The following is a 56,566-nucleotide window of genomic DNA, read 5'->3' on the forward strand; positions in this document are numbered from 1 at the left end:
ACAATGGAAATTGCCAAGAACGAGAGTGAGGAAACTCAAAGGATTAGGCGTCCCATTTGGAAAAGCATATGAATGGGGAAATAGCAGAAAGGGTTTTTGGCGCATAGCGCATAGTCCTGTTCTAGACAAAACCCTTAATAATGTTTATTGGCACCACCAAGGGTTAGTCAATCTATATGAACGATATACAAAACTACGTCAGACTTAAACTGAACCGCCGTATACCGAACGGTACGTACGGTGGTGTGAGAGGTCGGAGGCTAGGCGCCTCCTCCTACTCGATTATAAGGAGTGTTGATGATGCAGTTTCCGCAAATTAGATTGCAATCCAACTCAATGAAGATCGGATTGAATATCGAACAGCCTGTACAGCAAATAGAACAAAAGCCAGCAGTCCAATCAATTGAACAGCCGCAAGCGATCCTAGAAATCCATACGACCCCAGGCAAGCTGACGATCGATCAGACAAAGGCCAGGGAGGATATGGATTTGAAAAGCCTCTCCAAGCGAGTGGAGGAATTCGCGCAGCAAGGATACCAGGATTGGCTAGCAGGCATGGCTCGACGCTCGCAGCAGGGGACGGAGCTAAGGCACATTGAAAGAGGCGGCAGTCCGCTCGCTGATCAGGCCAAGCAAAACAGCAAAGGGGCGGAGAAGCAATTCAATCTTGGCTGGATTCCCTCCCATTTTAGCGTAAAGCTTGACTACGAGCCGGCACAGGTGGAGATTGAAGCAACTGCTCAAAAACCGATCATTGATGCTCAAATCAATACACCGAACCATACATACACACCAGGCAGTGTGGATGTCGAAATTCTACAAAAAAATGCACTGGGTATAGATTTCATCAATTTATTTCCGGATGAGATAGGTGAGTGAAACAAAGATGATTCTACAAACAAAATTTCATGGCGAAATCGAATTATCGGAAGAAGAGACTTATCGATTTGATAGCGGGATACCGGGGTTTTTAGAAGAAAAACAGTTTTGCTTGCTAACTTTGGATGACACGCCCTTTTTCGTCCTTCAATCAATAGAAACAAAACAGGTAGCCTTCATTATGACGAATCCATTTGATGTATTTCGTGATTACGAAGTGAAGCTTCCGGATGAGGTATTATCTTCTTTACAAATAGAAACGGAACAGGAAGTCGTTACTTTCGTTATATTAACGATTCAGGACCCTTTCAATGAAACGACGGCGAATCTCCAGGCTCCCATCATCATCAATCGCTCTAACAAAACGGGCAAGCAACTTATCATGAGCGGCAGTGAATACCGTACAAAGCACAGACTGTTTGAACCTCCAGCAGAACAGGGGGGAAGTGATGCTTGTATTGACTAGAAAAGTGAATGAAGCGATCATGATTGGCGATGATATCGAAATAAAGATCCTGTCCATCGAGGGCGAACAGATCAAGCTCGGTATCAATGCCCCGAAAAACGTCGATATCCATAGGAAGGAAATCTATCTGTCCATCCAGCAGGAAAATAGCGAAGCCACGAAAACGGAACCCAATCTCCTGGAAAACATAAATGAGTATTTCAAGAAAAAATCGTAAAACCCACTAAATATGTTTCCAAGCAGGTCGATATTACATATACAACGATGGGCAGTGAAATAGGCGGCAGACTTATTCACTGCCCATCGTGAACAACCACATGGATGTGGGAACTTAAAACTCAAGGAGGAAACATAAATGATTATCAATCACAATATCTCAGCTCTAAACACGCACCGTCAATTATCAAGTGCAACGAATGCACAATCTAAATCAATGGAGAAACTTGCATCAGGTATGCGCATCAACCGTGCAGGCGATGACGCTGCAGGTCTTGCAATCTCTGAAAAAATGCGTGGACAAATCCGCGGATTGGATCAAGCTTCCCGTAACTCACAAGATGCGATCTCTTTAATCCAAACAGCTGAAGGTGCTTTAAACGAAACAACTGACATCCTTCAACGTATGCGTGAACTTGCTACTCAAGCAGCAACAGATACAAATACAACAAACGACCGTGGCGAAATCCAAAAAGAAATAAATTCTTTAACATCTGAAATCAACCGTATCGGTAACACTACTGAGTTCAATACTCAAAAACTTTTAAATGGTGAAAAAAGCGGAGCAGCAGTTGCTGAAAAGCCGGCTGTAGCAGGAGAATTCAAAATTGCCTTTGAAGGAAAAAACGTTACAATCGGTGGACAAACATTCACATTCGATGCCGCTGCTGACGGAACAGATAAAACTAAGTTTAAGGATGTAGATCAATTAATTGCTGGAATTAATGATGATGCTACATTGAAAGTTTCTTATACAGCTTCAAAAGATGCTGATGGAAATGTGAAATTGGAACAATTGGCTGGCAAAGAATCAGCTACTGCTCCAGTTGTTACAGGATTAACTGCAACTACAACTAAAGCAGGATCTGAAAAGGTTGAAGCGGTTGCTGCTGATCCAAACAAGAGCCTTAAATTCCAAATTGGTGCTAATGAAAACCAAAGCTTAACACTTGATATTGGAGACATGAGAGCAGAAGCTTTAGGTATCTCTTCAAAAGGAACTGGAAATGCAGACTTAGCAGTAACAGACGGAACTAATAACGTTACAACTGAACAAGCATTAAATGTAGGAACTCATGCTAGTGCTGCTGAAGCAATTACAAAAATTAATGACGCAATTAATACAGTTTCAGCAGAACGTTCTAAATTAGGTGCTAACCAAAACCGTTTAGAGCACACAATCAACAACTTAGGTACTTCTTCTGAAAACCTGACTGCTGCTGAATCACGTGTACGTGATACAGATATGGCTAAAACAATGATGGAGCAAACTAAAAACTCTATCTTGGCTCAAGCTTCTCAAGCAATGCTCGCGCAAGCAAACCAGCAACCGCAGGGCGTTCTTCAATTACTACGTTAATCTTTACTTTGTTTTCATTCAAAAAGACTCAAGATATTTTTATCGAGTCTTCAGTTTGTAAACAAAAAGGTGTCGGAATGCTCTCATTCCGACACCTTTTTTATTGGATTTGCTACCATTATAGAGATATCCATCTCACAGTTCGAGGACGTGTATAGGGTAAAGCTGGTGTGATTTCTTTGTCATAATGGTAGTTTGTAGTTTCCGCTTATTCGTACTAGCTTGCGCATGTGTGGAATCAACAAATATATCTCTACAATCCGTTTTTTTGTAGACTATATTAAGATTCGATAAAAGATAAGTTCAAAATAGTGTAGATAAACGAGCTCTATCTAAATGTTAATACAAAGTTGATTGGAACGGAGGGTGCTAGACTCCTGCGGGAAATGCGAGGCTCCCGGACCGCCCGCGGAAAGCGAGTGCCTGAAGTGGAATGAAACGTTCAAAGTGCAGCTCCTCTAAATTAATGGGCATATGAGTTCTATCTTATATTTAATGCAGAGTGGAGTAAAAACCAACTAGACTCCAGATATTCTTCTGGAGTTTTTTAGTAGAATCTCTATTATAGAAAAGGATCATTCATGATAGTCTGCAGTTGAAACCAAAATCAAAGCTTTACTAAATATAAAATTGTAATTACCGATATAAAAAATAAAGACATCATATTGGGGGCTTTATAGATGATGGAGAGTTTGTCCACGAATATTCTTTCCTCACAACTCAGAACAGCCATCTCGGATGGAATCAGTTCTTATTATCAGCGTGAAATGAATACGCTAGCCTATTCTGAACAAAGTGTGGAATCCAATCAGCCTACAAAAGAAAAGGTGCAGGAAGTGGTTGATAGTTTGAACACCTTCTTGAATCCAACTCATACGGCCGTTCGTTTTGAATATCATGAGAAGCTGGATGAGTATTATGTCAAGGTTGTGGATGACGTAACGGATGAGACGATTCGAGAGATCCCTCCTAAGAAGTTATTGGATTTCTACGCGGCAATGACGGAGTTTGTCGGCATCATGGTAGATGAAAAAATATAAGCAGGTGATCAATTGTGGTACGAATCAGTGGTTTAGCAAGTGGGATGGACATTGATGAATTAGTTAAAAGCATGATGCAGGCGGAACGGGTGCCTTTGGATAAATTAACACAGAAAAAGCAGTATTCCGAGTGGCAGCGAGATGATTACCGCTCGATCAATACGTCTTTATCAGAGTTGGATACGCTCATTCGTGATGGAATTGGGAAGCAGTCTTCCTTTATTAAAAAGAAGGTGTCGGTATCGAATCCAGATGCTGTATCAGTGAAAAATATAAGCTCGACAAGTGATTTTACTGGAAATATCAAAGTGAACGGGCTTGCCAAAGCAGCCACCATGACCAGTACAGATAAATCAGCCGTTACTGATCCGAAAAAGAAACTATCGGAATTGGGTATTACGACACCTCAAGATATTACGATACTGGCCATCAATAAAGATGGAGGCGTTGATACGGAAGTAAAAGATAGGGTAACGATCGAAAAACCTTATACGCTTACCCTTAATGCGGATGATACGTTAGAGAGTGTTATCAATAAAATTAATGCCAACTCGGGTGTAACTCTGTTTTTTGATGAAAATTCGCAGAAGTTTTCCATCACTGCTAAAAATACCGGTGATATAAAAGATCGCCCTGAAATTGAATTAGGGGGTACCGGAGATTTCTTCAATACGCTAAAAATGAGCAATAACAATGAAGGTACTGGCGGCACAATCGGGGAAAATGCATCGATTACTTATAATGGCCTGGACATTTCTCGGCCTTCGAATACGTTTCAAATCAATGGAGCGGAAATAACGATAAAGCAGAAAACGACGGATACCGTCACATTCTCTTCAACAGCTGATGTGGATTCCATCTTGGACACAGTCACTCAATTTGTGAATAAGTACAATGAAATCATTAAAAAGGTTCAGGATAAAACAGGCGAGGCGAAATATCGCTCCTTCACCCCGCTTACAACCGAGCAAAAGAAGGCAATGACAGAGGATGAAGTGAAGCTGTGGGAAGAAAAGGCGAAGAGCGGAACGTTAAAAAGCGATTCGACATTAAAAAGTCTCTTGACCACAATGAGGTCATCTCTGTACACCTCGGTAGACGGGATCACATGGAAAAACAATCTCAGCAGTTTGGGAATCACCACCACCAAAAATTATTTGGAGGGCGGTAAATTAACGATTGATGAGGACAAGCTCCGGGCAGCCATTAGTGAGGATCCCAATGCGATTTATGATATGTTCATGGCGAATGGAACGGAAAAAGGCGAAAAAGGACTGGCGCGCCGTTTGCGGGATGATATACAATCCTCAATGAAAACGATAACGGAAAAGGCCGGGAAAGCTGGATTTGTTAATAACTCGTTTACCATTGGGAAGCTGGTTAACGGATTAGATACCCGGATCTCATCATTTGAAGCAAAGTTAACGAAATTGGAATCGCGCTATTACAGCCAGTTCACGGCCATGGAAAAAGCGATTCAAAAGGCGAACAGCCAAAGTTCATCGTTAGCTTCTTATTTTAGTTAAGGTAAGTCTGAAAGGAAGTTATGTATGGCGATAAATAATCCATATCAATCGTATCAACAAAATTCAATCAATACGGCATCCCCGGGAGAGCTTACATTAATGCTATATAATGGCTGCCTAAAGTTCATCATGCTTGGGAAGAAAGCCATTGAAGCAGGAAATATCGAAGCGAAAAATACGAACATCATAAAGGCGCAAAACATTATCCATGAATTGATGGTGACGCTGAATATGGATGTCGATGTATCCAAAGATATGATGAGTCTGTATGATTTCATGAACCGACGCCTAATAGAGGCGAATGTAAAAAATGATATGGCAGCCTTGGAAGAAGTGGAAGGTCTCGTTACTGACTTCCGGAATACTTGGAAGGAAGTTATTCAGTTGAATCGAAAAAAACAATTTACCCAAAGTGGTCAAGTGTAATGATGATTCAAACCTTTCATGATTTGACTGCTGAATTACTTGCCGTTCTGGAAGATCAGGCGATGGCTGAACGTGATGATAAAATAGAAAGGATCATACAGCTGATTGATCAGCGGGATGAGCTTCTTTCTCAAATCAAGCCGCCTTTTACTGGTGAGGAGCAACAGCTAGGCCGCGCAACGATGTTGCTAAACCAACAGGTCGACCGCTTGCTGATGCTCCAAAAGCAGGAAATACAGAGGGATATCCAGGAAATTAATAAGAAGAAACAATCTTCTAATAAATATACGAATCCGTATGAGAATCTAACAATTGATGGCATGTTTTACGATAAAAGAAATTGATTACCCGACCGTTTGGATTCCAAACGGTTTTTATATTAAATATTTTTAAATTTTCTGTAAATAATTTAGGCTTAATTTTTTCTTTATGGCTAGGCATTTGTTATAATGAAGCTAGGGCAGACATCAACCCTTTCCAAACCTTCCGACAATTGTTTCATAATTTCGACATATTTCATGATGTGTTTCTAAAGGGAACCGGAGGGGTATTGTAGAATCTAACTGTATAGTCTTAATTTAAGGAGGACTCACTTTATGAATTACAACGTACGCGGTGAAAACATTGAGGTAACTCCAGCAATTCGAGAATACGTCGAAAAGAAAATTGGCAAGTTAGAACGATATTTTAACAATACACCAGATGCAAATGTGTTAGTGAATTTGAAAGTAAACAATAATACATCCAAGGTCGAAGTGACGATTCCTATGCAGAATTTGGTTCTTCGCGCTGAAGAGGAAAATGCGGATATGTATGCTGCCATTGACTTGATCAATGATAAGCTTGAACGCCAAATTCGTAAACATAAAACGAAGGTCAATCGTAAATTCCGTAACAATCTATCTACGACTCCCGAGGCATTTGCCTTCAATACGGAAGTTGACGAAGTGGTGGATGAATTCGAAGATGAAAATGATATTGAAGTGGTCCGCAATAAGCGCTTTGATTTAAAGCCGATGGACAGTGAAGAAGCCATTTTACAAATGAATATGCTTGGTCACAGTTTCTTCGTATACACGAATGCGGATACTAACACAACGAACGTGGTGTACCGCCGTAAAGACGGACGCTACGGATTAATTGAACCTAGTTAATGATGAATCCATGATCAAAAGCACAGCCCAGCAAATGGGTTGTGCTTTTTTAATTTGATAGATTACTATTTGTTGATATTTGAGGGAGATTACATAAAAAATGACCGCGTCACTTGTTCTTTAAAAAATACAAAATGATAGATAATTCTTTACAAAGAACTTTTGTTCTTTAATGAGATAAACGGGTCGTTTGGTCTATTCTATTGCCCCTTCCTTTTGTACTATACTCGAATTGTTAGTTCTTTAATAAGAACATTTTATTGTTTATAAAAAACAATTTAATCAAGGTGCAAAGGGGTTGGATTTTTTTATCAAAAGAATTGCCGTGCGTGCCATAGGGCTTCTTTTAGCAGTGCGGAACATGGAAAGTGGCTTTGCCCGACATGTGGTGAGGACTTAACCGTGCAAAAAGCCTTGGATGAACTTACAATGGAGAGAATTAATGTGGCCCATCGAATGAACAATAAGAGCAATATTTACTATTTTGTAAACAAGCGAAATTAAAAGCATAATAAATGAAGTGAATTATCTCAATATTGTAATATTTTGTCGTATAAAAGTTTTGCATTTTGGTAGTTTTGCGACATAATATAGCAATATATGGAGTGCGTTTCCGTTATAATATGATTAAAAGGGATGTATTTGGTAATAAGTACCACGACAAAGGCAAACTTATTGAAAGATGAGGGCGCAAAGGCACAGGTCTAAGGTCCTCGAGACTATGATGGCTGGTCTGCCTGAAATACAAAGAGTATTTTAGGAGGTAGAAGAGGTGGCAAATGTGGAAATGGATCAAGAATGGGTGAAGTTGATTTCAGAAGCAAGGAGCTTGGGTTTTAAAAAAGAGGAAATTAGTGCTTTTTTTGAACGGAAAAGCCTTGAGGTTACATTAGAAGAAAATGAAAGAAGCTAAGTATCGAAAATAACAAGAACATCCCTATAAACAGCGGTTTCATTCATTAGCGGTTTATAGGGTTTATTCCTATAGGTTATTCTAGCAAGTCGAGTTTATTCGAGCTGTATTTTTTAGGATTATGTAGGTAGACTAAAACACTTCTATTCTTCTTTATCTTTTCTCCATTTATTAAATTCGATGAATTCTCTGAACTGTTGTTTTGAAACGCCTGAATTCATAGCTTCCTCAACGATTTTCATCCAGTCAGTGTCCAAATTTTCCTTTTTGGGTGCATCGTAAAGAAGGTCATTAACAGGAATGTTAAGTACGGCGGAGATTTTTTCGAGAAATTGAATAGAAGGATTCGTTTGTAAGTTCCGCTCGAGCGAACTTAAGTAAGACTTGGCCACGCCGGCTTTATCGGCAAGTTCAGTCATCGACATTTTCTTTTCTTCTCGCAGTTTTTTTACACGTTCACCAATCATCAATACCACCTCGAAACATGTTCTTTTTATCTTCTGATTAAAATTATTAGTAGCCCACCTTAAATCATTCAAAACATGAAGCCTGTAAGGTTGGATTACCTTGACATGCTATCGCTAGAGAGTATAGTGCATCTAGTGATGGAAGGTTATGGATAATTTGCATTTGCATGGAATAGTGGGGAGTGTACAATATATTTCTTTACTTCCTTCTATTTTAACAGCTTTACTCCTCATTTATCCAATGTTTTTCGCAAGAATTGAATTCAGATCAATAAGCATGGAAGTGACATGAAGTTGTACCTCTAGGATAGAAGTGGTAAAATTAAGCGTGATTAGTAATGATAGAGGGTGTGTTCCTTCTTACTTATATGAATTTTGTCAAAAATCAATGAACGATCATTACCATAATAGAGGAGCGTTATTGAATGCTTAATATATTAAATAAAGTTTTTGATCCGAATAAGCGAGAAATCAAACGTTTGGAAAAAATCGCTGATCAGGTCGAAGCGTTGTCGGATGAGACGGCTGCGTTATCGGATGAACAGTTGCGTGCTAAAACGGGGGAGTTCAAAGAGCGTTATCAAAACGGGGAAACCGTTGATGATCTGCTAGTTGAGGCTTTTGCGGTTGCGCGTGAAGGGGCAAAGCGTGCTCTAGGTTTGTATCCATACCGCGTCCAAATCATGGGAGGGGCATCCCTTCATGATGGCAATATCTCCGAGATGAAAACAGGGGAAGGTAAAACATTAACATCCACCATGCCGGTTTATTTAAACGCGCTTACTGGTAAAGGTGTACATGTCGTAACTGTCAATGAATATTTGGCACACCGTGATGCCACTGAGATGGGTGTATTGTATGATTTCCTCGGTTTGACCGTCGGATTGAACTTGAACAGTCATTCTAAAGAAGAAAAACAAGAGGCGTATAATGCTGACGTTACGTATAGCACGAATAATGAATTAGGCTTTGACTATCTTCGGGACAATATGGTGCTATATAAAGAACAAATGGTCCAACGCCCACTGCATTTTGCTGTCATTGATGAAGTCGATTCGATTTTGATCGATGAGGCAAGAACGCCATTGATCATATCCGGTGCTGCACAAAAATCGGCCCAGCTCTATATCCAAGCCAATGCGTTTGTGAGAACGTTACAAAAAGACACCGATTATACGTATGATGAAAAGACAAAAGGCGTTCAGCTTACAGAAGATGGGATGAACCGTGCTGAAAAAGCGTTTAATATCGATAACTTGTTCGATATTAATCACGTGACTTTAAATCATCATATAAATCAGGCGTTGAAGGCACATGTTTCCATGCATTTGGATGTGGATTATGTTGTCCAAGAAGGCGAGATTGTCATCGTTGACCAATTCACAGGCCGATTGATGAAAGGCCGTCGTTACAGTGAAGGTCTCCACCAGGCAATTGAGGCGAAGGAAGGCCTTGAAATTCAAAATGAAAGCATGACACTTGCGACGATTACTTTCCAGAACTATTTCCGGATGTACGAGAAACTTTCCGGTATGACTGGTACAGCCAAAACGGAAGAAGAGGAATTCCGCAATATCTATAATATGAATGTCATTGCCATTCCGACAAACAGGAATATCGTCAGGGATGATAGGCCAGATCTTATTTATGCTTCAACTGATGGAAAATTCCGGGCTGTTGTGGAAGACATCGCCGAGCGTCATGCAAAGGGGCAGCCAGTGCTTGTCGGTACGGTAGCTATTGAAACGTCTGAAGTCATTTCAGCTTATTTATCTAAAAAAGGAATCCCTCACGATGTTTTAAATGCAAAGAACCATGAGCGTGAAGCGGAAATCATTGCGAATGCAGGTAATCAAGGTTCAGTTACGATCGCTACGAACATGGCTGGCCGCGGTACGGATATCAAGCTTGGGGAAGGCGTCAAGGAGATTGGAGGCCTTGCTGTCATCGGTACGGAACGTCATGAAAGCAGGCGTATAGATAACCAGTTGCGTGGCCGGTCGGGCCGTCAAGGAGATCCGGGGGTCACTCAATTCTATTTATCAATGGAAGATGAATTGATGCGTCGCTTTGGATCGGATAACATGAAAAACATGATGACAAGGCTTGGCATGGATGATTCCCAGCCGATTCAAAGTAAAATGGTGACAAGGGCCGTTGAATCAGCCCAGAAACGAGTGGAAGGCAATAACTTCGATTCACGTAAACAATTGTTGCAGTATGATGATGTTCTCCGTCAACAACGGGAAATTATCTATAAGCAGCGTTTCGATGTGATGGAAAGTGAAAACCTACGAGAAATCGTCGAAACGATGATTACGGCGTCCATCCAGCGCAATGTTGTCGCGTTTGCACCAATGGGGGATGAGGAAGGCTGGAATTTACGAGGTCTTGTCGATTACTTGAACGGCAACCTATTCAATGAAGGTTCCATCGCGGTAGAAGATTTAGAAGGAAAAAATGAACTGGAATTGGTTGAGTTCATTTTAGCTAAATTGAAAGTAAACTATGACGAAAAAGAAGAAGAGCTATCTGAAGAACAGATGCGTGAATTCGAAAAAGTCATCGTACTTCGTGCGGTCGATAGTAAGTGGATGGACCATATTGATGCTATGGAGCAATTACGTCAAGGGATTCACCTTCGTGCTTATGGACAAATTGATCCACTTCGTGAATATCAATCAGAAGGTTTCGCGATGTTTGAAGCCATGATCGCTTCTATGGAAGATGAAGTCGCCAAATACATCATGAAAGCTGAAATCCGCAATAATTTAGAGCGGAAGGAAGTCATAAAAGGACAAGCGGTCAATCCGAAGGAAGAAGACGGGGGGAAAGTGAAAAAAGCCCCGGCCCGTAAAAAGGAAGACGTTGGTCGAAACGCGTTATGTCCATGTGGAAGTGGAAAAAAATATAAGAATTGCCATGGTAATTTAGGCTAAAGTTAGGTGTATAATGATTATGAGACGGTTAAGTGGAAGACTTGCCGCCTCTTTTCATGTTTAATTTGCATAAAGCAATAGATTTGCATATAGTTTGAAGAGGCTTATTTGTACTGATGCGAACCCAACACAGGGTTTTTTAACATACTTAATGAGGTGAAGAGAAATGGAATTAGCAGAAATTAGAAATGAACTCGAAAGAACAGCGCAACGATTAACGGACTTTAGGGGGTCTCTTTGACTTAGATGAAAAAGAGGCACGAATCGCACAGCTAGAAAATGAGATGACACATCCCGATTTTTGGAATAATCAGCAAAAAGCACAGACTGTCATCAATGAAACGAATGCATTGAAAGAACAGGTCAATCAATTGTCCGATCTGAATGAATCATATGAAAATCTGGATTTGACGTATGAACTTGTGAAAGAGGAGAATGATGAGGAACTTTTGGCAGAGCTGGAAGAGGAAATCACCGTTCTTTCACAAAAGATGAATGACTTTGAACTTCAACTTTTACTAAGTGAAGAATATGACTCGAAAAATGCCATTCTTGAACTGCATCCAGGTGCAGGCGGAACGGAGTCCCAGGATTGGGGTTCGATGCTGCTTCGTATGTATACAAGATGGGGTGAGAAGAGAGGCTTTAAAGTGGAAACCCTTGATTACCTTCCAGGTGATGAAGCGGGGATCAAGAGTGTCACTTTACTTTTCAAGGGCCATAACGCCTACGGCTATTTGAAAGCGGAAAAAGGCGTTCACCGTCTTGTTCGTATTTCTCCTTTTGATTCCTCTGGACGGCGCCATACATCATTCGTTTCTTGTGAAGTCATGCCGGAATTCGACGAGACGATCAATATAGAAATACGTACGGAAGATTTGAAGGTAGATACGTACCGGGCAAGTGGTGCAGGTGGTCAGCATATCAATACGACTGACTCGGCGGTCCGGATCACACATTTACCTACCAATACAGTGGTGACGTGCCAAAACGAAAGATCACAAATCAAAAATAAGGCTCAAGCCATGAATATGCTGAAAGCCAAACTGTATCAACGTGAAATTGAACAGCAACAAGCGGATTTGGATGAAATTCGCGGTGAGCAAAAGGAAATTGGCTGGGGAAGCCAAATCCGTTCATATGTTTTCCATCCGTATTCCATGGTTAAAGATCACCGTACGAGTGCGGAGACTGGAAACTTGGGATCTGTCATGGATGGGGATATCGATATGTTCATTGATGCGTACTTACGTTCAAAATTATAAGATGTGAAAGCCGGACCGGTATCCCTGGTCCGGCTTTTTTTATGATTTCCTTTACATGGGACCCACCTCACTGTCTCTTTAACGGTCATCTGGCTGACATTTACAGGATATGAAAAGGGATGCTACATTCCGTACAGCCAATACTAGATAATAATGATGGTTTGAGGAGACAATATAGAATGAGAAAAAGATACCGGGAGCCGAAGCACCCTTACATGCAAAAGTTAATGGAGTATGGATTGGTGATTGTGGGTTCGGCCATAATTGCGATTGGCTTTAATGTATTCTTACTGCCTAACCAGGTTGCATCGGGCGGGGTCAGTGGGATAAGTACGATTCTCAGGTCAACTCTCGGTTGGGAGCCAGCTTATGTATTGTGGGGGTTTAATATTCCTTTGTTCGTTGCTGGGCTTATCATACTGGGAAGACATTTTGGAGCCAAAAGCCTTATTGGAACCTTGTTCTTGCCTCTAGTGGTATTTCTGACAAAGGATTGGGATGCATGGACGAATGATGCATTGCTTGGTTCGATTTGCGGAGGGATGATGGTGGGACTGGGGCTAGGGATTGTCTTTCGCGGGAAGGGATCGACAGGGGGAACGGATTTAGCTGCCCAGATTTTTCATAAGTATACCCATATGTCATTAGGGACATGTGTGGCTGTCATTGATGGAATCATTGTCTTAAGTGCTGCGATCGTTTTTGATATAGAAAAAGGGCTTTATGCATTAATTGGGTTATATGTGACAAGTAAGACGATTGATCTTGTTCAGGTCGGCTTGAATCGTTCCAAAATGGCACTGATTATCACGAATAATGAAACGGAAATAAGGGATGCTATCATACATGAGCTTGACCGGGGAGTAACAGGGATATCCGGGTATGGCGGCTATACGGATGATACTCGTCCGATATTGATGTGTGTAATAGACCAATCGGAATTCACCAAATTGAAACAATTGGTGAAACTCGTTGACCCTAAAGCGTTTGTCATTGTAATGGACGCATCGGAGGTACTTGGGGAGGGTTTTAAACTAGATTGAAATTGGTATAATGTTCTTGTATTGGTACGAAAAAGAGGGGGTAAATTCATGAAAAAGAAATGGTTAGCCTTATTTTTGGGTACTTCTTTGGCCTTGGCCGCATGTGGCGGGAACGATGATGCCGCTGATAAAGAGCCTGCAAGTGAAAATAACGAAACGACAACAGCAGGTGCTGGTGATGCCGCGAAAATTTACGAAAACAAATGTTCAAGTTGTCATGCAGTGAATCTCGAAGGTGGCGTGGGGCCGAATTTAACGAAGGTTGGATCGAAACTATCAAAAGCTGATATCGAAAAAGTCATTGCAAATGGTCAAGGAGCAATGCCAAAAGGAATAATTCAGGGAAAAGAAGCGAGCATGGTCGCTGAATGGCTTGCTGATCATAAGTGATTACCATCGAAACGTTCTGCAACAGCAGAACGTTTCATTCAGCCTCCTTTAAAATCCTCTAAACACCTCACATTAACCCCTTTACAAGCAATCAAATTCTTGAATTATTACGTAGATGTTGATTTATGTCTAACTGAAATGAAACTGTAATAATTTTTATGCTTAATTTGACAAAATATGATGTTATAATGTTTCTGTGCTCAAGTAAGAGAGATTTCCTGTCAGATTTCAGTGAAAAATGTCGAAAAAGCCGTTAGTACATAATGATAATCCAAGCAAATTAGGTGGTTTTAGAATGATAGAAATGATAGATGTGAAAAAGACATATCCAAATGGCGTCATTGCCATCAATGGAATCAATGTGAAAATAAAGCCAGGCGAATTCGTTTATGTAGTTGGTCCCAGCGGTGCCGGGAAATCAACCTTCATCAAAATGATGTATAGGGAAGAAAAGCCGACAAGTGGTAATATCTTGGTCAATGGCCTTAGCCTCCCAAGTATCCGCAATTCGAAAGTTCCTCTATTCCGCCGTAATATCGGTATGGTATTCCAAGACTTTAAACTCCTTCAAACATTCACAGTTTATGAAAATGTAGCATTTGCCATGGAAGTTATCGAAAAGGAACCAGAAGAAATCAAAAAGAGAGTTATGGAAGTTCTGGATCTGGTGGGCATTAAACATAAAGCTAGAATGCTCCCTTCCGAGCTATCTGGCGGAGAGCAGCAAAGGGTTGCAATAGCCCGTTCGATCGTCAATGATCCTAAGGTAGTCATTGCCGACGAGCCTACAGGGAATCTTGATCCTGAAACATCGTGGGAAATCATGAACATATTTGAAGAAATTAATAAACGCGGAACAACACTTGTCATGGCTACTCATAATAGGGACATCGTCAATAATATCAAACGACGTGTCATTGCCATTGAAAGTGGAAAAATCGTTCGCGATGAACATCGAGGTGATTACGGATATGAAATTTAGAACATTGCTCCGTCACTTCCGTGAAAGTTTTAAAAATATTGGCCGTAATGGATGGATGACGTTTGCTTCAGTCAGTGCAGTAACAGTCACTCTAACATTGGTTGGCGTCTTTTTAGTGCTCATGATGAATTTAAATCATATCGCGGGAAATGTGGAGAAAGATGTCGAAGTTCGTGCGCATATTGATAATGCAGCGAATGATGACGATATAAAAGCTATTGGTAAACAAATTTCGGAAATGAACGGGATTGAATCCATCATCTTCTCTCCAAAAGATGAAGAGCTTACCAATTTAATAGATGATTTAGGTGATAATGGTAAGGCATTTAAACCATTTGAACAGGACAACCCATTAAGAGACGTTTATATTATCAAAACGAAAACTCCGCAAGATGTCATCAAGGTGGCAAAAGAGATCGAGGGCTTTGAATATATCCAAAGTGTCAAATATGGACAGGGCTACGTCGAGAAACTATTCTCTTTCGTGAATATAGCGAGAAACATAGGGATCGTTCTTATTGTAGGATTACTATTCACTGCAATGTTCCTGATCTCGAATACGATTAAAATTACAATTGTAGCTAGAAGAAAAGAAATTGAGATTATGAGATTAGTAGGAGCAACGAATACATTTATCCGTTGGCCATTCTTCTTGGAAGGACTTTGGTTGGGAATCCTCGGTTCTATTGTACCAATCGGTCTGATTTCTGTACTCTATTACAATATTTATAAATATGCAGCACCACAGATTACGTTCAAATTCGTGGATTTGCTACCTGCAAGCCCGTTTATTTATCAAGTTTCGGCCCTCCTCATTGTAATAGGCGCCGTTATCGGAATATGGGGCAGCTTGATGTCCGTCAGGAAGTTCTTGAAAGTATAAAATTATCATCAAACACATTCTTTAACACACGATTGTTAAAAGAAGCCTGATACAAATAGAGAGACGTTGCAAGGCACGGTATGTGACGGGATTGAAAGGGGAAATGAAGCGTTGAAAAAAAATATCATTGCCATGAATGCCTCCATCATGATTGGGTTGGGAAGCATTTTAGCAGCACCTTCGGTTTATGCTGAGTCGATATCGGATCTAGAAAAACAGAAAGATTCCATTCAGGAACAACGTTCGGGTGTAGAATCGAATATTTCCGACACGGAGAAAAAAATCGATAACCTGCACGATAAGCAAATGACCGCAGAAGAACAAATCGAGGCCATTGAAGCGAAAATTGCAGAGTCCGCGAAAAAAATCGATGCTAAAAATGCTGAAATTACACAAACGAAAAAAGAAATTGAAGCATTGAAAGAAGAGATTAAAGTTTTAAAAGATCGGATTGCCAAACGTAATGAAGTATTGAAGGAAAGGGCACTTTCTTTCCAGGAGACTGGCGGGGACGTGAACTACCTTGAAGTGTTATTCGGATCATCAAGTTTTGGAGATTTAGTAGACCGCGTCGGAGCTGTAGCGACAATCGCTGAAGCCGATCGGGATATTTTAAAGCAGCATGAACTGGATAAAAAAGATTTGGAAGAAAAGCAAAATGAAGTTGAAGCGAAGCTTGCTAGTTTAGAAGTGGCAAAAGCCGAACTATTGCAAATCCAAGAGCAACAAAAAAAGCAGAAGCAAGAAAAGGATGCATTAGTTGAGAAATTAAAGCACCAAACTAAAAAACATGAAGATGAGAAGATGGGCTTAGAGGAAGAAAAAGCGAATCTTGCTGCTCAAGAAAAGGCTATTAAATCAGCCATCGACTTAGAGCATCAACGTCTTGCCGAATTGGAAGCAGCTCGTAAAAAAGCGGCAACCGAAGCGAAAGAACGTGCAGCGCAACAAGCAGCACAAGCAGCACAAGCGGCAGCTAAGGCTTCCGAATCCAAACAACAATCTTCTTCATCAGGATCTAGTGCAAAAAGCAACAGTTCATCATCATCATCATCATCTTCACACTCTTCGTCAAATGTAAGTCAAGCGCCTGCTGTATCATCGGGTACTTTTACAAGACCAAGTGCAGGATATGTATCTTCAACAATGGGTGAACGTTGGAATAAAAAGCATGCCGGCATTGATATTGCTGCTAGTGGAACGGTTCCAGTTGTAGCAGCAGCTGACGGAGTAGTAAGCCGTTCTTATTTATCCAGTACATACGGTAATGTCGTCTTTGTTACCCATTCAATCAGCGGTCAGCAATGGACTACGGTGTATGCACATTTAAACTCTAGAAAAGTAGGTGAAGGTGCTGTTGTTGCCAAAGGTCAACAAATTGGTATCATGGGGAACACAGGACACTCGTTCGGTCAGCATTTACACTTTGAACTACATAAAGGCGCATGGAATTATAGCAAGTCAAATGCTGTTAATCCATTAAACTATATACCTAACTAATACTCAATATAGATACGAATTAAAAGACCGGGATTTTATCCCGGTCTTTTTTTGTTGTGAGCACGATGATCTTCAAGCATATTCTTTCTGATCACCTCATATAGTGAAATACATATCAGGTCAGAAATGGGGATAAAGATGATCAAAAAATGGGTACTTCCTCTAGCCATCATCATGTCACTAGTCATTGGAGCACTGGGGGGCATATATTGGACAAGCCTCCCGAATAAGAATGAAGCAAAGCAAGAAAGCCAAACAATACCGAAAGATAAGGAATGGGCAAAAGTGGAACAAGCTTATGGTTTGATCGTAAGTCAGTATGTAGAACAGGTGGATGGGTCCCACCTGGTGGAAGGTGCCATCCAAGGCATGCTGTCAGCGTTGAAAGATCCCTATTCCGTATATATGGACAAGGAGACCGCTAAGCAATTCAATGAAACCTTGGACTCTTCTTTTGAGGGGATAGGGACTGAAATTGGTATGGAAGATGGTAAGGTGATAATTGTATCTCCTTACAAAGACTCGCCTGCTGAAAAAGCTGGTTTAAAGCCGAAAGATCAAATCCTTAAGGTGAATGGTGAAAGCGTGGAAGGGTTAGATCTGTATGAAACACGCCTGAAAATCCGTGGCGAAAAAGGGTCACCCGTCAAAATGGAAATAAAACGTGCGGGGGTTTCCAATCCACTCGAATTCAATATGATGCGTGCCGAAATTCCGCTTGATACCGTGTTTTCATCAATTAAAGATGTGGCAGGAACAGAAATCGGCTACATCGAGTTAACCACTTTCTCGGAAAATACGGCGACTGATTTCAAAAAGCAGATGAAGGCGATGGAAAAGAAGGGAATCGAAGGATTGGTCATTGATGTACGCGGCAATCCAGGCGGCCTTCTATCTAGTGTGGAAACGATTCTTGGCGAGTTTATCACAAAAGATAAACCCTATTTGCAAATTGCTGAAAGAACAGGAGAAACACAATCGTTTTTTACAAGCCTTAAGAAAGCGAAAAGTTATCCTATTGCCGTGTTGACGGATAAAGGGAGCGCCTCTGCTTCAGAAATTCTGGCTGGCGCGATGCAAGAGGCGGGAGGCTACCCATTGGTCGGAGAGAAGACCTTCGGGAAAGGCACAGTACAGCAAGCTGTTCCAATGGGCGATGGGAGTAAGATTAAACTTACATTATACAAGTGGCTGACGCCTTCAGGGAACTGGATCCACAAAAAAGGGATCGAACCGACAATCAATGTAAAACAGCCGGATTACTTCGATGCCCATCAGCTGGCTGTTGAGAAGGTCTTGCAACGGGATATGAATGATGAACAAATCCAGTATGCCCAAAACATTCTGAAAGGACTCGGATTTGAACCGGGTCGTGAAGACGGTTATTATGATTGGAATACTGAAATTGCAGTAAAAGCTTTCCAAAAACAATTTGGCCTGAAAGTGACAGGTAAACTTGACGCTAAAACGGCGGCACATCTGGAAACCGCCATTCTGGAAAAGATTCAGGATGAGGATAATGATATTCAGCTTCGCACGGCGTTGAATTATTTAGTGAAATAATAGTGAAGGTACTGTTCCTTTGGAGCGGTGCCTTTTTTCCATTGATTGATCGTCCTTCTACAAGCATGAATGCTATCGAAGGGAAACTTAAGATAAAGATACTTTTTCTGTATCTTAATAGGCAGGGAGGTTACATTTTTGATAGAATAGGAGGTAACTGACTAGAACGATTTTTACATACTTTTGATTACTTTTGAGGATGGTGGAAAGAAATTGACAACGGATTGGCTGATTGCATGCTTTATAGGGTTAGGGAAAATCTTCCTTCATCCTTTGCTTTATGTTTCGATTGTCTATTGTTTATTCATTGGCTATCTCCGCGTTAGACGGGAACGCCATGATTTTAATACGAAGATCTACAGGGTTTCCATGGAGTTGCGTTCAATGTTATTTCAAGGATTGATAGGGGGATTCATTCTTTCTTTCCTCACGTTGGCTTCAGGAATCACCATCCCTTTAGCGGCAGTGTATGTCATGGCCGGGGTAACTTTCTTATCCATACTGACCATGAAAAAGAGGTTTGTTTCACCCGTTTATACAGTGGGAATCACCTTCTTTATCCTTTTCTTTCTATATGATGGAGATATCCAGCTGCCAGTATTTCAGGATGCGTTTAATCAACTGGATCGGTCCGTCTATCCGGCACTTGTTATATTGATCGGGTTATTACTGATCGCTGAAGGTTTTTTGATTGTTGGCAATGGAAGTAAAAAGGTCTCCCCGCAGCTGGAGGTATCCAAGAGGGGGCAGCCGATTGGTGTGTATGTTTCACAACGAATCTGGCTAATTCCAATGTTCGTCATGATTCCGGGAGGGCAGCTTCCAGCGCCTTTCGATTGGTATCCGGTTTTTTCAATCGGGGATGTAAACCTGTCGCCGATCATGCTGCCCATGTTAATCGGCTTTAAGCAAAAAGTTCATGGGATGATTCCGGAACAGGCCATTAGGGCGCAAGGTAAAAAGGTGGGAGCTTTAGGGTTCGTGATTACGGCATTGGCTGTTGTTGGTTACTTCTACCCGCCATTGGCAATCATTACAGCTGTATTAGCGATTCTTGGCCGTGAATTCCTGCATTATTCCCAAAAAGCATTCGATACCAAACTTCCATTTTATTTTTCAAAAAGCAAGCTTGGTGTCCAGATCTTAGGTGTTATCCCTCAGTCTCCGGCGGATAAAATGGGATTAGTTAAAGGCGAGGTCATTTCGAAAATAAATGGTGTCGTCGTCAGGGAAGAAGAAGAGTTATACAGGGCGCTCCAAATTAACCGCGCACATTGCAAGCTTGAGGTCATCGATAATAATGAACAGATCCGGTTTGTGCAAAGAGCGCTATTTGACGGGGAGCATTACGAATTGGGCATCTTGTTCGTTGACGATCAATTAAAGGAAAGTGGACAAGCGGGTTAAAGCACAAATGACACAGCAGCAGTTCGTGAATGTAAAATAAAACGGCCTTTCTCGAATCTTATATCGAGAAAGGCCGTTTTCAGTAGGATCGCAATCCAATGTTATTACTTTTCAAGCATAATTTTTTCTAGATCGTCGAGCATTTTATTAGCTGCAATTACGCCGCCAGCTGTATTCCAAGTAGCGTCGCTAACCTCATAAGCTTTTCCATTTTTAACTGCATCAAGGTTTTTCCAAAGTGGATCATTCGTCCATTCTTTTGCTGTGCTTAGGGCTTGTTTGTCGCCTTCAGGAGCGTAGGTGAAGTAGAAGAGAAGATCTCCATCCATTTTAGGGATGACTTCTTTACCTACCTCGATGGCAAGGTTACCTAATTTATTATCTGCAGTGAATAGTTCCTTCTGTTGCTCTGCACGTTTGAAACCTAATTGATCGAAAATCACTCCAGAGAATGAATCCGTGTAATAAATACGAGTAGTTCCAGCCATGAAACGAACAACGGAAACTTCTTGATTTACCTTATCACCCAATTTAGCTTTAAGATCTTCTGTGTGTTTATCGAATTCAGCAATTACGTCGTTCCCTTTATCTTCAAGGTTAACGGCTTTTGCATATAGTTTAAAGTTTTCTTTCCAATCTCCTCTAAGTGTTTCTGAGAAAACGGTAGGGGCGATTGCACTTAATTTATCATAAACAGCTTCTTGGCGAATTTTGCTTCCGATAATCAAGTCAGGCTTCAGTGATGCGATTTTCTCTAAGTTTACTTCATGTTCCACACCAACAACTTCGACCCCATCCATATCATCTTTAATATGGTCGTACCAAGGGTCGCCAAGCCAGGATTGTACGGCACCAACAGGTTTAATTCCTAAAGCAATTAGTGCTTCAGTGCCTTCATTTGTTAGAACGACCACTCTTTTAGGCGCTTTTTTCAATTCAGTGGAACCCATGGCGTGCTTGATTGTATAGCTTGTATCCTCTTTTTTGTCATCTGTTTTATTTCCTGCTGCTTTATCATCCGAATTTCCGCAAGCTGCAAGAAGGAAGACTGCAAATATAGTAAAAATGGTGAATAATGACTTGATTCTAAACATTTATGTACCCCTCCCAATTTTGAGCAAATGATAATCATTCGCACTTAACAGCCTCATCATAAAATGAATATACTTATCTGTCAATATATAATTGAAAATGATTCTCAAAATCGTTGACATCCCGCTGTTAACGCCAGTACAATTAAATAAAAGAATGATATATAAACGTGATTGGAAAGGTAACTGGATATGTTATTAAAAAATACATGGCAGAAATGGATGGGGCTATTCATTACCATTCTATTGCTGCTTTTCTTAATGTGCTCAAGTATTGTATACGGTTATACAGATACAACATGGCAAATGGCCATTGATGCTTTTACCCATTTCAATGGGACGAATGAACACATTGTCATTCAATCAGTCAGACTGCCACGGGCCCTGATCGCTTCGGCAATTGGTGCAAGTTTGGCCATTTCGGGGGTTTTGATGCAAACGCTAACTAAAAATCCCCTCGCTTCTCCAGATATATTCGGTGTCAACGCAGGGGCGGGATTGGCGGTTGTCACTGGGGTCACCGTTTTTGGGATAAGCAACCTTCAAGTATTCACTTGGCTGTCTTTCATAGGGGCAGCCATAGCCGCGATAAGCATATATATGATTGGAAGCATGGGACGCGGCGGCTTGACACCGATGAAGCTGACTTTGGCTGGTGCAGCCATGACGGCCATGGTAGCTTCACTTACACAAGGTCTACTTGTTTCCAATGAGGCACTATTAGATCAAGTTTTGTTCTGGCTTGCTGGATCGGTTTCCGGCAGAAGTTTAGACAATTTAATTGCCGTCCTACCTTATCTTGTTGTAGGTTGGGGTCTTTCTTTGATCATGTCCGGAAAAATGAATGTGTTATCCATGGGTGAAGATGTTGCAAAAGGTCTAGGACTGAACATCGTTTTCCTTAAGCTGGTTCTGGGGCTGGCAATCATCCTGCTCGCTGGAGGATCAGTGGCGGTTGCGGGTCCGATTGGTTTTATAGGAATCATCGTTCCGCATCTTACCCGTTCTATAGTAGGAATCGATCATCGTTGGTTGATTCCGTTCTCCGGACTTTTCGGGGCGGTGCTTTTGATTACAGCAGATATCATATCCAGGTATATTCTGATGCCCCGAGAAGTTCCCGTCGGAGTCATGACGGCGATAATCGGGACCCCATTCTTTATTTACATAGCTAGAAAGGGGTTCAGCGGCCGATGAAGTCATATAGAAGCTTTCGTTTATTTAATGAAAAAATATCTTTCTTAATGGATAAAAAAGCGATGATCGTCGTTTTTATATTATTTTTGGTCACTTCCTTAGTATTTGTAATCAGTACTGGATGGGGTGAAATGAATATTCATCCATGGAATGTATTGCAGGTCTTATTCGGAGGGGGAACGGATAGCGATCGTCTAATCATCCAGTCCTTTCGCCTGCCTAGAATCATTGTTGCTCTCTTGGTGGGGATGGGTCTTGCTGTAGCGGGAGGAATTCTTCAAGGGATGATTCGAAATCCACTTGCCTCGCCTGATATCTTGGGGATAACAGGGGGAGCGACTGTGGCGGTCGTTGGATTCATGGCCTTTTTTAGCGATAAGAATCATTCCTTAACGGTGAGCATCAATTGGCTGCCGTTAGCGGCATTCATCGGGGCGACCGTCGTGGCATTCCTTGTTTATTCCTTAGCCTGGAAAAATGGAGTTCCCCCGATAAGGCTTGTGTTGATAGGGATTGGGGTGATGGCTCTAATGAAAGCCCTCACTACGATGATGATGATTCTTGGCCCAGTCTATCAAGCGAGCCAAGCAAACCTTTGGATCACGGGATCTGTGTCTAACTCCACCTGGAATAATATCGCTGTGCTGGCTCCATGGACGATTCTATTTCTTATACTTGCCTTTCTATATGCTAGAAATATTAATTTACAGGAGCTTGGCGATGATCTGGCAACGGGGCTTGGTGGACACGTCCAAAAACAGCGGTTTATATTATTGATGATCAGTACAGCTTTGATTGGTGGTTCTACAGCTTTTGCTGGTGGCATAGGTTTTGTCGGATTAATGGCACCACACATGGCTAGAAGGCTGGTGGGCTCTAGTTTTGGAGTGTTATTGCCTACTTCAGCCTTGCTCGGTGGAATACTCGTTATGGTAGCGGATTTGATTGGACGGACCTTATTCTCACCATTGGAAATACCTGCTGGTGTCTTTACAGCGAGCATCGGGGCACCATACTTCATTTATTTACTTTATAAAACGAGGAATTCGTAAATTCGGTAGGCAGTAGCAGGATAGGGTAAATGAATACTTGAATAAAAAAGAAGCAGCCATCCAAACGGATCGCTGCTTTTTAATCGTTACGCTTCTTTAGCTACTTCAATTTCGATGGTAAGAGTGATTTGATCCCCGATAAGTACGCCGCCTGTTTCTAATGCTGCGTTATACGTTAAACCATAATCACTGCGTTTAATTTTCCCTTTCCCGCTGAATCCTGCTTTTTCATTTCCCCAAGGATCTTTTCCTTGGCCTTCGAAGGTGATGGCGAAAGTTTCTTCTTGTGTAATTCCATTAAGAGTTACATTTCCTGTTACATCGTATTCATCGTCATCCGTTTTCACTATTTTTGTTGATTTGAACGTTAATGTAGGATTATTTTCTATATCAAAAAAGTCAGCTGAACGCAAGTGATTATCCCGGTCTGCATTGCGAGTGTCAATACTGGCCACATCTACGGTAAAATCGATATCTGCAGTTGTTAGATCCAATGGATTTGCTGAAATGTTTGCCTCGAATTTATTAAAACTTCCTTTTACTTTAGCGATCATCATATGTTTTACAGAAAATTCAATAGCACTGTGAGTTGGGTCGATTGTCCATTTTGTATTTGTCATGGTTATTCCTCCTAATTATTAATCTTGAATTTATATATCTTTAATTTGAGATATTTGAACTTAATGTAATTATAAGAGTTGAAAGTAATAGTGTCAACTGGTTTTTTCCCTAAATTTAGAAAACATGTAAAAACCCTGTGCTTCATAGGGGCACAGGGTTTTTAGGAAAAGGGAAAGTCTAACCCTCTTTAATAATTGGCATGTTCATTCTCTTCATGGTGTTTGGCTTTACTTGGCCAAAAGGCACGACGGCCAAGGAGCGCGGTAATTGCAGGAACCAGGAATGGACGGACGATGAAAGTGTCCATTAACACACCTAAAGCAGTAATCAGTCCGAATTGAACCAATACTTGAATCGGCAGTGTAGCAAGAACGGAAAAGGTGGCCGCTAAGATGATTCCGGCTGATGTGATGACACCGCTAGTTTCGGCAACTCCTTCTTTAATGGCCTGCTTGATTGGCCTCGTCTTTTTCTTCCGCCAAATGCTCGAAACCATGAAAATATTATAATCTTCTCCTAATGCAACGAGGAACACGAATGAATATAGTGGAATTGTCCCTTCGATGGCATCCACTCCCATGAAGTGGTGCAAGATTATCCAGCCTAAGCCCATGGCTGCAAAGAAAGAGAGAATCACAGTTCCCATTAAATAAACCATGGCTGTTATAGATCGTAAGTAGGCTAAAAGAAGCAAGGAAATCAAGACGATGATAATCGGGATAATCATGAATTCATCGGCTTTTACAGTATTCCTTTTATCAAATTGAGTTGCAGTTTGCCCGCCAATCCATACCTTTTCACCAACGGAAGTGACATTGGCCGCTTTTAATTCTTTCTCCGCTATGGTGCGAATGTCCGGAATAGAATCAATGGCCTCAATATCATAAGGGTTTATATTGAATGTGACTTCATATGACTGCAGATCTTTATTGGATTTACTATTAACGGGATCTGCAACACTTTCAACGATTTTCATCTCTTTTAATGATGCCGCTAAATCAATATCCTTACCATCTGTATCGGCAACCACTGTGACTGGCGCCAGTTCACCTGGTGAGTACGAGTCGGAAATGACGGCATAGCCTTCTCGGGAGTTCATATCTTCAGGGAATGAAGAGAGAATATCATAAGAATATTTTATTTGCGAAGAATATCCAGCTAAAACACTAAAGATGATCAAACATGCAAGAATGACAGTCCATGGTTTGGTTGTGACAATATGACCAATCCAATTACCAATGCGGCCTGTTTCTTTATGCCTTTTAACGGTTTTCCCTTTTTTCTTAGCCCGTGCTTCTTCCATTTCCGGTGTGCGCGGAACAACCGGGTAGAAGGAAGCCCGCCCAAATACAGAAAGCAATGCCGGTACAAGTGTTAAAGCTGCCACCATCATGATTAAAATGGACAAGGCAAAGGGTACGGCGAACCGGTGATAAGCTCCGTATTTCGCTACAAGCAATGTTAATAGGGAGATGACGATCGTAAGGCCGCTCATCGCAATTGCGCCGGACGAATCTTTAAATGCGGCAATCATTGCTTCCCGTTTACTTTCATGATTCCTTAATTCACTTCTGAAGTGAGAAATTAAAAATAGACAATAATCCGTTCCAGCACCGAATAATAATACGGTCATGATTGAAATGGCTTGTGAATCGACAGTGATCCAACCATGGTCTGCCATGAATCCAAGAATCGGACTTGTGACCAGATAGGCGAAGCCTACTCCGATTAGAGGAATGATGGCTAAAAGCGGGGAACGGTAAATGAGTAATAAGACGACAAGTACAAGTATTACGGTTGCTAAAAGCAATTGGAAATCAGCACCTGAAAATAATCCCGTTGCATCGACGGATATCCCTACAGGGCCTGTTACACGAAGGGATAAATGATCTGAATCTATCGGGACTTTGAACGGGTCTGTTCCAATGCGTTCTGAAACGATTTCATTAATGCTTTCAAGATTTTTTTCCAGAATGGCAGTCTCGGTCTTTTCTTTAAAGAAGAGCGGCTGTACGAAAGTCATGCCATCTTCTGAAACAGACCCTTGCAGAGCGGGCAACGGGATTTCATGAAGCGGTGGTAAAAAAGATTGCTGATTCAGTGGATTATCTGTCAGCTCTTTGGAAAGGTACTGGATTTCAGCCAAGTCGGCTTCTGTCAGTCCGCCTTCCCGATGCCATGTCAGTAAGGCTGGTATCCCTGACGAATTGGGGAACTTTTCTTTAATAAGTTCATCAGCCACAACAGAAGCTGAGTCTGCAGGCAAATCCGCGGCATTATTTGCTGTTCGATCCTTTACGTCAGGCAATGTGAGTGTTAATAGTATTGCTGCAATTAGCCATACAGCAATGACAACCCAGCGACTAGCTTTTCCAGTCATCATCCTGCTAAGTCTTCCTAATACTGATTCGTCCAATGAGGGTACCTCGCTTTTGAATTTTTTTTGTCCTTACTTCATTATAATGGCGTCCTGTTGACTTATACAAAAATGGGTATGCTCATTCAAAGGCTTTTCATCCTAATTATGAAACTTAGTAGGGTGTATGAAAATATCCTCATTCTCCTATAGGAAAAAAGCACTCATTTGATGAATGGTATGTAAATATGAAGTTTGGAGAGTTAAATATAGGGAATTGGGGAAAGTAAAGTAGTGTTATGGCTTTTATTAACAGAGGAGGGATTTTTTGTCCAATAAATCCAAAAAAACAAATGATGAATCTAATGAAACATTAACGAACAGGCAAGGGCACCCTGTAACGAACAACCAGAGCATTCGAACTGTGGGGAACAGAGGACCAAGTACATTGGAGAACTATGACTTCCTGGAAAAGATCAGTCACTTCGATAGGGAGCGCATTCCGGAACGGGTCGTGCATGCCCGTGGTGCGGGTGCCCATGGTTACTTTGTTCCGACTGGTAAAGCGGGGGACGAGCCGATTTCAAAATATACGAGAGCGAAAGTCTTTCAGGAAGAAGGTAAAAAAACACCGGTATTCGTTAGATTTTCATCTGTAATCCATGGAGGGACATCCCCGGAAACGCTACGTGACCCCAGGGGATTTGCCGTTAAATTTTATACGGAAGATGGAAACTGGGATCTTGTGGGGAATAACCTGAAAATTTTCTTTATCAGGGATGCCATGAAATTCCCTGATTTGATTCATGCCTTCAAACCGGATCCGGTCACGAATATCCAGGATGGCAGAAGGATTTTCGATTTTTGCTCCAGCTCACCGGAAACATTTCATATGGTCACATTTGTATTCTCCCCTTGGGGCATTCCAGCCAATTACCGAATGATGCAAGGGTCGGGCGTCAATACTTATAAATGGGTGAATGAAGAAGGCAAAGCCGTACTTGTCAAGTATCACTGGGAACCGAAACAAGGGATCAAGAACTTGACACAGAAAGAGGCCAATGAAATTCAAGCTACGAATTTCAATCATGCCACACAGGACTTATATGAAGCGATTGAACGTGGGGAATATCCGGAATGGGATTTAAACGTACAAATCATCAGTGATGATGATCATCCTGAGTTGGATTTTGATCCGCTGGATGATACGAAGATCTGGCCGAAAGATGAGTTCCCATGGCTGCATGTTGGTACGATGGTACTGAATAAAAATCCGGAAGACTATTTCACTGAAGTCGAACAGGCTGCATTCGGTACGGGCGTCTTGGTGGACGGACTGGACTTCTCGGATGACAAGATGTTACAGGGACGTACATTCTCTTATTCTGATACACAACGTCACCGAGTTGGAGCGAATTATCTGCAATTGCCGATTAATGCTCCAAAGAAACCAACAGCCACGAATCAGACTGGCGGCCAGATGCAATATGAAGTTGGCAGAGGGAATCAAAGCCCTCACATCAACTATGAGCCATCAACTGTAGGCGGGTTGAAGGAAGCCGAGCAAACGGGTAAAGAGCATACACCAATTGTAGAAGGAAAACTGGTCCGTGAAACAATTGATCGCCAAAGCAATACGAAACAGGCTGGTGAAACATATCGTGAATTTGAAGATTGGGAGAGAGATGATTTAATCTCCAATTTAGTCTCGGCATTAGCTCCGGCAGACCCACGCATTCAAGAAAAAATGATAGCTCTTGCTGCAGAGGCTGATGAAGAATATGGCCGCAGACTAAAAGAGGGACTAGCTTCAGCTTCTGAACATACGAATTCTTCAAAACCTCTAGGTGGAACGGATAACCCAGAGGATGCAGCAAAAAAAGGACATGAAGCAGATCCATATTGATTGGTCAAAAAAAGAAGCTACTCCTTTTAAAAGGGTTGGCTTCCTTTTTTTATGGGAATAATTGAGTGAATGGCTGGAACGTTCTTCTGAAGAAGATATGAAATCAAGCAGGAAATAGATTGGCAAAAAACTTCATAATCATTTAAACTGAAACTACTCTATTTTTCTCTTATAAAGGAGATGAAAAAATGATTAAAATTCTTTCTGCCCTTTTCCTTCCTTGTCTACTTGTCATGTTATTTTCAAGGGTTACCTATAACAATGTCGTGGGACTTGTTTTAACTGTTGCCCTGATTACAGCGTCTGCATATAAAGGTTATACGCATACAAATTTATTGATCATCGTTGATGCATTATCCCTGACAGTGGGATTTTGGTTATCAAAAAGAATGATGAAACGAACATCCAAGAGCGCCTGACATCAAAGGTGCTTTTTTTGTACTCAACTTGCATTTACACTCCGACGCCCATAGAGTCCATATCCTAAAAACAGAATGGATGTTCGCTTTTTGCTGGTTTGTTTTGAGGCTATTGTGGTAGAATGTGTATATATACATTCATAAACCGGAATAAATAGAAGGGATATGGTCATGTCCCGTTTTTTATATAAAAATATTTCAATAGGAGGCTATGCTTGGTGAAGGATAAATTTGAGTTAGTCTCAAAATACTCTCCTCAAGGGGATCAACCTGCAGCAATTGAAATGCTTGTCGATGGCATTAAAGAAGGAAAGGAAATGCAGACATTATTGGGGGCGACGGGGACAGGGAAAACTTTCACCGTTTCCAATGTGATTCAGCAAATCAATAAACCGACTCTTGTCATCGCCCACAATAAAACGTTGGCAGGGCAACTTTACAGTGAGTTCAAAGAGTTTTTCCCTAATAATGCCGTCGAATACTTCGTTAGCTATTATGATTACTATCAGCCAGAGGCTTATGTTCCATCCACTGATACATTCATCGAAAAAGATGCAAGCATCAATGATGAGATCGATAAACTGCGTCACTCGGCAACTTCATCTTTGTTCGAAAGGAAAGATGTCATCATCATTGCCAGTGTATCGTGCATTTATGGTCTGGGTTCCCCTGAAGAGTACCGGGAGATGGTCGTTTCTCTCCGAACTGGCATGGAAATAGAACGAAATGCATTGCTGCACAGACTTGTGGATATTCAATATGAACGAAATGATATTGCCTTTCAACGGGGGACTTTCCGCGTTCGCGGCGACGTGGTCGAAATCTTTCCGGCCTCCCGCGATGAACATTGCGTACGGGTCGAGTTTTTCGGGGATGAGATTGACCGTATCCGCGAAGTCGATGCCCTTACTGGTGAAATCACCGGTGAACGCGAACATATTGCCATTTTTCCGGCTTCCCATTTCGTAACCCGCGAAGAGAAAATGAGGGTAGCCATCCAAAATATCGAGATTGAACTGGAAGAACGATTGACGGAATTAAGGGAAGATGAAAAATTGCTTGAAGCCCAGCGCTTGGAGCAACGGACCCGATATGATTTGGAAATGATGCGGGAAATGGGCTTTTGTTCAGGGATCGAGAATTATTCCCGACATTTAACGCTTCGTCCGGCAGGTGCGACGCCGTACACGTTAATGGATTATTTTCCTGAAGACTTTCTGCTGGTCGTGGATGAATCGCACGTAACCCTTTCGCAAATCAGGGGCATGTTCAATGGAGATCAGGCACGTAAGCAAGTACTCGTCGATCATGGCTTCCGTCTGCCGTCTGCAAAAGATAACCGTCCGCTAAGATTTGAAGAATTTGAAAAAAAGGTCCATCAATCGATATTCGTTTCGGCAACTCCGGGACTATATGAACTTGAGCATACACCAGAAATGGTTCAGCAGATTATCCGTCCTACCGGCTTGCTGGATCCAACGATTGAAGTACGGCCAATTGAAGGGCAGATAGATGACTTGATTGGTGAAATACAGGATCGGGTCAAAAAGAACGAACGTGTCCTCATTACGACATTAACGAAAAAGATGTCTGAAGACTTAACTGATTATTTAAAGGAAATAGGCATCAAGGTCCAGTACCTTCATTCGGAAGTGAAAACCCTCGAAAGGATAGAAATCATCCGGGAGCTGCGAATGGGCAAATATGATGTATTGGTTGGAATCAATCTTTTACGTGAAGGATTGGATATTCCGGAAGTTTCATTAGTGACCATTCTGGATGCCGATAAAGAAGGATTCCTTCGCTCAGAAAGATCGCTAATTCAAACGATGGGCCGTGCCGCCCGTAATGCCAACGGTCACGTCATCATGTATGCAGACCGCATCACGAATTCGATGGAACTTGCCATTAATGAAACGAAACGGCGCCGTGTAATTCAAGAAAATTATAATAATGAGCATGGAATACTGCCGCAAACCATTCAAAAAGATATCCGAGACTCCATAAAGGCTACTCATGTAGCGGAAGAAGGAGAAGCGTACAAAAAGGATCTTGCACCAAGCCTCGCCAAGCTTCCTAAAAAAGAGCGTATGAAAGTGATGGCAAGCATGGAAAAAGAAATGAAGGAAGCGGCAAAGGCACTGGACTTCGAGCGAGCTGCCGAGCTGCGTGATTTAATACTAGAGTTAAAAGCGGAAGGGTGACGAAACATGGCAATGGATAAGATTGTGATAAAAGGCGCCAGGGCCAATAATTTAAAGAATATCGATATCACGATACCGAGAGACAAACTTGTCGTTCTAACTGGATTGTCCGGATCCGGAAAGTCTTCCTTGGCTTTTGATACGATTTATGCAGAAGGGCAAAGACGTTATGTAGAATCACTGTCCGCTTATGCGCGTCAATTTTTAGGTCAAGTGGATAAACCGGATGTCGATGCAATTGAAGGTTTGTCACCAGCCATTTCCATAGACCAGAAAACGACCAGTCGAAATCCTCGTTCAACCGTAGGGACTGTTACGGAAATCTATGATTATTTAAGGCTGTTATATGCACGGGTCGGCAGGCCGACATGTCCGATCCATCATATAGAGATTACCTCCCAAACGATTGAGCAAATGGTGGACCGCATTTTGGATTACCCTGAGCGTACCAAGCTTCAGGTATTGGCACCGCTTGTCTCAGGCAGAAAAGGGACACATGCAAAAGTTTTGGAGGAAGTTAAGAAACAAGGATATGTCCGCATCCGTGTGAACGGGGAAATGCATGATCTTAGTGAAGAGATCACTCTCGAAAAGAATAAAAAACATTCAATTGAAGTCATTATAGACCGGATTGTCATTAAAGAGGGGGTCATGGCAAGGCTTGCAGATTCATTGGAAAGTGCTCTGAAGCTTGGCGAAGGAAAAGTCATCATTGACGTTATGGGTGAAGAAGAATTGCTGTTCAGTGAACATCATGCGTGCCCATACTGCGGCTTTTCGATTGAAGAGTTAGAGCCAAGAATGTTCTCCTTCAATAGCCCTTTTGGAGCCTGTCCGGATTGTGATGGCTTGGGAGCAAGGCTTGAAGTGGACCGAGATCTGGTCATACCGGATAAGGAGTTGAGCCTCCGTCAAAATGCGATTGCACCATGGGAGCCGACAAGCTCACAATATTATCCTCAGCTTCTTGAAGCGGTAGCCAATCATTATGGGATAGATATGGATGTGCCCGTTAAGGATTTACCGGAAGAGAAGATGGAGAAGGTCTTGCTTGGTTCAGGCAAGGATAAGATATATTTCCGTTATAAAAATGATTTTGGAAGAGTGCAAGAAGGATATATTCCTTTTGAAGGAGTTTTAAGAAATATCGAAAGGCGCTTCAAGGAGACGAGTTCAGACTATATCCGCGAGCAAATGCAGAAATATATGTCAGAACATCACTGTCCAACCTGTAAGGGTCATCGATTGAAAAAAGAGAGTCTTTCTGTGCTCATCCAAGGTGTCCATATAAGTGAAACGACCGCTTTATCAGTGGAAGATGCGTTAGTATTTTTCGATGAGCTTGACTTGACGGAAAAGGAAGCTGCAATTGCGAGATTGATTTTACGTGAAATTCGCGAGCGGCTCGGTTTCCTGGCTAATGTAGGCTTGGAATATTTGACGTTAAGCAGGGCAGCTGGAACATTATCAGGAGGCGAAGCGCAGCGTATACGATTGGCAACGCAGATCGGTTCCCGATTGACGGGAGTCCTGTACATTTTAGATGAACCTTCAATTGGGCTGCATCAGCGTGATAACGATCGATTAATTGAAACGCTGAAAAATATGCGCGAGATCGGTAACACCCTTATTGTCGTCGAACATGATGAAGATACGATGCTTGCAGCCGATTATTTGATCGATGTGGGTCCTGGAGCAGGTGCCCATGGAGGGGAAATAGTGGCCGCTGGTACACCGGAAGAGGTCATGAATAATCCTAAATCATTAACGGGTCAATATTTAGCAGGGAAGAAGTTCATTCCATTGCCTTTGGAACGCCGGAAAAATGATGGCCGTGTCATTGAAATAAAAGGTGCCAAGGAAAATAATTTGAAAAACGTTAATGTGAAATTCCCTCTTGGAGTCTTTACAGCTGTTACTGGGGTCTCGGGGTCAGGGAAAAGTACATTGGTGAATGAGATTCTCCATAAGTCATTGGCTCAAAAACTGAACCGGGCAAAATCTAGACCTGGGGACTTTCGTGAGATTAAAGGGATTGAACACTTAGACAAAGTCATTGATATTGACCAATCACCGATAGGTAGAACCCCTCGATCAAATCCAGCTACCTATACAGGGGTATTCGATGATGTTCGTGACGTTTTTGCTTCAACGAATGAAGCAAAGATACGCGGTTATAAAAAAGGACGGTTCAGCTTCAATGTGAAGGGCGGTCGCTGTGAAGCATGCCGTGGTGATGGCATTATCAAGATTGAAATGCATTTCCTTCCTGATGTCTATGTACCATGTGAAATCTGTCATGGGAAACGTTATAACCGGGAAACGCTTGAAGTGAAATATAAAGGGAAAAACATTTCCAACATTCTTGATATGACAGTTGAGGAAGGTGTTAGCTTCTTTGAGAATATCCCGAAAATCAAACGGAAGCTACAAACGATTTTTGACGTTGGCTTGGGATATATCAAGCTTGGACAGCCAGCTACCACTTTATCAGGCGGTGAAGCGCAAAGGGTGAAACTCGCTTCTGAATTGCATCGCCGTTCCACTGGTCGCTCCTTTTATATATTGGATGAACCGACAACAGGACTTCATGTCCATGATATAGCAAGGTTGCTCGAAGTCCTGCAGCGGCTGGTTGATAATGGGGATACCGTTTTAGTGATTGAGCATAATCTGGATGTCATTAAGACGGCGGACCATATTATTGATCTAGGTCCAGAAGGCGGAGATAAGGGTGGAACGATCGTCACTTATGGAACACCAGAAAAAATATGTGAAGTTTCCGAATCATACACGGGTAAATATTTAAAACCTGTACTTACACGTGATCAAATTCGCATGGAAAATTGGATTGAAGAAAAAGAACAGGAGCATGAACATGCTTAATAGAACAAGCCTGCGGGCTTGTTTTTTTGTAGAAAAATGACAGTGTGAAATTAATCAATCAATTGATTAAATACTGCATAAACAAGATATTTCCGGGGAAATTATACTTTTTCCTTTTCAGATTTTGTCATATTACTTTGTCGAATGATGGGAAAAACGGCATTTATGAAACTTTTTAGATATCTAGGCGTATGTATGAATAACATGATAGAAGAAAGCGAGGAATGTTCATGCAGGAGGAAAGAAAGAAGATTTTAGAAATGATTCAAGATGGCAAGTTAACAGCGGACGAAGCCATGGGCCTTTTAGAAGATTTAGAAAAAGCTAGTCAGGAAAGTGAAGCTAAAGAGCAGAAACTACAAAATGAATTATCGACGGTTGTCGTGGATAAGAAAAGCGAAGGAAGTACTCAGGATACGTTTAAGAAGAATATCCAGTCATCGAAGGAAAAGATTATTGATTTCGTTGAAAGTGCTTTTAAGAAAATAAAAGAAACAGACCTTGATTTCAATTTCGGGAAATCTGTGGAAGTCAGTCATATTTTCCAGCATGATTATGATTTCCTCAATGAAGTTGATGTAGATATAGCCAATGGGAAAGTAAAAATTGCTACATGGGATCAGAAGGATGTTCGGGTTGAATGCCATGCTAAGGTATACCGGGTGGAAGATATAGAAGAAGCGAGAAAAAACTTTTTAGAAGAAGTTGAATTTTCGATTGAAGATGGAAAGATGAAGTTCAAGGTTCGGGAAAAAGCCATTAAAGTCGATACGATCATGTACATTCCAAGGAAGGAATATGAGGACATTCAAGTAAGACTGTTCAATGGTGCCATAACGACTGAGTCATTGAAATCAGAGAACCTTAAAGCAAAAACCGCGAATGGTGCCATTCATATCATGCAAGGAAAAGGCGATTCGTGTGAGCTCGAAACGGGTAACGGGATGATCACCATTTCAGATACAAACTTTAATGACTTGGAAGCCGAAACTCTGAATGGAGCCATTAATGCCGCTGGGTACTTCAAGAAACTGGATGTCCAAACCTTTAACGGTGAAATCGTCTGTTCGAATTTTGGGATGGATTGTGACTCTATACATGCGAGGTCCATTACTGGAAAAGTTAAGCTGATCCTGCCCCCTGGTAAGGCCATTGAGGGAGAGTTGAAATCTAATTTAGGAAGTTTTAACGTAAGTTTGGAAGGGATGACCATCATCGAAGAGAAGAGTGATGTGGTTCAAAAGGTTCTTAAGTTTAAGACGGTTAAAGAAGAGGTTCCTGTGCTTCATGTTTTTGCAGAAACCAAGACTGCGGCGATAACGGTTTCCTGAAGAAAAAGAAAGCCCGCCATATTAACTGGCGGGCTCAGTTTTTAGACAAAAGGGTTTTGGAATGCTCTCATTCCAAAACCCTTTTCCTGCATCGACAATTTTTAAGTCCCCCTAACGTTGTCCAACGCATACCATGCTTTCTTTTGCATTTGCGAATACGCGCTCAATTGTTTCTATGTGTTTCCAAAAAAAAATTTCGGTCTGAAGTGCATGGAATAGTGAGTAAACTGTTTTGTACGTTAACATTTAGATAGAACCCTTTTGCCTACACGCTTTCGTTGATTCCACACATGTGAAGGCGAATGCGAATATATACAAATTTGAAAAGAAAATTGCTTGAAAAGAAACGTGTGCTTATCAGAACGTCTCCGAAATGAGATTGACCCAAGATTCTCAATACCACGAAAAAAAGCCAATCTCTTCAGAAAAGTTCGATGGTAACGGAAGGTACGAGACTCCCGCTTAGGAATACGTGTCCAAGGAAGACCCCGCAAGCGCAAAGAGAGCCGAGAATGCTCCTGGACCGTTCGCGGAAAGCGAGTGCCTGGAATGGAAAAGAACATTCAAATGTTACAAACCCTCTACAGGTTAAACCCGCAAATATAACTGGAGGGCTTTCTTTTACATTGTAATCATACGAGCGGAAGCAGCAGGTATGTTCCTCTCATCTCTTTCCTATACACGGGGACCTTCCCGCTGCCATCATCCGGGTGAGTGAATAAAAAAACAATAAATCGATAATGCTTTGTTTGGTTATTAACAGAAAAATGCTAAAATAGAAAAAGTATCTCTAAAAAATAGCATCGCTCCTAAAGGAGGAAAGATATATGGCAAAAGTCCGTACAAAAGATATAGTAGAAGCGTTCGGTCTAGAACTTATCAGTGGGGAAGAAGGAATTAACCGGCCAATTGTCACAAGTGATTTATCTCGTCCAGGACTTGAAATAGCCGGTTTTTTTGATTATTATCCCGCGGATCGAGTACAGCTTATAGGTATGACGGAGATGTCCTTTTTTAATCGGCTGAATGAACCAGATCGAATACAGAGGATGGAAGAGTTATGCAGGGACTTTACTCCAGGCATCATCATTACGCGTGGACAAGAAGTGCCTATAGAGTTGATTGAAGCTTCAGAGCGGGAATCCGTTCCTGTGATGAGATCTAATATGAAGACAACACGTTTATACAGCCGTCTGACCAATTTCCTTGAAAGTAGATTGGCACCAACCACAGCTGTTCATGGTGTATTGGTGGATATTTATGGATTAGGTGTGTTGATTACCGGGAAAAGCGGTGTTGGTAAAAGTGAGACAGCTCTTGAATTAGTGAAACGGGGTCATCGTCTAGTTGCTGATGATTGCGTCGAAATCCGCCAGGAAGATCAAGATACGCTGGTTGGGAATGCACCCGATTTGATTGAACACCTTCTTGAAATAAGAGGATTGGGAATCATAAATGTAATGACTCTATTCGGAGCAGGTGCAGTCCGTAGTAATAAAAAGATTTCAATCGTCATCAGTCTGGAACTTTGGGAAAAAAACAAGCAATATGACCGGGTTGGTCTCGATGAAGAAAAAATGAAAATCATCGATACGGAAGTGACGAAGATTACCGTGCCCGTTCGTCCTGGTCGAAATTTGGCTGTTATTATTGAAGTGGCAGCGATGAATTATCGCCTGAAACGAATGGGAGTAAATGCTGCAGAACAGTTTTCTGATCGCTTGAATCATGCGATTGCAGATCCGGAGCATGATGAATTTTAAAAGGTATAAAGGAAAAGAGGGGACAATATGGAACAGGGAATACAGCCACTGAATCCGATCGCTATTGATCTTGGTCCTATTCAGGTGCACTGGTATGGACTGATCATCGGTTTCGGTGTGTTACTTGGTCTTATTATTGCTTTAAGGGAATGTGAGCGAAGAGGTCTTGATAAGGAAATATTTACGGATTTGATTTTGTTTGCCGTCCCTATCGCAATCATTTGTGCACGTATTTATTATGTCATATTCCAGTGGGAGTACTATTCACAAAACCCAGGGGATATCATAAAAATATGGAATGGCGGAATTGCCATACACGGAGCGCTGATTGGATCGGTGTTGACCGTTATTGTTTTTGCCAAGGTCAAAAAAGTCTCATTTTGGAAGCTGGTGGATATTGCGGCACCGAGCTTATTGTTAGGGCAGGCGATTGGCCGGTGGGGTAATTTCATGAATCAGGAAGCGCATGGAGGCGAAATAACAAGGTCATTCCTTGAAAATATGCACTTGCCTGAATTCATCATTAATCAAATGTACATAAACGGTACTTATTATCACCCAACCTTTTTGTATGAATCGATTTGGAATCTCATCGGTGTAATCATCCTCTTAAGTTTACGGAAAGTGAACTTACGCAGGGGTGAGCTATTTTTAACATATGTATTATGGTATTCCATCGGCCGCTTTTACATTGAGGGATTGCGGACGGATAGTTTGATGCTGACGGAATCGCTGCGCATCGCACAAGTGATCTCCATTGTGTTAGTAATTGTAGCCATTGCCTTAATGGTCTATAGAAGGGTCAGTGGGCAGGCAGACAAAAGATATTTAGATGCATAGGGAATATGTGTAAAGGGAGAGGGCATAGTGATAGTAGATTCGCTTAAAAAGGGACTTCTTTCTGGCTTGAATACAACCTGGTCTTTGGGAAAAGTGATATTTCCAGTTACTCTGATCGTTACTGTGCTTCAATACACGCCTGTATTGCCATGGATCATTAATTTGATAGCTCCTTTAATGAATCTCATCGGTCTTCCAGGGGATGCTGCCATACCGCTCGTGTTAGGGAATTTCCTGAATTTATATGCAGGGATTGCAGGCATATTAACGCTTGATTGGACTGTGAAAGAAGTATTTATTATCGCTATGATGCTATCTTTTTCACATAATTTATTGATTGAATCAGGTGTGGCGATGAAAACAGGTGTCAAGCTGTGGATCATTTTAACCGTACGGATCGGGCTGGCGCTTTTGTCAGCAGTCGTCATCAATCTTGTTTGGCAGGGCGGGTCTGAAATGGCCCAAGGCATGGCTAACGGCGGGACTGCTGAGTTGAACGGAGCGGGGGAAATCCTTTTACATGGGGTCATTCAGGCTCTTTCGGGGATTGCCCATCTTGCGGTCATCGTTATCCCGCTTATGGTAGTAGTTCAAATCATGAAAGATTTAAAATGGCTGGAGGCCTTCTCCAATGCCCTTGCTCCTTTTATGAAAGTCCTGGGGATGAAGCCGAATGCTTCCATGCCTTTCGTGACAGGGCTTACTCTTGGTTTGGCATATGGGGCAGGCGTAATGATTCAAGCAGCTAAAGAAGATAATGTCTCGAAGAAGGATATGACAATTGCATTCATTTTTTTAGTTGCTTGTCATGCTGTTGTAGAAGATACACTAATTTTTATACCACTGGGGATTCCGGTATTGCCGTTGTTGTTAATTCGGTTAATCACTGCTGTTGTTCTAACGATGGTGGTTGCGTATATTTGGAATCGGACTGACAGTGTACATAGAAAGGAAGCTGTTTATGAACAGTAACATAACTACATTATTATTTGATCTTGATGGAACGTTGATCAATACAAATGAATTGATCATCGCCTCTTTTACAGAAACTTTAAACCACTTTTGTCCTGGAAAGTTCAATCGGGAAGATATCATTCCATTCATCGGACCGACTTTGGTTGATACTTTTTCGTCCATTGATCCGAAACGAGTGGATGAAATGATTGCTTATTATCGGGAGCATAATTGGCGGAACCATGATTTGCTTGTCACACAATTTGACGGGGTGTTCGAAACCGTTCAAACATTGAAGCAGAGCGGCTATAAATTGGCAGTCGTTACGACAAAGAAGCGTGATGTCGTTGAAAAGGGCCTGAGTTTAAGCAAACTGGATCAATTCTTTGAAGTGGTGGTCACGCTGGATGAAGTGGAAAATGCAAAGCCAGACCCAGAGCCATTGTTAAAAGCTTTAGATCAACTCGGTTCGGTGCCCGAAGAAGCGATCATGATTGGCGACAGTTATCATGATATTCTCGGTGGGAAAAATACAGGTACAAAAACGGCAGGTGTTTCATGGTCCATTAAAGGCCGAGAATTTTTGGAAAGTTATCATCCTGATTATATGCTTGAGCAAATGGCTGATTTATTAAATATCGTTGAGGTTGAAAAGCTCACAGAGGCTAGAAGATGAGACGCACGACCCGCTATCCAGTTGAAGGGGCTAATTCACTATGGCATGTGTATAAGACCGTTCCATTCTGGAAAGTCGTAAAGAACTTTGTGGTGATTCAGCTTGCGCGTTATACACCTTTTCTAGGTATGAAGAATTGGCTTTATAGGACTTTTTTACATATGAAAGTCGGAAAGCATACTTCCTTTGCCTTGATGGTCATGCCGGATGTGATGTTTCCTGAAAAAATATCCGTGGGAATGAATACAGTCATTGGCTATAATACGACGATTCTTGCTCATGAATATTTAATTCAAGAATACCGTTTAGGAGAGGTAGTCATTGGAGATGAAGTATTGATTGGAGCCAATTCTACGATTCTTCCAGGACTTACAATCGGTAATGGAGCGATTGTTTCTGCGGGGACACTTGTCCATAAGGATGTTCCAGAGGGAGCTTTTGTCGGCGGAAATCCAATGAAAATCATCTATACCAAAGAGGAAATGCTTGAGAGGGATCAGCAAACTTCCATATGAAAAAAGGACTTGCCCATTTATGCGGCACGTCCTTTTTTAATGGCATTTTGGGTATAGTGGAGTCAGTTCATTCTTTAGATGATCAATGACTTCGTTGATCGATATATTTTCCTTGTGCACTGTCGTTTCATAAGTGTCTTTCAATATTTGGAAAAACTTCTCCTGAGCTTGTTTATCCATAATCAAACTGGCCCTCCTACCATCTTTTTATGATGAATGAAGAGAGGACTGAATGACTTCAGTCCCCATATCTCATTTAGCTATTTCCGTTTTCAATAAATCGGCAACCAATACGTATCGTTCTGGTGCACTACCAATATATGAAAAAGGATAGCAAGTTGTTACTGTAAGTGTGGCTTTAGGCTTGGGAACGATTACGGTACGGTCATCAGCATCGACAATACGTACCTTCCTCACTTTATATGTAAACGTACCAGCTTCTGTTTTGGCAATCAGCAAGTCTCCTTGACCGACTTCACCCAGCTCTCTAAAAATGGTATCTCGATGACCAGATAAAACGGAATTATCCTTTTCACCGGGTAGAACCGAACCTGCATAATGGCCGACACCCTTTTCGAGCTCATCTTCGTCGGTTCCGTGATAAATTGGGAGTGTTGCTTCAATTTTTGGAATATAAAGCTCCCCCATCAAATCACCTGTCTCCGGTTGCTTATCATATAGTTCAACCCCGTCGGGAATATCTGCTTGCGCCTTCGGCTCGTGGATCTTAGCCGTAGCCTCGTTCACCTCAGCCCCATCGGTTGTTTCATGCTTATTCCATTTATATATGGCATAGCCTTTCAATAGTGTATAGGCGTTTGTCGTTGTAAAATAAAAACCTAAGGATAAAAAGCAAGCAGCAGTGATAAGTAACCATTTTTTCTTATGCTTGGATTGCCTATTTGCGCTCATCTTAATTAGCAAGTCTCGCTTTTCTAATTAAACCAAAGGCAATACCCATCAACACTAAACCGATTAAAGTTTCGAATAGGTAATTACCAGCCGTTTTAGGAAGCAATCCGCCCTTTTCCGTTTTATGTGCGGGTTTCTTCTTTTCTTTTTTTACATCTACGACTTTTGAAATGACCTCAGTGGACTGTTTAATGTCATTACCGGTTTCTTTCACTAAATCGGAACCAATCATTTCACCTGTCAATATAAAGTCGAGCAAAAGGTTGCCGCTTAAATCGTAAATGGAAACTAGTAAACTAGCATTCGTCAATTCTTTTAGCTGGAATAAAGCTTCAAGTGATAGATTTTTAGTGACACCGTCCTGAATTAAGGCGAATTTGAATTGAATTTGCAGCAAGCTTTGCAGATCATTATATATAGAAAGCAATTCCGCTACTTGTTCTGGAGACAATTCATCAATTGTTTCGAAATACTCGAGTTTGTCCATCCTATCTGAAATGGCCATTAAACGATCTTCAAAAGTCGGGTCTTCGACGATAGGTAAAAGATGGTTCATGAATTTGTCGAGTTCCTCATCTGTAAGACCGATCTCAGTAAAAAGTCCATCCAATAAATCGATGATCTCTTCATCGTCATATTCCAGCTCTTCATCATCGTAATCCATTTCTAAATCGATAATATCTTCTATGTCGTAAATGAAGTGGAAGGTATCGATGATGGAATCTCCTTCTTCCAGTTCGCCATAATCTATTAATAATTCCGTAAGTTCAGCTTCTGTCATTTCATATTCTTTAAGTAAATTCTGTAGAGTTTCAGAAGTGACGGTAGGTCCTAACGTATCACGCAGCTCTTCTACCGATTCCAGCTCATTTAATGTTAAGTCATAATAGGCTAAATACTCTTCCAATTCTTCTTGCGTCATTCTAACTTCAGTAAGGTATGCATTAAGCTCATCCTGGTTGATCTTAGTTGCTGCAAAACCCTTCGTTCCGTTTAAACCCAGCGAAAAAAGAACGACAAGCGCCACAAAAAACGAAAAAAATCTCTTCAATTCCATTTCCTCCTAAAAAATCTAATATATCCAAACTCCTAAGTATTATAAAACAGCTAAACCAAAAGGTATACATTAATAACAATGAATGGCTAAAGATGGGAGGATGGGTCCGGGGAAAAAGGTTCAGGTTCTGTTCGAGGAAATAGCCATGTACGCAATGTGAATGGGGGTATGGAATTTGGCAGCTTTTCCTTGACGTGAGGTAGGGGCAGGGGTAAACTGTTAATAACTTCAGCTTGTTACCATATTAGCGAACTAAAGTGTTTTAATAGATTATTTTGAGTATTTATATGATTATGGCATTTTGTTTGATACTATTTTTATATGTTATCTGAAATTAGGATTTAAGCGTGCAATCTTGGAAAGATAAAGGTATATACAAAAAGGAATAAAGGAAATGACATTGGTTTTTGCTTAAGGCAGACCGATTGGATATATATAGTAATCAAATTTCAAAAGGATGTGCAGTTGTGACAAAGCCATTTATGTTTGAGAAACCGTTAGGCATGAGAGATACATTGCCGGTGCTTTATGAAACGAAAGTGTCGGCAAGAAATAAAATGAGTGAGGAAATCAAGAAGTGGGGTTATCAATTTATTGAAACGCCTGCATTGGAATATTATGAAACAATTGGCGAGGCTTCGGCAATTTTAGATCAACAGTTGTTTAAACTTCTCGATTCTCAGGGACATACGCTCGTATTGCGTCCCGATATGACAGCACCCATTGCAAGGGTCGCAGCATCCAAACTGTTAAAACAGCAAATTCCGCTTCGCCTGGCCTATTCCGCGAATGTATATCGGGCCCAGCAGCGTGAAGGAGGCAGGCCGGCTGAATTCGAACAGATTGGTATTGAGTGTATAGGAAATAAGTCAATAAGTGCCGATGCTGAAATGATTGCGCTGCTTGCGGATGTATTAAAGGCGGCAGGCCTTATGGAATTCAAGATTTCCATTGGACATATCGGCTTTTTACAAGAATTTTTCTTAAGCATTCTAGGTACGGAGGAAAGAGCCTCTATATTAAGGAAGTTTTTATATGAAAAGAATTATGTTGGTTTTCGGGAGCATGTAAAATCGCTTCCGCTTTCATCGATTGATAAACAACGGCTTATCGAGTTTACCTCATTAAGGGGCAGTGAAGACACCCTGAAAAAGGCGCTGGGGTTGGTTGAAAACAATAAAGGGCAAGATTCTTTGGCTGAACTGAAGGAATTGGCAGTGCAGTTGAAAGAATTTGGCATCGAACAATATGTGAGCTTTGATTTAACATTGGTCAGTCATATGAGTTATTATACTGGAACTTTATTTGAAGTGTATGCGGGGCAAGTGGGTTCACCAATCGGTAATGGCGGGCGGTATGATAATCTGCTTGAAAAGTTCGGCTGGAATGCTTCGGCCACGGGTTTTGCAATCCGTGTGGATCGTCTTGCAGAAGCTCTTGGGGAGCCGATGCAGCCTACTGCGCCAGAATGTATTTTATTCAGTCCCGAACGACGATTGGAAGCCATTGAATTTGCAAGAATGAAACGATCCGAAGGAAAAAGGATAACGATTCAAGATATTACAGTCGTTCAAAATGTCGATGCCTTTACAAGGACATTTTCTGAGGTGCATTTATTTGTAGGGAATGGAGGGAGTGGAAAAGATGAATAATAGCTTTTTAACGATTGCGATGCCAAAAGGGAGAATATTTGAAGAAGCGGCAGAGCTATTAAGAGGGGCGGGTTTTCGTCTCCCTCCTGAGTTTGATGATTCCCGAAAGTTGATCCTTGATGTGGAAGAGGAGAACCTGCGTTTCATTTTAGCTAAACCGATGGATGTCGTAACCTATGTGGAACACGGCGTGGCTGACATTGGAATTGCAGGCAAGGATGTCATGTTGGAAGAAGAACGTGATGTATATGAGTTACTTGATTTGAAAATCAGTGCATGCTACTTAGCCGTAGCTGGTCTGCCTGGTACGAAAATAAGTGACATCGCCCCTAAAATAGCCAGTAAATATCCGAATGTTGCCTCCAGTTACTTCCGCGAGCAGGGAGAGCAAGTCGAGATTATTAAATTGAATGGATCTATTGAGTTAGCACCATTAATTGGTTTGGCTGAACGAATCGTCGATATCGTTTCAACGGGACAGACATTGAAGGAAAATGGTCTAGTTGAATATGCAAAAATAGCCGATGTGACTTCGAGGCTGGTGGCAAACCCTGTCAGCTATCGTTTAAAAGAAGCAAGAATTACGGAAATTGTGGATCGATTAGCAGAAATCATTGGATAGTAAAGAATCGCTAATGAGGTGAGCGTATGAAAATTGAACAGTTTGCAGAAGGGATTTCACTGAAACGTTCGGTTGATGCAGGTACTGCGGATCAACGAAAAGCGGTCCAGGATATTATTTATGATGTCAGGAACAGAGGAAACGCCGCTTTACATAATTATACCGAACGGTTTGATGGTGTCACACTAGAGGAATTACGTGTATCGGAACAGGAAATGGAAGAAGCGACAGCGTCCTTACCTACGGAGCAGCTTACTATTATTCAAGAAGCTGCGAATAATATTCAATTGTTTCACGAGAAACAAATTCGAAATTCATGGTTTACGACAGATGAAACGGGAACGATGCTAGGACAAAAAATAACGCCTCTTGATGCTGTTGGCATTTACGTACCTGGGGGCACAGCTGCATACCCTTCGTCTGTACTGATGAATTCGATGCCTGCAAAGGCTGCGGGTGTGGAACGGATCGTTATGGTATCTCCTCCAGGGAAAGATGGGAAGTTAGAGCCAGTCGTTTTAGCTGCTGCCAAAATTGCCGGAATCACGGAAATCTATAAGGTTGGTGGGGCTCAGGCCATAGCGGCTCTCGCTTATGGGACGGAAACAATAAAGAAAGTCGATAAAATAGTGGGGCCAGGAAATATTTATGTGGCGTTAGCGAAGCGGGAAGTATTTGGGGATGTGGCCATTGATATGATTGCTGGTCCAAGTGAAATAGCGGTGTTGGCAGACGAATCTGCCATTGCCACAGAAGTTGCGGCAGACTTGCTGTCACAGGCAGAACATGATGCCCGTGCTTGCAGTGTTTTGGTTACGACGTCAATGATTCTTGCAGAAGAAGTGGCCTCAGAAGTGGCCAAGCAGGTGGCGTTACTTCCGCGCCGTGATATTGCTGCAGCATCCATAAAGGACTATGGACGAATCGTTGTATGCGGGAATATGGCGGAAGCAGTTGAAGCAATCAATGAACTTGCACCAGAACATTTGGAAATCGTGACCAATGATGCACTGGAAGTGATGGCTAAAATCAGGCATGCCGGGGCAATCTTCATTGGCCGATTTAGTTCTGAGCCGGTTGGGGATTATTTTGCAGGTCCCAATCATGTGCTCCCTACCAATGGAACCGCCCGTTTTTCCAGCCCGCTTAATGTGGATGATTTCCAAAAGAAATCGAGCATCATCATGTATAGTGAAACGGCCTTCCGCCAAAATGCAGAGAAAATCACTGGATTTGCCCGCATGGAAGGGCTTGAGGCTCACGCTCGAGCCATTGAATCTCGTGGAGTGGATGAATCCAGTAAATAGTGCCTGATACCTTATAAAATAACAAACACTGAATATAAAGACTTTTGAAATGCAGTTTACATCTTGGGAAAAGGGGTCATACCCCGATGAGGAGGAGTTGTAATGGAACGTTTTGCTAGTGTGGAACGAAAGACGAATGAAACGGAGATCAGCTTAAGGTTTGGTGTGGATGGGGAAGGGAATTCCTCGATTAAGACGGGCGTTCCGTTTATGACACATATGCTTGATTTGTTCACGAAACACGGGAAGTTTGATTTGTCCGTAGATGCAAACGGCGATACTGAGGTCGATGATCATCATACAACTGAAGATATTGGCATTTGCTTAGGTCAAACGTTGTTGGAGGCACTTGGTGATAAGCGCGGGATAAAACGTTACGGAAATGCTTTCGTACCGATGGATGAAGCACTCGCACAGGTTGTCATCGATTTAAGCAATCGTCCGCACCTGGAGTTCCGGGCTGAGTTTCCTTCGCAAAAGGTCGGTACTTTCGATACGGAACTGGTGCATGAGTTCCTTTGGAAATTCGCTCTTGAAGCAAGGATGAATTTGCATGTAGTCGTTCATTACGGTCACAACACACATCATATGATCGAAGCAATATTCAAAGCGCTGGGACGTGCTTTGGATGAAGCTACGACCATCGATCCGCGTGTCAAAGGCATCCCTTCTACGAAAGGAATGTTGTAAATGATCGGGATTGTCGATTATGGCATGGGGAATTTATTTTCTGTAAGTAAAGGGCTTGAGCGCCTTGGTGCCGATTCATTCATTTCCGATGACCCAAAAGAACTTTCAAAGTCGAAAGGGATCATACTTCCCGGTGTTGGTTCTTTCAGGGATGCCATGAGTCTCTTGGAAAAACAAAAGCTGGATGAATTCCTGAGGGAACATGTAGCCGATGGAGGTTATCTATTAGGCATCTGCCTTGGTATGCAGCTTCTCTTTGATGAAAGTGAGGAGAATGGACCGGCAAAGGGATTATCCCTTATACCGGGTAAAGTCGTTCGTTTTAAGGGAGTGGATGCGAATGACCAGGTTTATAAAGTGCCGCACATGGGCTGGAATCGTCTTGAATTTAAACACGCGTCACCAGTGAATGAGGGTCTTGAAGAGGAACATGTTTATTTCGTCCATTCTTACTATGTCGATACGGATGAATCTTTCATTACCGCTTCGGCGACATATGATGTGGAAGTGCCGGCAATAGTTGGTAAAGGCAATGTGTTCGGCATGCAGTTCCATCCGGAAAAAAGCGGGAAGATGGGCATGTCACTCTTGAGAAATTATCTGTCATTAGTAGAAGGGAAGGAAAGGGCATGAGCAACTTTACTATTTACCCGGCGATTGATATGCGCGGAGGCAAATGCGTCCGCTTAATCCAGGGCGATTACAATCAGGAAACCGTTTATGGCGATTCCCCCTTCGATATGGCTAAAAGCTTTGCGGACCAAGGAGCCGATTGGATACATATGGTCGACCTGGACGGAGCCAAAGAAGGAGTTCGCATTAATGATTCATACGTGATTAAAGCAGCAAAAGAGTTAGGTGCCCGCATCCAGATCGGCGGCGGCATCCGTACGGAACGAGATATCGCACATTATCTGGATAATGGAGTAGAACGTGTCATTCTAGGCAGCACCGCCGTTTCAAATCCTGATTTCACGAAAGATATGATTAGGAAATATGGAAAGAATATTGCAATCGGCATAGATGCGAAGGATGGCAAGGTTGCTACACATGGTTGGCTTCAAACGTCTGAAACACTGGCAATAGAGCTTGGTAAACTGCTGGCCGATGCTGGTGCAGAGACCTTTATCGTTACTGATATTGCGACGGATGGCATGCTTTCAGGCCCGAATGTAAAAGGTATCTTGGCTATGGCGGAGGCAACTGGGAAAAATGTGATTGCTTCGGGCGGAATTAGTTCCCTGGAAGACCTTGTCACCCTCAAAGAGTATGTAGCGCAAGGAGTTGCAGGGGCAATCATTGGCAAGGCGCTATATACGAATCGCTTTACTGTAGAAGAAGCACTAGAAAAGGTGCGTGATTAAATGCTCACTAAACGAATTATTCCTTGTCTCGATGTAAAAGATGGGCGTGTAGTTAAAGGCATACAATTTGTTTCACTAAGAGATGCTGGAGATCCTGTTGAGCTTGCAGCCTTTTACGACCAGGAAGGTGCCGATGAGCTCGTCTTTCTGGATATTTCCGCATCACATGAAGGCAGGGAAACGATAGTCGACGTCGTTCAAGCGGTAGCTGGCAGCTTGGCAATCCCGTTCACAGTTGGCGGTGGCATTAATTCATTAGCGGATATGAAGAAAATATTACGTGCAGGTGCAGATAAAGTATCCTTAAATACAGCAGCCGTTCTTCGTCCTGACTTAATTAATGAAGGTTCAGAGTATTTTGGTGCCCAATGTATCGTAGTCGCTATTGATGCTCGATATGATGAAGAGCTAGGATCATGGCGCGTATATACCCATGGCGGCAGAAAACCGACTGAATGGGAAGTGATCGACTGGGCGAAAGAAGCTGTCAGCCGCGGTGCAGGCGAAATTTTATTGACAAGCATGGATTGTGACGGGGAGAAACAGGGGTTTAATATCGCTTTAACAAAAGCGGTATCAGAAGCTGTTTCGGTGCCGGTCATCGCCTCAGGCGGTGCTGGTAATGCCGAGCACTTCCAGGTGGCCTTTGAAGAAGGTAAAGCAGATGCAGCCTTAGCCGCATCGATTTTTCATTATAAAGAAACATCGGTCAAAGAAGTTAAAGCGTTTCTCAAACAACAAGGAGTGGTTGTACGATGAATCTTGAAACTATTAAATACGACGAAAAAGGTCTAATACCGGCAATTGTCCAAGATGTACGAAGCGGCGAAGTGCTGACACTTGCTTATATGAATAAAGAATCTCTAGAATTGTCCATCGAAAAGGGTGAAACGGTTTTCTTCAGCCGTTCGCGCAATGAAATATGGCATAAAGGAGCAACCAGCGGAAATACACAGAAAATCGTCGAGATGAAGTATGACTGCGATCAAGACGCATTGGTCGTTCAAGTCGTTCCTGCAGGTCCTGCATGCCATACTGGAGCAACAAGCTGTTTTAGCGAATCGATTTACGAAAACACTGAAGCCCGTCTAGCGGTGAAAACGAATGTGACATTCTTGACGGATTTGGAAAAGTTGATTGCAAGAAGAAAATCGGAAATGCCTGAAGGTTCATATACAACCTACTTATTCGATAAGGGTGTGGATAAAATCCTGAAAAAAGTAGGTGAAGAAGCGTCAGAAGTGATCATTGCTGCTAAAAACCGCGATGCAGAGGAACTTTCCATGGAAAGTGCCGATCTTCTCTATCACTTATTCGTTCTTCTTCAAGAACAAGAGTTGCCTTTCCAAGCGGTGCTTGATGTATTGAAGGCTAGACATTCCGATAAGGACGAGCCTAAAGAAACCGAATGAATGATGATTTCTCTCCGTAATAGGAGGGTTCAGTTTGTAGACGAAAGGGATTCTATCAAAATTTTAAAACAAGCGAAACTCCTGCTTAGAAAAGCGTGTCTTGGGGAGACCCCGCAGGCGCAATGGCGACGAGGGCGGACCGCCCTCGGAAGGCGAGTGCCTGGAGAGGAAATCAACGTTCAAATTGTACAACCCCTTAAAAAGCAGTAGACAAACTTGATTTTCATCGAGTTTGTCTACAGTTTGTGTCCTCCGTCAATAGGAGGGCTTTTTTTTTATATTTACGTCTATGAGATGCAATCTTTAATTCCCATTTGACTAGGAATATACTTTGATTTTTTCTTAAAGAAAGCATGGCAACTCCCATTTTCCATTTTCTTGAATTGTTCGGCAAAATTACTCCAATATGTTATAATACTATGGTTAATCAACTTGTAGATGGAGGATTACATGAGTAAAGACTCTAAATTTGGCCAACAGGCAAAAATTCTAACCTTTCACCCAACAGGTGAGTATTATTTCACCAAGGGTTTAAAAGCATATCATAGACGAGAATTACCAAAATCAAAAAAATACTTGGAACGTGCGCTGGAACTTGAACCGGCAGAACCGATGATAGCCTGTCAATTGGCAATCACATGTTCGGAAATCGGTGAATATAATTATTCAAACAACCTCTTGGAAAATATATTGGATGTGATGGATCCTTATATGTCGGAATGCCATTACTTCCTGGCGAATAATTATGCCCACTTAGGCATGTTCAAGGAAGCATACCGTCACGCTAGTGCTTATCTTGATAAAGAAGAAGATGGGGAGTTCAGCGATGACGCCGAGGATCTGCTTGAATTGATAACTTTTGAGTCGGATGAATCAGAAGAAAATCCCTTTAAGCATGATGGGCTCATTACCAAACAGGAGAAGGCCCGCGAGTATTTGGAATCAGGGAATTTCCCGAAGGCCATCGAAGTACTGAAAGAAACGATTGCTGAATACGAAGAATACTGGTCCGCTTATAATAACTTGGCACTGGCATATTTTTACCTTGGTCAAGTAGATGAGGCTTTTGAAACACTTGATGAAGTACTGGAAAAAAGTCCAGGTAACCTCCATGCACTATGTAACCTTGTTGTTTTTCATCATTATCAACAAGATGAAGCAAAAGTTGAAGAACTCATAGAGATGTTGGAGAAAATTCGGCCAATGCTATCCGAACATCGGTTCAAGCTTGGAGCAACCTTCGCTTTGATCGGAAACTATGCCTCTGCATATAAATGGCTAAAAGCATTGCAAAAGCAAGGGTTCGAGGGAGACGGAACCTTCTACTATTGGCTTACTATATCCGCTTTTCACTTAGGTCATGAACAAGTTGCCAGAAAGGCTTGGAAAAAGGTCGTGGAAATGAACCCGGAAAAGGAAGGCATGGAGCCTTGGGGAGATATGAATGCGACTACAGATGGTTTTGAACACCATTTTCCATCTATTATAAAAAGGCTGGAAAGCGAATTCATCGAAGAAAGGTTGTTTGCCATCTTTCTTCTGAAACATTCGGACCATAAACAGAAGCTATTGAAAAACCAAGTACTCAATCTTAATCAGAATTTCACTGATTTGGAACGGGATTATGCCGACCTTGTTCAAGCTCCTGCTAAAGATCGCCAATTAACACCGATTGATTTTGCTGATCGTACAGCGGAGATATTATATCAGCATTTTCAACCGATTCAATTAGATGAAGCAGGGCTCTATTTAATGTGGTTTTCCGTATTTATCGAAGCGGTGAAGTCCGAGCAGAAACTAAATAATCCAGCAGGCTGGGCCTCTGCGGTGGAATACGTGTGGAATCAGCTCAAAAACGAGAAAGCGAGCAAACAGGCTATCGCAGACAAACATTTCATTTCGGTTTCCACCCTATCGAAATACGTAAAGTTGGTTCAAAACCTTCTGGAGTGAGCAGATATTTGGACGAAAAATTATTTGTTATATAGGATAATAGGTAGGGAACACTAACCGTAGTGAAGGTTCCATTTTGTATGGAATATGGAGGAGTGAGAACATGTCTGAAAAAATTTATGACGTTGTTATTATTGGAGCTGGTCCTGCAGGGATGACGGCTGCTGTCTATACATCACGTGCGAACCTTTCAACATTGATGTTGGAACGCGGCGTACCTGGCGGACAAATGGCCAATACGGAGGAAGTTGAAAATTATCCTGGATTTGATACGATCCTCGGACCTGAACTTTCAACGAAAATGTTTGACCATGCGAAGAAATTCGGTGCGGAGTATGCTTATGGGGATGTAAAGGAAATCATCGACGGCGAAGAGTACAAAACCATCATTGCTGGTTCCAAGGAATTCAAAGCACGTTCAATCATTATTTCTTCGGGTGCCGAATACAAAAAAATCGGCGTTCCAGGCGAAAAAGAATTAGGCGGCCGCGGTGTATCGTATTGTGCGGTTTGTGATGGAGCTTTCTTCAAGCAAAAGGAATTGTTCGTAATCGGCGGAGGAGACTCTGCAGTTGAAGAGGGCGTGTACTTAACTCGCTTTGCTTCAAAAGTGACGATCGTTCACAGACGTGATGAACTTCGTGCGCAAAAGATCCTTCAGGATCGTGCGTTTGCCAATGAAAAAATTGACTTCATCTGGAATCATACTTTAAAGGAAATCAATGAAGAAGGCGGCAAAGTCGGTGGTGTCACTCTAGTTTCCACTGTAAACGGTGAAGAAACTAAGATGGACGCAGACGGTGTATTCATTTATATTGGAATGCTTCCGCTAACTAAACCTTTTGAAAAGCTAGGCATCTTGAATGCTACAGGCTATATAGAAACGAATGATTTGATGGAGACACGCGTCCCGGGCATTTTTGCAGCTGGTGACGTTCGTGAAAAAACATTACGTCAAATCGTTACAGCAACAGGTGATGGAAGCATTGCCGCTCAAGCCGCTCAGCATTATGTTGAGGAACTCCAAGAAAAATTGCAGCCAAAGGCTTAAAAAGTTTTGGTTACAAAAATTCATACATCGTAATTCGGTTTTAACGATGTTGTAACACGCGTGAAATAATGATTGGGTATAGTAAGAGTAGAAGTTGACCCCCTTTAATTATAAACGTTTGAGGACACAGATTAAGAATCTGTGTCCCTTTTTTTGTGTCCTGCTTTAAGACCATTCCTTTAGTTCCAATTTTAGGAAAAAGTGACGGGCTGCTAATGAGAAGTAAGCCATCCCTTTGCATTTAGGCAGGGAAAGTGGAGAATAATAGGAGTTAAGCAGGAGATGAATACTTCGTACGTGAATCTGCGAATGAATATTCCCCCAATGCAGGAAGTTTACTTTATTGTTAGCTCATTTCAAAAATAGTATAATGATAAGATATACTAAACATATCTTTCATAATGGTAAGAAGATGTAAAATACAACTTGTTTGAACTATTAGCATTTGTAAATCGCCAAATGGATATCTAGCGGCGGTTTAAGGATATAAACAGGATCCCTCCATCCAGGAGGGAGAAGGTTTCTATAGTCGAGCAGAATCCAATTGAGGTGAAGAACGTGCAACGTGTCACAAACTGTGTATTGATCAAGGATAATCAAATCCTCTTATTGAAAAAACCTAGACGCGGATGGTGGGTAGCTCCCGGTGGCAAGATGGAGCCTGGAGAATCTATACGTGATGCATGTATTAGAGAATATCGCGAAGAAACAGGCGTTTATTTAAAAAACCCTTCCATCAAAGGTATTTTCACCTTCATTATGAAGGATGGGGACAAAGTGTTATCGGAATGGATGATGTTCACTTTCTTTGCAACGGATTCCGATGGCGTCAATTTGGATGTTTGTGAAGAAGGGGAGCTTAACTGGCATCCAGTTGATGATGTTAAAAACCTGAAAATGGCTGAAGGGGATTTTCACATTCTGGACTATATGGTTCATGGAAGTGGAATCATCTATGGAACGTTTACCTATACGCCTGAGTTTAAGTTACTTTCTTATCGATTAGATCCAGGTTAATATTTGCTTAATAAAAAAGATTGTTATACATGGGGGCGGAGAAAAATGAGTACAGGGCAGATGAATGAAACGCAATTGGTCATCATTACCGGAATGTCAGGAGCGGGTAAGACAGTGGCGGTTCAAAGTTTTGAAGACCTCGGCTTTTTTTGCGTCGATAATTTGCCGCCCACACTATTGCCAAAATTTTTGGAGTTAATGAAGGACTCTGGGAATAAGATGAATAAAGTGGCTCTTGTCATGGATTTGAGGGGGAGGGAATTTTTTGATTCCTTATTTCTGGCACTTGATGAATTAACGGATACATCAGCAGTATCACCAAGAATCCTGTTTCTTGAAGCTGATGATGATTCCTTGGTACGCAGATATAAGGAAACGAGAAGGACCCATCCCCTTGCTCCATTAGGCCGGCCATTGGAAGGCATTAAAATGGAACGGGAACTTTTGGACGAATTAAAGGGCAGGGCTCAGTTGATTTTTAATACATCACAATTGAAACCGCGCGAATTGAGGGAGAAAATCGCTTCGGAATTTTCTACGGATAAAAGTGTAGGTTTCACGGTCAATGTCATGTCCTTCGGATTCAAGCATGGTCTGCCAATAGATGCTGACCTTGTGTTTGATGTACGTTTCCTGCCAAATCCATATTATATTGACCATATGAGGCCAAAGACTGGATTGGAACAGGAAGTGTCGAGTTACGTTTTAAAATGGAGTGAAACACAAAAGTTTTTGGAAAAGGTGACTGATTTGCTTGCTTTCATGCTTCCATATTATAAGCGTGAAGGAAAAGCACAGCTTGTTATTGCGATTGGGTGTACAGGCGGTCAGCATCGATCGGTAGCATTGACGGAGTATATCTCAAACCACTTCAAAAAGGATTACAGAGTTCAAGTGTCACATCGGGATATCGAAAAAAGTAAGGGGAAAGCAGATGTTAGATAATAAGAAACAACCTAAGGTTGTGATCATTGGAGGGGGAACAGGCCTTCCGGTTTTGTTAAGGGGTTTAAAGAAGCATCCAGTGGATATAACAGCAATCGTTACGGTAGCTGATGATGGTGGAAGTTCAGGTCGCCTTCGTGAGGATATGGATATCCCCGCTCCAGGTGATATCCGTAATGTGCTGGCTGCGTTATCGGATGTAGAGCCTCTCGTTGAACAAATGTTTCAGCATCGCTTTCAGAGTAAAAATGAGTTGTCCGGGCATTCACTGGGGAATTTGATCCTGGCTGCAATGACCTCGTTGACCGGAGACTTTGTCCATGCAATCCAGGAAATGAGTAAATTCCTGAATGTGCGTGGTAAAGTGCTTCCGGCTGCCAACCAAAGTGTGGTTCTCCACGCGGAAATGGCTGACGGAACGATTGTTACAGGAGAATCCAAGATCCCCTTTTCAGGAAAGAAAATAAAAAGAGTATTTTTGTCTCCTCAACATATAAAGCCGCTCAGTGAAACTATCCAGGAAATCAAGCATGCTGATCTCATTGTCATCGGTCCAGGAAGCTTATATACTAGCATTCTGCCTAACTTACTTGTCCCGGGTCTAGGGGAAGAAGTTGGCCGTTCCAAGGCTAAGAAAGTTTATATTTGCAACTTGATGACACAAGCCGGCGAGACGCTGGATTATAGCGCGAGCGATCATATTAAAGCCATATACGACCATATGGGAAATGCATATATTGACAGGATACTTGTTAATAATGAAGAAATACCGGCACAGATTCAGCAACGTTATCAAGCTGAATATGCCAAACCGGTTATGTATGATGTGGAAAGTTTAAAACAAATGGGTCTTGAAATCATACAAGAGCGCATTTTCAGCTATGAAGGGAATGTAATACGCCATGACACGAAAAAAGTGGCGGATTTGCTTTTTAATATGCTTGTAAATGAAACAAAAAGCCATATAGTTCCGTAGATATAAGCGGGGACGGTTTTTCTTTAATTGATAAAAATAGATTACCTGCGTTCGATTGGGGGTGAAATGGATGTCTTTTGCTTCAGAAACAAAAAAAGAGCTTACACAATTAGAGGGAAAGGATTGCTGCGGAAAAGCGGAACTATGTGCGCTTATCCGGATGAACGGATCCCTTTCATTTTCTAATCGGAAGCTAGTTGTGGATATTCAAACTGAAAATGCAGCGATTGCCAGAAGGATATATACGCTGTTGAAAAAAAGTTATGAAGTCCAAGTCGAGCTGCTGGTCCGTAAAAAGATGAAGCTTAAAAAGAATAATGTTTATATTGTCAGGATGTCATCTGGAGGACAGCGGGTTTTAACCGATTTAGAAATTTTAGGCGAGGGCTTTGAAATTCTCCATGCCATATCCGATACTATTGTTGGAAAGAAATGCTGTAAGCGATCATACCTAAGAGGTGCATTTCTTGCGGGAGGTTCGGTCAATAATCCGGAAACGTCTTCCTATCACCTTGAGATTTTCTCACTTTATAAAGAGCACAATGATGCCCTTTGTGAGCTAATGAATAAGTTTGACTTAAAGGCGAAGACGCTTGAACGCAAAAAAGGGTACATCATTTATTTGAAAGAAGCCGAAAAGATTGCCGAGTTTTTAAGTATCGTTGGTGCCCATTCAGCTTTATTAAGATTCGAGGATGTACGGATTGTCCGTGATATGCGTAATTCAGTGAATCGTCTTGTGAATTGTGAAACAGCTAATTTGAACAAAACGATTGGTGCCTCATTACGCCAGGTTGAAAATATCCTATACATTGAGGATACGGTAGGACTCAACATATTGCCGGATAAGCTTCGTGAAATTGCCGAGCTTAGAATAGCATTTCAGGATATAACCTTAAAGGAACTTGGGGAAATGGTATCTGGAGGAAACATCAGTAAGTCCGGGATTAATCACCGTTTACGAAAGATTGATGAAATAGCTGACAGGCTCCGTGGGGGAGAAGCTATTGCTGCGAAAAAATAAAACTAACAGGGGAGATCAAGATGGTGGAAAAACAAGTTGAAGTAAAACTGAAGACAGGCTTACAAGCCCGGCCGGCTGCTCTTTTTGTACAAGAAGCTAACCGCTTTCATTCAGATGTTTTCCTTGAAAAAGAAGGAAAAAAAGTAAATGCAAAAAGTATCATGGGATTGATGAGCCTTGCCATCAGTTCCGGCGTGTCCGTTAAGTTAATTGTTGAAGGACGCGATGAAAAAGAAGCATTAGAGGCATTGGAAGAGTTCGTTCAGCAAGAGGGTTAAAAGAAGAGGTTGCCGAACTTTTGCATAGTACTATATAAAAAAGGCCCCGAAAGTCGCTTAACACGCCTTTCGCGGC

53 protein-coding genes, 1 pseudogene and 1 riboswitch are annotated in these 56,566 nt (G+C 41.8%); of the genes and pseudogenes, 47 read left to right on the top strand and 7 right to left on the bottom strand.

Features of this window, described 5'->3' with window-relative positions:
- The 11 genes and pseudogenes from ACFWE9_RS08005 to ACFWE9_RS08055 form a co-directional block, all read left to right on the top strand.
- Nucleotides 1-208 (top strand): annotated as a pseudogene (locus ACFWE9_RS08005) (group II intron reverse transcriptase/maturase); the annotation flags it as partial.
- 92 nt (nucleotides 209-300) lie between these two features.
- Nucleotides 301-879, top strand: coding sequence for a DUF6470 family protein (locus ACFWE9_RS08010; RefSeq protein ID WP_230159045.1), 579 nt, complete (start codon nucleotides 301-303; stop codon nucleotides 877-879).
- 7 nt (nucleotides 880-886) lie between these two features.
- Nucleotides 887-1,345 carry a flagellar assembly protein FliW gene (gene fliW, locus ACFWE9_RS08015; protein WP_377356392.1) on the top strand — a complete coding sequence of 153 codons (459 nt, stop codon included), beginning with the start codon at nucleotides 887-889 and terminating at the stop codon, nucleotides 1,343-1,345.
- Complete coding sequence (gene csrA / locus ACFWE9_RS08020; RefSeq protein ID WP_230159044.1) at nucleotides 1,329-1,562, top strand: carbon storage regulator CsrA; 234 nt, start codon at nucleotides 1,329-1,331, stop codon at nucleotides 1,560-1,562. Before fliW ends, csrA begins: the two co-directional genes overlap by 17 nt.
- 138 nt (nucleotides 1,563-1,700) lie before the next feature.
- Nucleotides 1,701-2,921 carry a flagellin N-terminal helical domain-containing protein gene (locus ACFWE9_RS08025; protein ID WP_230159043.1) on the top strand — a complete coding sequence of 407 codons (1,221 nt, stop codon included), beginning with the start codon at nucleotides 1,701-1,703 and terminating at the stop codon, nucleotides 2,919-2,921.
- Nucleotides 2,922-3,601: 680 nt separating this feature from the next.
- On the top strand, nucleotides 3,602-3,961 hold the full coding sequence (gene flaG / locus ACFWE9_RS08030) for a flagellar protein FlaG (protein ID WP_230159042.1): 360 nt from the start codon (nucleotides 3,602-3,604) through the stop codon (nucleotides 3,959-3,961).
- 14 nt (nucleotides 3,962-3,975) lie between these two features.
- Entirely contained in the window at nucleotides 3,976-5,487 is a 1,512-nt protein-coding gene (locus tag ACFWE9_RS08035) for a flagellar hook-associated protein 2 (RefSeq protein ID WP_377356358.1), read from the top strand.
- A 24-nt stretch (nucleotides 5,488-5,511) separates the two neighbouring features.
- A complete protein-coding gene (gene fliS / locus ACFWE9_RS08040) occupies nucleotides 5,512-5,913 on the top strand; it encodes a flagellar export chaperone FliS (RefSeq protein ID WP_230159040.1) in 402 nt (133 codons plus the stop codon).
- Nucleotides 5,913-6,257 carry a flagellar protein FliT gene (fliT, locus tag ACFWE9_RS08045; protein WP_230159039.1) on the top strand — a complete coding sequence of 115 codons (345 nt, stop codon included), beginning with the start codon at nucleotides 5,913-5,915 and terminating at the stop codon, nucleotides 6,255-6,257. Before fliS ends, fliT begins: the two co-directional genes overlap by 1 nt.
- Nucleotides 6,258-6,509: 252 nt before the next feature.
- The gene (gene hpf / locus ACFWE9_RS08050; RefSeq protein WP_230159038.1) at nucleotides 6,510-7,067 is read left to right on the top strand and encodes a ribosome hibernation-promoting factor, HPF/YfiA family; all 558 of its coding nucleotides are present in this window, start codon (nucleotides 6,510-6,512) and stop codon (nucleotides 7,065-7,067) included.
- A 655-nt stretch (nucleotides 7,068-7,722) separates the two neighbouring features.
- A riboswitch (cyclic di-GMP riboswitch) is annotated at nucleotides 7,723-7,808 on the top strand.
- A 31-nt stretch (nucleotides 7,809-7,839) separates the two neighbouring features.
- Complete coding sequence (locus tag ACFWE9_RS08055) at nucleotides 7,840-7,980, top strand: anti-repressor SinI family protein (RefSeq protein WP_230159036.1); 141 nt, start codon at nucleotides 7,840-7,842, stop codon at nucleotides 7,978-7,980.
- 143 nt (nucleotides 7,981-8,123) lie between these two features.
- Here the strand turns inward: ACFWE9_RS08055 and ACFWE9_RS08060 are convergent, their stop codons facing one another.
- Nucleotides 8,124-8,447 carry a helix-turn-helix domain-containing protein gene (locus tag ACFWE9_RS08060; RefSeq protein ID WP_230159035.1) on the bottom strand — a complete coding sequence of 108 codons (324 nt, stop codon included), beginning with the start codon at nucleotides 8,445-8,447 and terminating at the stop codon, nucleotides 8,124-8,126.
- A 425-nt stretch (nucleotides 8,448-8,872) separates the two neighbouring features.
- On the opposite strand from ACFWE9_RS08060, the gene secA reads away from it, so the two are divergent.
- From secA to ACFWE9_RS08105, 9 genes are all read left to right on the top strand, one after another.
- The gene (gene secA, locus ACFWE9_RS08065) at nucleotides 8,873-11,386 is read left to right on the top strand and encodes a preprotein translocase subunit SecA (protein ID WP_230159034.1); all 2,514 of its coding nucleotides are present in this window, start codon (nucleotides 8,873-8,875) and stop codon (nucleotides 11,384-11,386) included.
- A 166-nt stretch (nucleotides 11,387-11,552) separates the two neighbouring features.
- Nucleotides 11,553-12,651 (top strand): peptide chain release factor 2 gene (gene prfB / locus ACFWE9_RS08070; RefSeq protein WP_230159033.1). Its coding sequence is split into 2 segments (ribosomal slippage): nucleotides 11,553-11,615 and nucleotides 11,617-12,651, totalling 1,098 coding nucleotides; the frame shifts between segments, so codons are not numbered across the junction.
- A gap of 215 nt (nucleotides 12,652-12,866) precedes the next feature.
- Nucleotides 12,867-13,694 (top strand): YitT family protein, encoded by an 828-nt coding sequence (locus ACFWE9_RS08075; RefSeq protein WP_377356393.1) that lies wholly within the window; start codon nucleotides 12,867-12,869, stop codon nucleotides 13,692-13,694.
- Between the two features lie 48 nt (nucleotides 13,695-13,742).
- Entirely contained in the window at nucleotides 13,743-14,084 is a 342-nt protein-coding gene (gene cccB, locus ACFWE9_RS08080; protein WP_230159031.1) for a cytochrome c551, read from the top strand.
- Nucleotides 14,085-14,379: 295 nt separating this feature from the next.
- The gene (gene ftsE / locus ACFWE9_RS08085) at nucleotides 14,380-15,066 is read left to right on the top strand and encodes a cell division ATP-binding protein FtsE (protein WP_230159030.1); all 687 of its coding nucleotides are present in this window, start codon (nucleotides 14,380-14,382) and stop codon (nucleotides 15,064-15,066) included.
- Nucleotides 15,056-15,949: a permease-like cell division protein FtsX gene (gene ftsX / locus ACFWE9_RS08090; RefSeq protein WP_230159029.1), complete on the top strand. Its 894-nt coding sequence runs from the start codon at nucleotides 15,056-15,058 to the stop codon at nucleotides 15,947-15,949. Before ftsE ends, ftsX begins: the two co-directional genes overlap by 11 nt.
- Before the next feature lie 111 nt (nucleotides 15,950-16,060).
- Nucleotides 16,061-17,449, top strand: coding sequence for a murein hydrolase activator EnvC family protein (locus ACFWE9_RS08095; RefSeq protein WP_377356363.1), 1,389 nt, complete (start codon nucleotides 16,061-16,063; stop codon nucleotides 17,447-17,449).
- A 138-nt stretch (nucleotides 17,450-17,587) separates the two neighbouring features.
- A complete protein-coding gene (locus ACFWE9_RS08100) occupies nucleotides 17,588-19,012 on the top strand; it encodes a S41 family peptidase (protein WP_377356365.1) in 1,425 nt (474 codons plus the stop codon).
- A 213-nt stretch (nucleotides 19,013-19,225) separates the two neighbouring features.
- Complete coding sequence (locus ACFWE9_RS08105; protein ID WP_230159026.1) at nucleotides 19,226-20,419, top strand: PDZ domain-containing protein; 1,194 nt, start codon at nucleotides 19,226-19,228, stop codon at nucleotides 20,417-20,419.
- Nucleotides 20,420-20,523: 104 nt separating this feature from the next.
- On the opposite strand, the gene ACFWE9_RS08110 is transcribed toward ACFWE9_RS08105, so the two are convergent.
- The gene (locus tag ACFWE9_RS08110) at nucleotides 20,524-21,513 is read right to left on the bottom strand and encodes an ABC transporter substrate-binding protein (protein WP_230159025.1); all 990 of its coding nucleotides are present in this window, start codon (nucleotides 21,511-21,513) and stop codon (nucleotides 20,524-20,526) included.
- Between the two features lie 189 nt (nucleotides 21,514-21,702).
- Here ACFWE9_RS08110 and ACFWE9_RS08115 point away from each other — a divergent pair, with 189 nt between their 5' ends.
- Both ACFWE9_RS08115 and ACFWE9_RS08120 read left to right on the top strand, forming a co-directional pair.
- Nucleotides 21,703-22,707 (top strand): FecCD family ABC transporter permease, encoded by a 1,005-nt coding sequence (locus ACFWE9_RS08115; protein ID WP_230159024.1) that lies wholly within the window; start codon nucleotides 21,703-21,705, stop codon nucleotides 22,705-22,707.
- A complete protein-coding gene (locus tag ACFWE9_RS08120; protein ID WP_230159023.1) occupies nucleotides 22,704-23,759 on the top strand; it encodes a FecCD family ABC transporter permease in 1,056 nt (351 codons plus the stop codon). The genes ACFWE9_RS08115 and ACFWE9_RS08120 overlap by 4 nt, the downstream gene beginning before the upstream one ends.
- A gap of 86 nt (nucleotides 23,760-23,845) precedes the next feature.
- Here the strand turns inward: ACFWE9_RS08120 and ACFWE9_RS08125 are convergent, their stop codons facing one another.
- Together ACFWE9_RS08125 and ACFWE9_RS08130 are read right to left on the bottom strand one after the other, a co-directional pair.
- Entirely contained in the window at nucleotides 23,846-24,379 is a 534-nt protein-coding gene (locus ACFWE9_RS08125) for a YceI family protein (protein WP_230159022.1), read from the bottom strand.
- Between the two features lie 188 nt (nucleotides 24,380-24,567).
- Nucleotides 24,568-26,796, bottom strand: coding sequence for an MMPL family transporter (locus tag ACFWE9_RS08130; protein ID WP_377356368.1), 2,229 nt, complete (start codon nucleotides 26,794-26,796; stop codon nucleotides 24,568-24,570).
- A gap of 268 nt (nucleotides 26,797-27,064) precedes the next feature.
- Between ACFWE9_RS08130 and ACFWE9_RS08135 the strand changes: the two genes are divergently transcribed.
- The 10 genes from ACFWE9_RS08135 (at nucleotide 27,065) to ACFWE9_RS08180 (ending at nucleotide 40,230) form a co-directional block, all read left to right on the top strand.
- Nucleotides 27,065-28,642, top strand: coding sequence for a catalase (locus ACFWE9_RS08135; protein WP_377356370.1), 1,578 nt, complete (start codon nucleotides 27,065-27,067; stop codon nucleotides 28,640-28,642).
- 188 nt (nucleotides 28,643-28,830) lie between these two features.
- Nucleotides 28,831-29,061: a CsbA family protein gene (locus tag ACFWE9_RS08140; RefSeq protein ID WP_034309928.1), complete on the top strand. Its 231-nt coding sequence runs from the start codon at nucleotides 28,831-28,833 to the stop codon at nucleotides 29,059-29,061.
- Nucleotides 29,062-29,279: 218 nt separating this feature from the next.
- A complete protein-coding gene (uvrB, locus tag ACFWE9_RS08145; RefSeq protein WP_230159020.1) occupies nucleotides 29,280-31,265 on the top strand; it encodes an excinuclease ABC subunit UvrB in 1,986 nt (661 codons plus the stop codon).
- A gap of 6 nt (nucleotides 31,266-31,271) precedes the next feature.
- Nucleotides 31,272-34,151, top strand: a complete 2,880-nt coding sequence (gene uvrA / locus ACFWE9_RS08150; protein ID WP_377356373.1) for an excinuclease ABC subunit UvrA — start codon at nucleotides 31,272-31,274, stop codon at nucleotides 34,149-34,151.
- A 230-nt stretch (nucleotides 34,152-34,381) separates the two neighbouring features.
- Nucleotides 34,382-35,482, top strand: coding sequence for a DUF4097 family beta strand repeat-containing protein (locus ACFWE9_RS08155; RefSeq protein WP_230159018.1), 1,101 nt, complete (start codon nucleotides 34,382-34,384; stop codon nucleotides 35,480-35,482).
- A gap of 827 nt (nucleotides 35,483-36,309) precedes the next feature.
- Nucleotides 36,310-37,245: an HPr(Ser) kinase/phosphatase gene (gene hprK / locus ACFWE9_RS08160; protein ID WP_230159017.1), complete on the top strand. Its 936-nt coding sequence runs from the start codon at nucleotides 36,310-36,312 to the stop codon at nucleotides 37,243-37,245.
- A 27-nt stretch (nucleotides 37,246-37,272) separates the two neighbouring features.
- The gene (gene lgt / locus ACFWE9_RS08165; RefSeq protein ID WP_230159016.1) at nucleotides 37,273-38,085 is read left to right on the top strand and encodes a prolipoprotein diacylglyceryl transferase; all 813 of its coding nucleotides are present in this window, start codon (nucleotides 37,273-37,275) and stop codon (nucleotides 38,083-38,085) included.
- Between the two features lie 27 nt (nucleotides 38,086-38,112).
- Nucleotides 38,113-39,057 (top strand): nucleoside recognition domain-containing protein, encoded by a 945-nt coding sequence (locus tag ACFWE9_RS08170; RefSeq protein ID WP_377356376.1) that lies wholly within the window; start codon nucleotides 38,113-38,115, stop codon nucleotides 39,055-39,057.
- Nucleotides 39,047-39,715 (top strand): pyrophosphatase PpaX, encoded by a 669-nt coding sequence (gene ppaX, locus ACFWE9_RS08175; protein ID WP_230159015.1) that lies wholly within the window; start codon nucleotides 39,047-39,049, stop codon nucleotides 39,713-39,715. The genes ACFWE9_RS08170 and ppaX overlap by 11 nt, the downstream gene beginning before the upstream one ends.
- Entirely contained in the window at nucleotides 39,712-40,230 is a 519-nt protein-coding gene (locus ACFWE9_RS08180; RefSeq protein WP_230159014.1) for an acyltransferase, read from the top strand. The genes ppaX and ACFWE9_RS08180 overlap by 4 nt, the downstream gene beginning before the upstream one ends.
- A gap of 36 nt (nucleotides 40,231-40,266) precedes the next feature.
- Here ACFWE9_RS08180 and ACFWE9_RS08185 read toward each other — a convergent pair whose 3' ends face one another.
- The 3 genes from ACFWE9_RS08185 to ACFWE9_RS08195 all read right to left on the bottom strand — a co-directional run bounded on the left by ACFWE9_RS08185 (nucleotide 40,267) and on the right by ACFWE9_RS08195 (nucleotide 42,193).
- Nucleotides 40,267-40,410 carry a YwzD family small protein gene (locus tag ACFWE9_RS08185; RefSeq protein ID WP_230159013.1) on the bottom strand — a complete coding sequence of 48 codons (144 nt, stop codon included), beginning with the start codon at nucleotides 40,408-40,410 and terminating at the stop codon, nucleotides 40,267-40,269.
- Between the two features lie 72 nt (nucleotides 40,411-40,482).
- Nucleotides 40,483-41,142, bottom strand: coding sequence for a class D sortase (locus tag ACFWE9_RS08190; protein WP_230159012.1), 660 nt, complete (start codon nucleotides 41,140-41,142; stop codon nucleotides 40,483-40,485).
- A 1-nt stretch (nucleotide 41,143) separates the two neighbouring features.
- Complete coding sequence (locus ACFWE9_RS08195; RefSeq protein ID WP_377356379.1) at nucleotides 41,144-42,193, bottom strand: processed acidic surface protein; 1,050 nt, start codon at nucleotides 42,191-42,193, stop codon at nucleotides 41,144-41,146.
- Nucleotides 42,194-42,666: 473 nt separating this feature from the next.
- Here ACFWE9_RS08195 and ACFWE9_RS08200 point away from each other — a divergent pair, with 473 nt between their 5' ends.
- The 15 genes from ACFWE9_RS08200 to ACFWE9_RS08270 all read left to right on the top strand — a co-directional run bounded on the left by ACFWE9_RS08200 (nucleotide 42,667) and on the right by ACFWE9_RS08270 (nucleotide 56,490).
- Entirely contained in the window at nucleotides 42,667-43,851 is a 1,185-nt protein-coding gene (locus tag ACFWE9_RS08200) for an ATP phosphoribosyltransferase regulatory subunit (protein WP_377356381.1), read from the top strand.
- Nucleotides 43,844-44,473: an ATP phosphoribosyltransferase gene (gene hisG / locus ACFWE9_RS08205; RefSeq protein WP_230159009.1), complete on the top strand. Its 630-nt coding sequence runs from the start codon at nucleotides 43,844-43,846 to the stop codon at nucleotides 44,471-44,473. The genes ACFWE9_RS08200 and hisG overlap by 8 nt, the downstream gene beginning before the upstream one ends.
- Before the next feature lie 26 nt (nucleotides 44,474-44,499).
- Complete coding sequence (gene hisD, locus ACFWE9_RS08210) at nucleotides 44,500-45,780, top strand: histidinol dehydrogenase (RefSeq protein WP_377356383.1); 1,281 nt, start codon at nucleotides 44,500-44,502, stop codon at nucleotides 45,778-45,780.
- 102 nt (nucleotides 45,781-45,882) lie between these two features.
- The gene (gene hisB, locus ACFWE9_RS08215; protein WP_230159007.1) at nucleotides 45,883-46,470 is read left to right on the top strand and encodes an imidazoleglycerol-phosphate dehydratase HisB; all 588 of its coding nucleotides are present in this window, start codon (nucleotides 45,883-45,885) and stop codon (nucleotides 46,468-46,470) included.
- Nucleotides 46,471-47,103 (top strand): imidazole glycerol phosphate synthase subunit HisH, encoded by a 633-nt coding sequence (gene hisH, locus ACFWE9_RS08220; protein ID WP_377356386.1) that lies wholly within the window; start codon nucleotides 46,471-46,473, stop codon nucleotides 47,101-47,103.
- Nucleotides 47,100-47,834: a 1-(5-phosphoribosyl)-5-[(5-phosphoribosylamino)methylideneamino]imidazole-4-carboxamide isomerase gene (hisA, locus tag ACFWE9_RS08225; RefSeq protein ID WP_230159005.1), complete on the top strand. Its 735-nt coding sequence runs from the start codon at nucleotides 47,100-47,102 to the stop codon at nucleotides 47,832-47,834. Before hisH ends, hisA begins: the two co-directional genes overlap by 4 nt.
- Nucleotides 47,835-48,593 carry an imidazole glycerol phosphate synthase subunit HisF gene (hisF, locus tag ACFWE9_RS08230; RefSeq protein WP_230159004.1) on the top strand — a complete coding sequence of 253 codons (759 nt, stop codon included), beginning with the start codon at nucleotides 47,835-47,837 and terminating at the stop codon, nucleotides 48,591-48,593. It abuts the gene before it with no gap.
- Complete coding sequence (gene hisIE / locus ACFWE9_RS08235; protein ID WP_230159003.1) at nucleotides 48,590-49,246, top strand: bifunctional phosphoribosyl-AMP cyclohydrolase/phosphoribosyl-ATP diphosphatase HisIE; 657 nt, start codon at nucleotides 48,590-48,592, stop codon at nucleotides 49,244-49,246. The genes hisF and hisIE overlap by 4 nt, the downstream gene beginning before the upstream one ends.
- Before the next feature lie 450 nt (nucleotides 49,247-49,696).
- On the top strand, nucleotides 49,697-51,199 hold the full coding sequence (locus ACFWE9_RS08240; protein ID WP_230159002.1) for a tetratricopeptide repeat protein: 1,503 nt from the start codon (nucleotides 49,697-49,699) through the stop codon (nucleotides 51,197-51,199).
- A gap of 103 nt (nucleotides 51,200-51,302) precedes the next feature.
- Nucleotides 51,303-52,250, top strand: a complete 948-nt coding sequence (gene trxB, locus ACFWE9_RS08245) for a thioredoxin-disulfide reductase (RefSeq protein WP_230159001.1) — start codon at nucleotides 51,303-51,305, stop codon at nucleotides 52,248-52,250.
- 558 nt (nucleotides 52,251-52,808) lie between these two features.
- Nucleotides 52,809-53,267 carry an NUDIX hydrolase gene (locus tag ACFWE9_RS08250; protein WP_230159000.1) on the top strand — a complete coding sequence of 153 codons (459 nt, stop codon included), beginning with the start codon at nucleotides 52,809-52,811 and terminating at the stop codon, nucleotides 53,265-53,267.
- A 45-nt stretch (nucleotides 53,268-53,312) separates the two neighbouring features.
- Nucleotides 53,313-54,212: an RNase adapter RapZ gene (rapZ, locus tag ACFWE9_RS08255; protein ID WP_377356389.1), complete on the top strand. Its 900-nt coding sequence runs from the start codon at nucleotides 53,313-53,315 to the stop codon at nucleotides 54,210-54,212.
- Nucleotides 54,202-55,188: a gluconeogenesis factor YvcK family protein gene (locus ACFWE9_RS08260; RefSeq protein ID WP_230158998.1), complete on the top strand. Its 987-nt coding sequence runs from the start codon at nucleotides 54,202-54,204 to the stop codon at nucleotides 55,186-55,188. Before rapZ ends, ACFWE9_RS08260 begins: the two co-directional genes overlap by 11 nt.
- Before the next feature lie 70 nt (nucleotides 55,189-55,258).
- Entirely contained in the window at nucleotides 55,259-56,212 is a 954-nt protein-coding gene (whiA, locus tag ACFWE9_RS08265; protein ID WP_230158997.1) for a DNA-binding protein WhiA, read from the top strand.
- Nucleotides 56,213-56,232: 20 nt separating this feature from the next.
- Nucleotides 56,233-56,490 (top strand): HPr family phosphocarrier protein, encoded by a 258-nt coding sequence (locus ACFWE9_RS08270; RefSeq protein WP_048688029.1) that lies wholly within the window; start codon nucleotides 56,233-56,235, stop codon nucleotides 56,488-56,490.
- The last annotated feature ends 76 nt before the right edge of the window (nucleotides 56,491-56,566 follow it).

Origin of the sequence: Peribacillus sp. NPDC060253, assembly GCF_042727425.1 — a bacterium.
Classification (GTDB): Bacteria; Bacillota; Bacilli; order Bacillales; family DSM-1321; genus Peribacillus.

Bases quoted from the DNA above. Each gene is read 5' to 3' on its own strand.
- ACFWE9_RS08260 (WP_230158998.1), top strand. From the start codon at position 54,202: ATGTTAGATAATAAGAAACAACCTAAGGTTGTGATCATTGGAGGGGGA.
- hisB (WP_230159007.1), top strand. From the start codon at position 45,883: ATGGAACGTTTTGCTAGTGTGGAACGAAAGACGAATGAAACGGAGATC.
- fliT (WP_230159039.1), top strand. From the start codon at position 5,913: ATGATGATTCAAACCTTTCATGATTTGACTGCTGAATTACTTGCCGTT.
- ACFWE9_RS08240 (WP_230159002.1), top strand. From the start codon at position 49,697: ATGAGTAAAGACTCTAAATTTGGCCAACAGGCAAAAATTCTAACCTTT.
- cccB (WP_230159031.1), top strand. From the start codon at position 13,743: ATGAAAAAGAAATGGTTAGCCTTATTTTTGGGTACTTCTTTGGCCTTG.
- rapZ (WP_377356389.1), top strand. From the start codon at position 53,313: ATGAGTACAGGGCAGATGAATGAAACGCAATTGGTCATCATTACCGGA.
- flaG (WP_230159042.1), top strand. From the start codon at position 3,602: ATGATGGAGAGTTTGTCCACGAATATTCTTTCCTCACAACTCAGAACA.
- ACFWE9_RS08115 (WP_230159024.1), top strand. From the start codon at position 21,703: ATGTTATTAAAAAATACATGGCAGAAATGGATGGGGCTATTCATTACC.
- ACFWE9_RS08110 (WP_230159025.1), bottom strand. From the start codon at position 21,513: ATGTTTAGAATCAAGTCATTATTCACCATTTTTACTATATTTGCAGTC.
- fliS (WP_230159040.1), top strand. From the start codon at position 5,512: ATGGCGATAAATAATCCATATCAATCGTATCAACAAAATTCAATCAAT.
- ACFWE9_RS08100 (WP_377356365.1), top strand. From the start codon at position 17,588: ATGATCAAAAAATGGGTACTTCCTCTAGCCATCATCATGTCACTAGTC.
- ACFWE9_RS08190 (WP_230159012.1), bottom strand. From the start codon at position 41,142: ATGAGCGCAAATAGGCAATCCAAGCATAAGAAAAAATGGTTACTTATC.
- ftsE (WP_230159030.1), top strand. From the start codon at position 14,380: ATGATAGAAATGATAGATGTGAAAAAGACATATCCAAATGGCGTCATT.
- hpf (WP_230159038.1), top strand. From the start codon at position 6,510: ATGAATTACAACGTACGCGGTGAAAACATTGAGGTAACTCCAGCAATT.
- ftsX (WP_230159029.1), top strand. From the start codon at position 15,056: ATGAAATTTAGAACATTGCTCCGTCACTTCCGTGAAAGTTTTAAAAAT.
- uvrA (WP_377356373.1), top strand. From the start codon at position 31,272: ATGGCAATGGATAAGATTGTGATAAAAGGCGCCAGGGCCAATAATTTA.
- csrA (WP_230159044.1), top strand. From the start codon at position 1,329: ATGCTTGTATTGACTAGAAAAGTGAATGAAGCGATCATGATTGGCGAT.
- trxB (WP_230159001.1), top strand. From the start codon at position 51,303: ATGTCTGAAAAAATTTATGACGTTGTTATTATTGGAGCTGGTCCTGCA.
- ACFWE9_RS08060 (WP_230159035.1), bottom strand. From the start codon at position 8,447: ATGATTGGTGAACGTGTAAAAAAACTGCGAGAAGAAAAGAAAATGTCG.
- hisA (WP_230159005.1), top strand. From the start codon at position 47,100: ATGAGCAACTTTACTATTTACCCGGCGATTGATATGCGCGGAGGCAAA.
- hisH (WP_377356386.1), top strand. From the start codon at position 46,471: ATGATCGGGATTGTCGATTATGGCATGGGGAATTTATTTTCTGTAAGT.
- ACFWE9_RS08010 (WP_230159045.1), top strand. From the start codon at position 301: ATGCAGTTTCCGCAAATTAGATTGCAATCCAACTCAATGAAGATCGGA.
- ACFWE9_RS08140 (WP_034309928.1), top strand. From the start codon at position 28,831: ATGATTAAAATTCTTTCTGCCCTTTTCCTTCCTTGTCTACTTGTCATG.
- hisF (WP_230159004.1), top strand. From the start codon at position 47,835: ATGCTCACTAAACGAATTATTCCTTGTCTCGATGTAAAAGATGGGCGT.
- ACFWE9_RS08185 (WP_230159013.1), bottom strand. From the start codon at position 40,410: ATGGATAAACAAGCTCAGGAGAAGTTTTTCCAAATATTGAAAGACACT.
- hisG (WP_230159009.1), top strand. From the start codon at position 43,844: ATGAATAATAGCTTTTTAACGATTGCGATGCCAAAAGGGAGAATATTT.
- ACFWE9_RS08270 (WP_048688029.1), top strand. From the start codon at position 56,233: ATGGTGGAAAAACAAGTTGAAGTAAAACTGAAGACAGGCTTACAAGCC.
- hisIE (WP_230159003.1), top strand. From the start codon at position 48,590: ATGAATCTTGAAACTATTAAATACGACGAAAAAGGTCTAATACCGGCA.
- ACFWE9_RS08120 (WP_230159023.1), top strand. From the start codon at position 22,704: ATGAAGTCATATAGAAGCTTTCGTTTATTTAATGAAAAAATATCTTTC.
- whiA (WP_230158997.1), top strand. From the start codon at position 55,259: ATGTCTTTTGCTTCAGAAACAAAAAAAGAGCTTACACAATTAGAGGGA.
- ACFWE9_RS08025 (WP_230159043.1), top strand. From the start codon at position 1,701: ATGATTATCAATCACAATATCTCAGCTCTAAACACGCACCGTCAATTA.
- hisD (WP_377356383.1), top strand. From the start codon at position 44,500: ATGAAAATTGAACAGTTTGCAGAAGGGATTTCACTGAAACGTTCGGTT.
- lgt (WP_230159016.1), top strand. From the start codon at position 37,273: ATGGAACAGGGAATACAGCCACTGAATCCGATCGCTATTGATCTTGGT.
- ACFWE9_RS08125 (WP_230159022.1), bottom strand. From the start codon at position 24,379: ATGACAAATACAAAATGGACAATCGACCCAACTCACAGTGCTATTGAA.
- ACFWE9_RS08075 (WP_377356393.1), top strand. From the start codon at position 12,867: ATGCAAAAGTTAATGGAGTATGGATTGGTGATTGTGGGTTCGGCCATA.
- ACFWE9_RS08155 (WP_230159018.1), top strand. From the start codon at position 34,382: ATGCAGGAGGAAAGAAAGAAGATTTTAGAAATGATTCAAGATGGCAAG.
- fliW (WP_377356392.1), top strand. From the start codon at position 887: ATGATTCTACAAACAAAATTTCATGGCGAAATCGAATTATCGGAAGAA.
- secA (WP_230159034.1), top strand. From the start codon at position 8,873: ATGCTTAATATATTAAATAAAGTTTTTGATCCGAATAAGCGAGAAATC.
- hprK (WP_230159017.1), top strand. From the start codon at position 36,310: ATGGCAAAAGTCCGTACAAAAGATATAGTAGAAGCGTTCGGTCTAGAA.
- ppaX (WP_230159015.1), top strand. From the start codon at position 39,047: ATGAACAGTAACATAACTACATTATTATTTGATCTTGATGGAACGTTG.
- ACFWE9_RS08180 (WP_230159014.1), top strand. From the start codon at position 39,712: ATGAGACGCACGACCCGCTATCCAGTTGAAGGGGCTAATTCACTATGG.